The organism is Pandoraea sp. LA3 (genome assembly GCF_022696215.1).
GTDB classification, from domain to species: Bacteria; Pseudomonadota; Gammaproteobacteria; order Burkholderiales; family Burkholderiaceae; genus Pandoraea; species Pandoraea capi.
In genome coordinates, this window is sequence record NZ_PTPY01000025.1 from 115,344 (window position 1) to 173,014 (window position 57,671).

Below are 57,671 nucleotides of genomic sequence, written 5' to 3' on the forward strand. Positions count from 1 at the left end.
CGGGTCAGCCCCATTTCGTCGGCCAGTTCTTCCAGCGTTGCGGGTTCCACCCGGTTAAGACCGAACCGTCGCTCGATGACATAACGATGCTTGGTCGACAGCCGCGACAACCAGAGTCGCATGAGGTCTTCCAGTTCGCGATGCTGCACTTCCTGCTCGGGCGCTTCGCTATGATCGTCGGAAAGCAGATCGAGCAGACTGCTGCCGGGATCGATATCTAGCGGCGCATCGAGCGAAGCCACATGCTCGTTGAGCGCCAGGATATCCGTGATCTCCTCCGGCGTCTTGCCGGTGAGATCAGCGATATCCTCGATGCTCGCATCGCGCTGCTCGCCACCATCGACGTATGCCGCGCTTTTCTCGAGGTGACGCTTGGCCCGCAGCACCTGATTGAGTTCGCGGATGACGTGCACCGGCAAACGCACCGTGCGCGCCTGATTCATGATGGCGCGCTCGATACTCTGCCGAATCCACCACGTTGCGTACGTCGAGAAACGGAATCCACGGCCCGGGTCGAATTTCTCGATGGCGTGCATCAACCCGAGATTGCCTTCCTCGATCAGATCGAGCAACGGCACGCCGCGATTGAGATAGCCCTTGGCGATGCTCACGACGAGACGCAGATTGCGCTCGATCATGACCTGACGCGCCGCGAACTCGCCGGCTTGCGCACGCGTGGAGTAATCGAGCTCCTCCGCGGGCGTCAGCAGCGGTTTGACACTGATGCGATTGAGATAGTGCTGAACGGTGTCGGCCGTGAGTTCGGCCTGCAGCACGGTGCCGAAGTCGTCGGCGTCGGCGGACTTGCGCTTGCGGCCCGATCCGGAACCGGAACCTTCTTCGCCAGCCTCGCCGTCGGATGACGAGGCGTCGTCATCCTCCGCCTCGCGCTCGTCGAAAGCGTCGTCCACGTCCTCTTCCTGCCGGGATTGCCGATCGTCAACGTCCTGATCGGTCTCCGGGGCAGCGAGGTCTTCCTCTTGCGAAGTACGACGCTTTCTCTTGAGCATTCGACCCTGCCTAGTTTAGTGAGGCGGCAAATACTTCATCGGATCCACAGGCTTACCGTCCTTACGCACCTCGAAATGCAGCATGACACGATCTGCATCCGAATTGCCCATTTCGGCGATTTTCTGACCCCGCGTCACGGAGTCGCCTTCCTTGACCAACAGTTTGCTGTTGTGCGCATACGCCGTCAAGAAGGTGGCATCGTGTTTGATGATGATGAGGTTGCCATACCCGCGAAGGCCGGCCCCCGAATACACCACTTTCCCCGCACCGGCAGCGTAGATCGAATCCGAGACCCTGCCGCCAATGTTCAGGCCCTTGTTCTTCGAATCGTCGAAGCGGCCCACCACGTCGCCCTTGGCCGGCCACGACAGTTGCAAGTCACCGCTGGACACTGCCGACGGCGCCCCCGAAGCCGCCGAGCTGGTGGCCGGCGGCGTCACGACAGCCGGCGGCACGGCAGCGGCGTTATTGCCATTCGAGGCCGGCGTGCTGGCCACCGGCGGCGGCAACGGCGTACCGGTGTCGCCCGCAGGCGGCTTCACGCGCAGCACCTGACCGACTTCGATCTGGTCGGGGTTCTGGATATTGTTCCAGCGCGCGATATCGCGATAATTCTGCCCGTTCTCCAACGCGATGCGATAGAGACGGTCCCCCGGCTTGACCCGGTAAAACCCCGGCGGAACCGGCGTGTTGTCGACGATGGGCGCGGTAGCGCCCGGCACACCGCTGTCGGTCGTCGTACCGCCTACGGTACGGTCGACGACCGGTGCGCCGACTTGTCGCGATGCGCACGCTGCCAGCATGCTCAGCAACAGGACACTGGCGACGCGTTGTTGGAAACCCGCTCGCAAATTCACTCAAATCCTCCGCAGAATTGGCCCGACGGGCTCAAATGATGCCCGATTTTAAGGGGACGAATAACACCCTATCAAGCTGCGTCTCGCGCCATTGGCGCGCACCGATGCGCTCGATGAGGGTCAAAATTTGTTGCTCTCCGCCAACGGGGGCGACAAGACGCGCGCCCACCGCCAACTGATCGACCAGTGCGTCGGGAATCTCCAGGCCTGCCGCAGCGATCACGATGCCGTCGAACGGCGCCACCGCCGGCAGTCCCAGCCGCCCGTCGCCATAATGCAGACGGATATTCGGCACCCGCAATGGCCGAAGATTGGCTTTCGCACGTTCGTGCAGCGGCCGCACCCGTTCGATCGAATAAACGTCCTTCGCGACACAGGACAGCACCGCCGCCTGATAACCGCAGCCGGTACCGATCTCCAGCACCTTCTCCAGCGGACGCCCGCCGGCGAGCAGCAGTTCAATCATGCGCCCGACCACGGACGGCTTCGAAATCGTCTGCCCATGACCGATCGGAAGGGCGGCATCCTCATAAGCCTGATTGGCCAGCGCCGCGTCGACGAACCCGTGGCGCGGCACAGTCGCAAGCGCTGCCAGCACGCCCGGGTGTTTGACGCCCGAGGCCGCCACGCGTTCAGCCATGCGGGCGCGCACGCGCTCCGACGTCAGACCGATCCCGTCGGGGGAAACACCGGCCGACGACATCCCGGCCGGCACTTTCACGCCATTCGTGGGCCGCACGGCACCTTTGCCCGAATGCGCACCAGACGCCGGCTTGGACACAACGGTGGCAGTTGACGCCTTACCGCCCGGCCTTGCCGGACTTTTCACAGCATGAGGCGCGGGCTGCGCGTGTGGCGTCGCCGCCGGGCGCGCCAGCCCTTTAGGCACCACCGCGTGCGAAGCGTGTGCACCGGCGGGACGCGCCGACGCACCCGCCATCGGCGTCGAAGCCGCACGCAAACTATTGTGACTGCCTACCGCCGACGTCTTCCCCACGCCTTGATTCGCCGATGTCGCTGTGCCATTCGGCGCCTTGCGCGTCATGGCCGCAGGCGGCGCCCCGGCCGGACTCGCACGCGACGACTTGTCGAGCACCGGCGCCTTGCGCTGCCGGCGGGTCATCACTTCAGCCAGAGGGAGGGGAAAACGCTTCGGCGGTGTCGTCATCGTTGGGCCACCCCTGCGCTGGCCAGCCAATCGTGCACGACGCCAAGTCGTGCGGTATGCGTGAGATCCAGTTGCAAGGGGGTGACCGAGACGTAATCGTGCGCCACGGCGTGGAAATCGGTGCCTTCGCTGCTATCGCGCGCGTCGCCGGCTGGGCCGATCCAGTAAATCGCTTCGCCGCGCGGATTTTCCTGACGGATGACCGGCTGCGATTGGTGTCGTTTGCCGAGACGCGTCGCCAATGCACCTTTCAGGCGCTCGTACGGCAAATTGGGAATATTGACGTTCAGCAGGAACGGCGCGCCCAACGGCCGCTCCATATAGCGCTCGACCACCTCGCGCGCCACACGCGCCGCGCTATCGAGATGCCCCCAGCCTTTGTCGACCTGAGAGAACGCGAACGAAGGGATCCCGAAAAGAAACCCCTCGGTGGCGGCGGCCACGGTCCCCGAATAGAGCGTGTCTTCGCCCATGTTCTGACCGTTGTTGATACCCGAGACCACGATATCGGGACGCTGGTCGAGCAAGCCAGTCAACGCCACGTGGACGCAATCGGTCGGCGTGCCGTTGATAAAAGTGAAATCGTTGGGCGCTTTGAAGACGGAAAGCGGCCGTTGCAAGGTCAAGGAATTGGACGCACCGCTACAGTTCTGTTCGGGCGCCACCACGGTAATGTCGCCAAGCGGTGCCAGCGCTTCGTAAAGCGCGGCCAGGCCTGGCGCCTGATACCCATCGTCGTTGCTGAGCAGGATTCGCATGCGGCAATTGTAACCGAGGAAAGGTGCTCCGATATGACGCCATGGCGCCAACTTTGGCGTTCCGCCCTGCCCCATGCACCACCGAGTCGTCGCGCCTTCACGGTAGCGTCACGGCGACGAGACCGCGATGGAACGGCGTCGCCATGACGCCGGACTCCGCTACATCTTCTCCGTTTCTCCGGCTTGCGGCTGCCAGACGAGCAAACGGCGCTCGACCACGCCCACCAGCCCATCGAGCACCAGCGCAAACGCGGTGAGAATCAACACCCCGGCGATGACGGCGTTGATGTCGAACGTGCCTTCCGCCTGCAAAATGAGATAACCCACACCGCGCGCCGAGCCCAGGTACTCCCCGACCACTGCCCCGACAAACGCCAGACCGACCGAGTTGTGCAGGCTCGAGAACACCCAACTGGTTGCGCTGGGCAGATACACGCGACGCAGCAACTGGCGCTGGTTCGCCCCGAGCATGCGCGCATTGGCGAGCACCACCGGGCTGACTTCCTTCACGCCCTGATACACGTTGAAGAAGACGATGAAGAACACCAGCGTGACGCCCAGTGCGACCTTCGACCAGATGCCAAGCCCGAACCACACGCCGAAGATCGGGGCGAGGATCACGCGAGGCATCGAGTTGGCCGCCTTGATGTACGGGTCGAGCAGTGCACCGGCGCTGGGCGAGAGCGCCAGCCACAACCCCACCGCCAGACCGAGCACGGTACCGATCGCAAACGCCAGCATCGTTTCGAGCAACGTCACGCCAAGGTGCAGATAGATCTCTCCGCTAACGAACCACTGCCAGATCTGAAGCAGCACCTTTTGCGGCTCGCCGAAGAAAAAGGCGGCCTTGTCCGGGCTGTCGAAATAAAACGCGGGCAGCAGCGTGGGACTCGTGAGGACATACCAGACGAGAAAGGCCACCACCAGCAGCAGCCATTGCCACAGCCGCAGGTGCCGCATGAACGAACGATTACGCATGACGAACGAATTCCGGGAATATCAGACGAGCGACAGGCCGAGTCCTCAGACCAGCCAGTCGAACAAGCCAAAGCCGTCCGGCAAATCGAACCAGTCCATCCAGTCGAGCCAACCCGGCCAGTTGAGCCAGCTGAGCGAGACGGTAAGAAAACCTGCGATTTGCCACATGACGATTCAGACCGCCTTTAACTGTTGTGCGTAGCCCTTGAGGACTTCCTCGCGCAGCACATCCCATATCTGGGCATGCAACTCGGTGAAGCGGGGATGATTCCGGATTTCCGCTACGTCACGCGGGCGCGGCAGATCGATCCGAAACTCTCCGATCGGGTGCGTACCCGGCCCGGCCGCGAGCACCACGACGCGATCGGACAAGGCAATGGCCTCATCCAGATCGTGCGTGATGAACAACACGGCACGACGCTTGGCCGCCCACAACTCCAGCAACTCGTTCTCCATGAGCTGACGCGTCTGAATATCGAGTGCCGAAAACGGCTCGTCCATCAGGATGATGTCCGGATCCAGAATCAGCGTCTGCGCCATGGCGACACGCTTGCGCATGCCCCCGGAGAGTTGATGCGGGTACCGGTCGCCGAAACCGCCCAGCCCGACACGCTTGAGCCACTCATGCCCGCGTGCCTTCGCTTCGTCGGGTGCCACACCGCGAAACTCCAGCCCGGCAGCCACGTTGTCGATCGCGTTGCGCCAGGGCATCAGGGCTTCGGCCTGAAACATATAGCCGGCCCGGGCGTTGATCCCCTTGAGCGGCTGCCCGAACACCTTGATCGATCCGGACGACGGCGCCAGCAAACCCGCGGCCACATTGAGCAGCGTGGACTTGCCGCAGCCCGTCGGCCCGACGACGGAGACGAATTCGCCGGGCGCGATGTCGAGCGACGTATCGGCCACGGCCGTATAGCGTTTGGCGCGATCGTCGCGCGCGACGAAGGTACAGTTAATGCTTTCGAAACTCAGAGCCGGCGCAGTCATCATTTGTACTTGGCGTCGGCTTTCTTGGTGAACTCGTTCGTGAACGTCTTCGACAGATCGATCGACTTGCCCTTCACGGTCTCGTCGAACGCCTGCAACGTGCGCAGCGCAGTCGCCGGGCCGTCCGCCGGAATCAGACCATCCGGCGAGATGGCTTCCTTCACCCGGCTCCACGCGTCGAGGTAAAGCGCGCGGTCCCCCAGCAGATAGGCATCGGGGACCGTCTTGATGAGGTCGGCCTGCCCTGCCGTCTGAAGCCAGCGCAGCGCGCGGACCATCGCATTGGTCAGTGCTTGCGTGGTGTTCGGATTCTTCTGAATGAACGATTCGTTCGTGTAGAGGCAACCGGCCGGCATGTTGCCGCCGAACACGGACACCGTTTCCTTGAGCGTGCGCGTATCCGAGATCACACGAATCTCCTTGTCGCGCTCGAGCATGGTGATCACCGGGTCGAGGTTGACGATCGCGTCGATGTTGCCCGAGCGGATCGCGGCCAGCGCGCCCGACGACGCGCCGACACCGACGAAGGCCACCTCGTTGGGCTTGATGCCGCCCTTGGCCAGCACGAAGTTCGCCATGATGTTGGTCGACGAACCCGGCGCCGTCACACCGATCTTCTTGCCACGCAGATCGGCAATCGACTTGTAATTCGGCATCGTCTTGTTCGACACGCCGAAAACGATCTGCGGCGCACGCCCCTGCAGCACGAAGGCGCGGATGAACTGGTTCTTCGCCTGCAACAGAATCGTGTGTTCGTAGGCCCCCGAGACCACGTCGGCACTGCCGCCGACGAGCGCCTGCAAGGCTTTCGAACCGCCAGCAAAGTCGGAGATTTCGACGTCGAGTCCTTCGTCCTTGAAGTAATTCAGGCGCTCGGCAATCGTGAGGGGCAAGTAATAGAAGAGGTTCTTACCCCCGACCGCGATGGCGACCTTGGTCTTCTCCAGCTTGTTTTGCGCGAAGCCGGGGCGAATGCCTGCGCCAATCAGGCCGGTAGCGGCCAGTGCCGTGACGAACTGACGTCTTTGCATGGTGTTGTTGTCTCCGTGGTTGCAGCGTACTTTCTTTGTTTGTTCGACGTGCTTTACTCACGGACCGCGGCCACAACCGCGCCCCGTGGTGCTGCGCGTAGCGACGCCTCAGATAACGCCGTTCTCGCGCAATGCCTTGATTTGCCCGGCATCATAACCCAGTTGCCCAAGCACCTCGTCCGTGTGTGCGCCCAGCTCAGGGCCGAGCCACTGGGTCTCACCAGGCGTGTCGGAGAGCTTAGGCGAGATGTTGGGCAGATCGATCGGTGTGCCGTCGGGGAACGTATGACGCTGGATCATCTGACGCGCAATGAACTGCGGATCCTTGAACATATCGGCCACCGTGTAGATCCGGCTCGCCGGCACGTCGGCGCCCTGAAGCACTGCCAGTGCCTCGTCGATGGAATGCGCCTGCGTCCACCGACCGATAGCCTCGTCGATCTCCTGCGTACGAGGCACACGGCCATCGTTATGGGCCAGCCCCGGATCTTCGGCCAGATCGGTGCGTCCGATGGCGTGCATCAGACGTTTGAAAATCGGATCGCTATTGCCGCCGACGACGATCATGCCGTCCGCGCACGGATAGGTGTTCGACGGCACGATGCCCGGAAGCGACGCACCGGTACGCTCCCGCACCATGCCCGCCACGCTGTACTCCGGCACCACACTCTCCATCAGATTGAATACCGCCTCGTACAAGGCGACATCGACGACCTGCCCTCGTCCGCCATTCATGTTGCGGTGATGCAGGGCCATCATGGCGCCGATCACACCATGCAGCGCGGCAATCGAGTCGCCGATAGAGATACCGATGCGCGGCGGCGGCAGTTCCGGGTACCCCGTGATATGACGCAACCCACCCATCGATTCGGCAATCGCACCGAAACCGGGACGGTCACGGTACGGGCCCGTCTGGCCATAGCCAGAAAGCCGCACCATCACCAGCCCGGGGTTCTCGGCGCAGAGTTGCTCGTAACCCAACCCGAAACGCTCGAGCAGTCCGGGCCGGAAATTCTCGACGACGATATCGGCCTGCGCCGCGAGCTTGCGCACGATAGCCTGCCCTTCCGGCGACTTCAGATTGATCGTGACCGACTTCTTGTTGCGCGCCTGCACGGCCCACCAGAGGGAGGTCCCCCCTGCGTCGGGATGCAGCTTGCGCCACTTGCGCAGCGGATCGCCATGCTGCGGGTCTTCGATCTTGATGACCTCGGCGCCGAACTCGCCCAACATGCGAGCCGCAAACGGGCCGGCAATGAGCGTGCCGAGTTCGAGCACTTTGACGCCGGCAAGCGCACCGAAGCCCGGCACGCCAGCGGCCTGCGCGGAACGATCGGGAGCACCGGAAGACGGCGAGGAGGATGTGGCAGATGGCGAGGATGCCGAAGCAGCACCCTGCGGCGGCGTAGATTCGAACGGCGTGGACGACTTGGACAACGCTGGGACTCCTGAGCCTGGCCGACACGCATCACGGTCGGCGCTCGAGACGCTGCCGGTCGGCGGCGCCCGTGCAAATAGTTGGCAAATGAAGTTCGTATAGTAATTCGACAGCGGGGATCGGCCAACAAACTCAGGGGAAATCCGGAATCGTCCGAGCCGGTTTGTCGCAATATCCGATATCGGCTACCCCGATACCTCTATACCCGCGTGCAACGCCGCCCCGCGACACCCCGGGCACTGGCAACCCCCACCCGGCCCGCCGCCGGATTTTCGCTAACCGAACCGAGTCCGGTCGAGAACTCGTCAGGTTTCGAACAGATGGCGCGCACCGCGCTGCGCTGCAATATAAATTGCCTCACCGCGATTGCGCGCGCCGAGTCGCCGGTAGAGCGCAGACACATGGGTCTTCGCCGTGCCCTCGGAGATCACCAGTTGCTGGCAGATCGTCTTGATGGAAAGCCCGCGCGAGAGGAGCGCCAGAATTTCATATTGCCGTTGAGAGATGCCGAGCAGCGCCGATTCGGCAAGCTGCGTCGCCTTGTCGCCCCCAAGCGGAAACACCGGCAGGCGAGATAGCGGCAACGCGTCGCCCAGCGCCTCTTGCCGCCAGAGCACCAGCAGCGCCGAGAGCGCCTCTTCCGGCACGAAACGACCGCCCGAGAATGCCAGATCGAACACGGAGCGAACACGCGCGACGGAATTGGGCCACGGCAGGCAGGCGGCCACGCCAGCCTGCAACCACCGAATGATTTCATCGGGAAAACCCGCATCGCCTACGACGACGACGGGCACAGGCGGCACGCATTCGGCGGCAATTGCGCACAGCGTGTCGACCGCCGGCGTGCGCGCGACGGACTCATCGAGCACCAGCGCGCGACGCGACGGCAACTCGCGCAGCCAGACCCAGTCCTGCGTGGTCACATGCTCCACGTGCCGCAAGACCGGTGGTGTCACATTCGCATCGGTTTGCAATGCGATTTGCAGGCCGCTCAGCCAGGTGGCAGCCTCACCTACGACCAGCACACGCATGATTTCCCCTGATATCCCGGTCGGCACCCCCGCGCCGCCGCCCCATTTTTGTCATGCTCACCGCGCCTTTGGCTTCATTGATATGCCGGTGACATGCACATCGCATCTCACCCGGACAAAAACCGAAGAAACCCTCCAGTTCTCGCCATACTTTACGCATAAGGCGTCGTCTTGCTTTCAAGGCAGTTTATGCGTGAAGCCCGCACAACGGCGAGTCCGCCCGTCACGAATGCCTGCGCTTGTTGCCTGAGCGCGACAAACCGCAATCTGCGTAAATTATTTACTCAATTTTCGGAGATTCCGCTATTACTTTTTTCCCTTTCCTTTCTCGAATCGCGCAATAAAATACAAAAAGTCTGAGAGGACAGCACACGGAGGCCGGGGGGCACGCCATGTTCAAGATCACCGTCAGCACGACGCGCAGGGCGATATTTTGTGTTGCCGCTGCGTGCATCGCGAATACTGCACAAGCCGATGTCAATGGCCTTGGCAGCATTGGCGGCGCCGTTCCGGTAGCCGTCAGCGATGCACTGCTTGCCAGCACGCACGCCGCCAACCTGCAACGCAGCCTCGTCACCAGTATCGGCAATGCCGCGCCTGCGGCCCTCGCGCCGGCCCATTCAACAACGATCAGCACCGCCAACAACGTTCGCTTGTGGGACGAAGTGATCCCGCCGGCCCCGTCGCCTAAGCCGACGCAAGCGTCATTGCCGCCCTCAGCGCAGCCGCGCACCATCGTTGCCGTCTCGGCGTCACAGCCGATGCCGCAAGTGCAACAGGCGCCATCGACCATGATGGCGACGAGCTTCAAGGCGAATGCCGGCGCTGTCGTCACGCGCATGCAAGCCGGGCCCGCACGTTAACCGAATCACCACCGAGCGCAGCGACAAACGCCAACGCCCGGCAGTCCCACTGACCCTTCGGTCACATCGTTACCCATTCAGAACGCTAAAACCTGTGCGCACCGATGTCGGATGCACGCAGAACACGTGCGCGTCCGTTCCTGCTGACGGAACCGAAAGGCGCCGCCCCTACGGATGAGAGGCGAGCGCCGTTGACAGCTTTCGCTACGTTCAGAACGTGTACGGGAAGCGAACACCGATCACATAGTTCGGTGCATCCGGCGACATGCCGGCGTTGACGTACCCGTTCACGGTCCAGTGCTTGTTGATGGCGTAGTTGATGCCGAAGTTGAGCGACGCCGCGTTGGTCGTACTGCCCGCCACCGTCGTCCAGCCCGCGCCCGGCGACGCCGTCTTGGTCGCACGCGAAATCGCAGTCGAATACGAGATCGACAGTGCCGTCTTGTCGTTGAGCGCCAACGCCATCCCCGCGCCGACCTGCACGATATCGCCGAGCTTGACCTTCGCCGGGGAGGTGGTGCCTTCGATGGTCGAAATGTCGTCGAACGAGCGCGCCACGTTGTACGTGTAGGCCACGTTCGCGAACAACACGATCGGATCGTAAGTCCGCAGGAACGACAGGCCCGCCGTAATTGCCCAGATGCCGTTCCCCGTGGGCAGACGCGACGGCGTGGTCAGGTTGTTGTTGCTCGGGTCGGGCGTGCCGAGCTTGATGCCGAACGGCGACGTGCCGGTCGGTGCCGTCACGCGCAACGACGCCACGATATCGGGCCAGTTCGCATTCTCCTTGACGAGCTGGTAGTAGATCGACGCGTTCACGTCGCCGATATTCGCGGAGTTCTTGCTGATGTCGCTGATCGACGACGCCGCACCGCCTACGCCCCCGGAAATGAAGTCCGAGTTGCGATACAGGTACGGCACATCGAACGACACGCTCAACCGGTCGGTGATCCCGTAACGCGTATTGACGTCGAACGTCCACACGTTGGCCTTGGTCTGGCCGAGGTTCAACTGACCGAGGAAGATGGCATCGAGCGCGAGAAAACCGCTCAGCACCAATTGACGGCGATCGTAGTAGCTGTAGCTGATACCGGCGTCGATGGTGAGCTTGCGGTCGAACAGCGGAGCGTGCTGCGCCTGCACCACGGCTTCTTCGGCCGGCGTGCGCTGCGATTCGGTCTCGCTCTTCTGCATTTGCTGCGTCTCGCCGATCGGCGTGGCCGAGGTCGGCCCGGCAGCCCCGGCAGCGCCGCCGCCGGGTGTGCCTGCGGAGCCGGCGGCAGAGCCGTCACCCGGCGAGACTTGCGCGATCTGCGCGGTATCCCATGCGGTCAGACCGCGCCCGCGTTGCGCCATCTCGATATCCGTGAGGCGCTGCTTGAGAGAAGAAATTTCCCGCTGCTGCCGGTCAACCATGTCCATCAACATCTGGATACGGTTGTCCGGCGATGGGTTCGTATGCTCCTGAGCCTGGGCCGATAGCGTGAAAAGCAGTACCCCCAACGGAATAGCGGCAACGGGAAAAAAGCGGTGAGTGTTCATGATCCCCCCCGGGTGAAAAAGCGGACGGGCGTCCGCGCGCAATCCAACAAACACGTATTGCCAACCACGGTTGTCCTTGCTGCTCGACTGCGGGGTGATGCGTGCGAAACCCGGACCGGGCTCTGCCGACATCACCTTCTTGTACGCCGCGAGTGCTCTGCGGCGGCGCCCCACTTCTTGTTGTCATGGCGTCCTGTCGGACGTTGCGGCCGAAGCCGGACCGTTCATGCACGACAGTCCGGCGACGTCACTACGCTTGCACTTCGATCCCTGCGATCGCTGCTTTCACCGAGGCCACGGCAACGACGGTCGTGACCTCGCATGTCCTGAACGTCAATGGCGCACCGCGATCATGTTCGCCATCGCGTTCTGCACGCCGAGCTGACGCAGCCCTGCCGACGTGAGCGCGCCCGTCTGCAAGTTCAGTTGCAACGTGTTCATCACCTGTTGCGCGTTGCCTGCGACTTGCACGACCTGCATGATCTGGTTCATCGCGCCGCCCGCACCACCGGCGATGCTCTGCCCGAGATTCCCGTTCGGCGTGTTGAGCGCGAGTTGCATGCCGGCCGACGAGATCGCCACGCTGGCGCTCAGATTGCCCACCGTGGTGTTCGAGCTGCTGGAACTGCTTCCGCTCACAGGCACCAGCAGCGCGAGCGATATGCCCGGGCCGTACTGGATGATGGCTTTGTTCATGGCGTTGTTTGCGTCGCCTGCAACCTGCGTGATCTGTGCGACGCCGTTCATCAGCACGTTGGCGCCACCGGCAACCGATTGCGTCGTGGGCGCCGTCGCATTCACGACACCGGGGATGATCGCCGTCGAGCTGCCGGTCTGGACCTGGCCGTTAGTCACGCCGAGCACACCGGTCGCCATCAGGCTCGCCCCGGTCGGCATCTGCCACTGCGATTGCATGACGAGCTGAAAGCCCGTGATCATGTTCTGTTGTGCGTATTTGCCGGTCGCGTGCGAGAGGACTTCATCGCTTACAGGCGTCCAGCTCTCGGGCACCACACTCGACGCAAATGCCGGCACGGCGCTTGCGAACAGCGGGATGGCCAACATCGGGACATATCGATTCATGATGGTCTGGTCTCAAAACAGATCCGCCCGGATGATGCCGAAGTCCACCATCGGGGTCGGTGACGTCCCGGTCGCCAGCGCGCCATCGCGCAACTTGGCTGCCAGGGATTCATTGCCTTTGAGCAGCGGTGAATCCTCCAGAAACGGCTTGCCGATGACCGCCAGCACCAAGCCATTCCACTGCTTGGCAAAATCGGCCTGCTCGATGATGCGATTGCCCAGCGCCGGATCGGAGACGAACACCCGACCGTCCTTCGCCGCCTTCACGACCACGAAGTGCTGATATCCATTGACGTCGATGAGCGCAATGACCGGGATCTTCAGGTCGTACAGCGCACTGACATCGACTTTGAAACCTCGCCCCTCGAGTCCCAGCGTCTCCACGAATTTCTTCATGTCGAGCATCGAGAAGCCGTTCTTGATGACCGTGTCCGGATTGGAGAAGGCCATCATTCGCTGAATCATTTCCGTCTCGGGAATGTTGATCCCGTAGCCGTATCGCAGCAGGGTCGAGAGCGCTGCGGACCCGCAACTGAAGTCGTATTCCTGCTGGACCAGATTCACGTAGTGCATCGACTTGAACGAGCGCATCTTCTTGACCGCCGGTACACCGATCGAAGACTCCAGGTTCACCGATGCATACTGCGCGTGCCCGGCCACGCTTGCGCACGCCAGAGCGCAAACCGTAGCGATCCTTACGACGGCACGACGCGTATCGCTCATGACACACCTCATGAAAAAACCGGTCCGGGATTCCCCGGACCGGTCAGGTACATCACTTGATTGCCGAGATGGCGAGGCTGTTGGCCTGAACGTTGCCGATACCGGCTGCCACGTTCACCCCCACGTTGCCGCTGGCCCATTGCAGGGCCCCGTTGCCAAGGGAAGCATTGGCGACGAAGTCACCCGAGGCCTTCATGCCTGCGACCTGGTCGGTTTGTGCCGTCGAGTTGGCAGCACCGCCCTTGTACCAGCCATGTGCGCCTTGCGAGACAGCCGCCGACAGGTTGTTGCCCTGCACGTTGCCGACACCCGAAGCCACGTTCACGCCCACGTTGCCGGTCGCCCCTGCCAGTGCACCGTCACCCACGCTGGCGTTGACCATGAACTGCGAGATCTTGGCCGAGCCTTGCGACGACTGGTTCGAGAACACCTGGGCCGACGCATACACCGGCTGCGCGTTGAGCGAGGCGATGGCGACGTTGTTGGCCTGAGCGTTATCGGCACCTGCTGCCACGTTCACACCGACGTTGCCGTTGGCGTTAGCCAGCGCGCCGTTGCCGAGCGTTGCGCCCATCGTCTGATACGTTGCCGTATTGACGTGGAGCGTGAGCGCGCCCTTCTGCCACGTGGTGGCCTTCGTGTAGGTGTTCGAGAAGCCCCACAGTGCGCCCGCCGCGATCGACTCGCTCGAGACCGAAGCCTGACCTGCGTTGAACAGACCATGGAATGCGGCATCGAAGCTCTTCTGCGTGTTCAGGAAGCCCGCAGCGAGGAAGCCCGCAGCTTGTTGCGACTGTTGCCCGTAGGCGTAGCCACCCCATGCCGAAGCCTGACCGGCGCCAGCGTTGCCGACGATGTATCCGCCATACAGGGCGAGGCCGCCCGGCAGCGGAATGATGCCGCCACCAATGATGCCGCCGCCTGCTGCGATGTTCGAATACTGATATCCGCCGCCTGCCACGAAGCCGCCCGAGCCGGAGCTCGACTGGCCTGCGACATACCCGGCACCGGCCTGGAACGACTGGCTGGTGTTCAGGTGGCCGTTGGCCTCGGCATTCACCCACGACGTCGTGTTGTTATACGACGTGGTGGTTGCGCCGCCGATCAGATATGCACCGCCCGTGTTCGAGACCGTGGTGGTCTTCGAATTGACGCCCGTCGTCACATGCCCCGTGACATAGGAGCCGAGCAGCGGGCCCGTCAGGTTCACGTGATGCACGTCGACCTTCTGGTTGTTCTGCACGACGGCGTTGCCGGTGTTATCCACCGTGACGCAGCCGCGAATCCCGATCAGACCGAAAATACCGACCAGGTTCAGAACGTTGGTCTCGTTGCCGATGAACGAGAAGCTATATTGCTGGTGATGGGGCGACGCCATGGCGGTACCCGTTGCTACCAGCAGTGCAGCCGCTGCAATTGCTTTCGTTTTCATGACCATCTCCTTGACGAGAGAGTTACCCAGTTAAAAAGATGTGCCCGCCGGGGGACGGAGCACAAAAACATTTGCGGTTACATTGCCTATCCCAGCCGACTGGTTCACCTGCAACACTCCACTGGCTCCACGGAAGGCGTCACTGGAAATCGACGCCGTGCGGAACTGATCGTTGAGGTTGTGGTGGCCAGCCGGGCCACCCTTGGAGATCGCAGCGGATAGTGCCGTATCCGATACGCTCGCCACTCCAGACGCATCGCCAGTCACAATGACGGTCGCGTTGCGTTGAAGATTGCCGGCACCGCTCGCCTGGTTGACTTGCGTCAGCCCCGAGGTGCCTGAAAATGCGTTGCCCTGAATTGCGGCGCTCGCGGCGCCCGTCGTCGTCGTGACGAGTGCCTGTTGATTCGTGCTCGACATGCCGGTCGTCACACTGCCGCCATTGGCAATGAGCGCGCTGTTGGCCTGAGCGTTGTTCACACCGGCGGCCTGATTCACGCCCAGTGCGCCCGATACCCCCACGGCCACGCCGCTTTCGACGGTGGCGTGCGTGCCGGCGAGCTCACCGCTCACGAGCCACAGGTCTTGCGCCTGACATGTTCCGGCGACGGCAACCACTGCCGCAGCCAGCGCGATGGCGCGCATTACTTTGCGATTTGCGCTCATTTGGCGGCTCCTGCTGCACCCAGCGTCGTGAGCGGCGCCAGCGCCGAGTTGATGACCGACGGGACGAGCGTGCCGATGCTGCCGATACCGCCTCCGCCACCGGCGCCTGCGCCAAAGCCGCCGCCGACGCCGTTAGTGGTGTTCAGGCCGTTGCCGCCGCGAGCGTTACCGACCAGCACGCCCATCACCGGATTGATGCCCGACTGCACGGAACTCGTGACGAGGCCGGCATTGGCGCGGCCCGTGAGCTCACCATCCGTCACCTGACTGACGGCGCCCATTGCCGTATTGAACGGCCCCGTCGGGAAAGCCGGGACGGCGATGCCGATCGGATTCTGTTCACGGGGCAGGCCGCGGTAGGCGATCTGCGGGCCGATGTTGCGTTCGATCACCAGATCGCCCGGCGTCGCCGGTTCGGCCTTCGCCTGACCGGGGATCATGGCCGGGGTCAGCGCCACGAGCATCGTGGCGAGGACCGCAGGCGAGAGAGAGAATTGGGTCATGTCGATCACCGCGTGGTGTAGGTCACACGCGTCACCTGGACGTTGCCCACGCCGTTCGACAGTTGTTGCGGACGCGGCGTCGGGGCAATACCACCCGGCAGTTCGTCCCACAACGTCACGCCGTTGGCGAGCGCCATCCCAGGCGACTTGACCATCGCAGCGCCCTGCAAATTGCGGCCGCGCTGGCTTCCGAGTTGTTCGTCGTCGATTCGGGCTGCGGCAAGCGGCATTCCCGAAGCGCCAACGCTCTGGCTGTCGTCGTTACCGGCGACCACCGGGGTTTGTTCCGTTGCCGGTGCCGCCGCGCTGTCGCTAATCGGCGCGACCGAGGCCGTCGGCATCACGAGACCGACATCGGCGTCGGAGACCTGCGCTGCCGGCAGCGTCGGCGTCGAGAACGAGGCCGGCACCATCGATCCGGTGAGCATCGCCACTTGCATGAAGGCGGCACGCGAGACGTCCTGCGCCTGTGCCGGTGCGGCGCACAGTCCGAGCGTCACGACGATGGCTGCGCTCAGAGCGCTTGCGCCTTGTCGTACGCGGTACTGCATTTCGGTGGTGAGAATTCGCATCGCTTTGTCCTCCTTGCCCGGACCAATAAAGCGACTTCCGTGCCACCCGGCTTAAGTAATTGAAAACATTGACGGAAATTTTTTCGACCCACACGTGTGCCCGGCCGGGTCGCTGAAAACGTTTCAGCATTGATACGTAAGCCCGGTCCATCCCCGGCTGTCACGTCATCGACGCACTTCGCAAACATTCCGAACTGCGAACGATATCGGCGTCAGTAGCGACGCATGCCGCAGACGCCCTGTTTGCAAGGGTTTCGCGTGACACTTTTGCGGCGGATCGAGAGCGATCGACGAAAACGACATGGCGCCGTCACATTCGGGCGAAGAGATCGCGACGGCGCTACAGGCCCCGGATGTTTCATCTTTGATGTGCGTGCGGGACAACCCTTGCCCGTGATTTTCACGAATCGACGTCGAAGGCAGCGGGCCTTTTCGAAACACTTCCAACGAGGGAGGCCACGCATTGCGTACGACGCGACGGCGGCGTCGACCGGCAGGGAAAATGCCGGAATCGCCCGTCGTTATTGACGATGGCAGGGGTCGCGAAACGCGAGGACAGGGAGAAAATCGAAGGGAGAAATGCGCGTTGCACACACAGATGGGAAGCGCTTCGGAGACACATCAACTGCGCAATCTTCAGGACCCCAAAAAGAAACGACCGCCCTGCTCATCACAGGACGGTCGCCCTCTCTTCGCCAGAAGATATCAGGCCGGCACGCCCGATTCGTCACCGCGCAATCCGTACCGGCACATGAGGCGGTACAGCGTAATGCGCGAAATTCCCAACTCTGCGGCCACATCCGTCAACCGGTGACAGTGGCGCAGCAACGCCTGCTCGATGGCCGTTCGTTCGGCCTCCGCGCGAATTTCCTCGAGCGTGCGCACCAGTGTCGGCACCCATGGCAGGAGGTCAAGATCCTTGGCCGAGATCATGCGGCTATCGGCCATCACGATGGCGCGGCGCACACGGTTGATCAACTCGCGCACGTTACCCGGCCAGTGATATTCATACATCGCCTGAACCGCGCATTGCGTGAAGCCACGGATCTTGCGATGGTTGTCGCCTTTGAAGCGTTGCAGCACATGATGCGCAAGGATCTCGATGTCCTGGCCACGTGCGCGCAGCGGCGGTTCGTCCACCCGAAGCACGCACAGGCGGTGGAACAGATCCATGCGGAAACGTCCCTCTTTCACGGCGGTTTCGAGATCCACGTGCGTCGCAGAGATGATTCGGACATTGACCGGAATCACTTCGTGGCCGCCAAGGCGCTCGATCGCCCCCTGCTGCAGGAAACGCAGCAGACTCGCCTGACTCTCGATGGGCAGGTCGCCGATTTCATCGAGGAACAGCGTGCCGCCGTTGGCTGACTCGACGCGACCGACCTTGCGTGCGTTCGCCCCTGTAAAGGCGCCGCGCTCGTAGCCGAATAGTTCGGACTGCATCAGATGCGGCGGAATGGCGCCGCAGTTGATCGCCACGAACGGCCCCTTGGCACGCAAGGAGCGCTCATGAATCGCCACCGCACTCAGTTCCTTGCCGGTTCCTGACTCCCCTGAAATGAACACCGGGGCGTCGGTATTGGCCACTTTGCGAATGGTGCGGAAGAGCTGCTGCATCGCTTCGCACGTGCCGACCATCTCCTGATCGCCACCGACTTGCGGCGTGATGATGGGCACTTCCGATAGCGACGCCATGCCCCATGCGTGCCCGATCGAATGCGCGAGCTGATCGTTCGTACACGGGACATTGACGTAGTCGAAGCAATAGTCACGAATGAGCCGTCGGATCGACGTCGTCGTGAGTTGTTCGGGATTTGTCGCGGCAACCCAGCCAACCGTTGCCGGTTGCATGCAGGACTCGAATGCGCCCATCTCGCGGTCGCTATAACCGCTCGCCAGGTCGATGAGTGCTGCGCTGGTGACCCCCGGATTGAGAATGCGACCGACGTCGCTGGCGCTCTTGGCCGGCACAACCTGCCAGCCTTGCTCTCCCAGGAACGACAGCAATCCGTCGCTGTGCTTTCGGGAGGCGTAAATCAGGGTGCGCCCGGTATCGTTAGCCATACCTTAACTCCCTGCCTAAGCAGTGCCTGCACGCAGTTTTTTGGTCTTGGACCGGGATCTGCGCGACAGGTTATACGGCCCCACGCCGCCCGGGAGTTATGGTGTTCCCCGTGTAGTTGGGTCCCCAAGTCGGCAGGTTTAGTCTAGAAGACAGGGATATGCGCAGATATAGCGAATAACAGCTAATCCGATTGGATGAGAGTACGAGTACCTACGCGCAAAGGCGAACGACGTCACGTCCGCGTCATGCTCAGAGCGTATGCCTGTCGAGCACGGCACGGGCGATCGTGCCGGCATCGACGTACTCCAGTTCGCCCCCGACCGGCACGCCTCGCGCGAGCCGGCTCACGCGCAGACCGCGCGCCTTGAGCGTCTGTCCGATGTAGTGTGCCGTGGCTTCACCTTCGTTGGTGAAGTTCGTGGCGAGCACCACTTCCTTGACCACGCCGTCGGTAGCGCGACGGATCAATTGCTCGAAATGGATCTCGCCCGGCCCCACGCCGTCGAGCGGCGAGAGATGGCCCATGAGCACGAAGTACAACCCTTTGAAGGTCATCGTCTGCTCAAGCATGTTCTGATCGGCGGGCGTTTCCACCACGCACAGCAGGCTCGTGTCGCGCTCGGGATCGAGGCACGTCTCGCAGATTTCGACTTCGGTGAACGTGTTGCAGCGCGCGCAATGGCGAATCTGCTCGGACGCATGCATCAGCGCTTCGCCCAGCCGCACCGCGCCCTTACGGTCGCGTTGCAGCAGATGGTAAGCGATGCGTTGGGCGGACTTCGGTCCGACACCCGGCAATGCGCGCAGGGCATCGACGAGTTCCTGCAGGCTCGAGAGCTGGGGCTGAGGCATGCGTCGTCTTTCTATCGAAGCTGGCGGAAAACGCTCAGAACGGCATCTTGAAGCCCGGCGGCAGCGGCAGACCGGCGGTCAGGCCGCCCATCTTTTCCTGCGCGGTCGCTTCGGCCTTGCGCACGGCGTCGTTGAATGCCGCCGCGACGAGGTCTTCGAGCATGTCCTTGTCGTCAGCCAGCAGGCTCGGGTCGATGGTCACGCGACGCACGTCGTTCTTGCAGGTCATCACGACCTTCACGAGGCCCGCGCCCGACTGCCCTTCGACTTCGATCTGCGCGAGCTGCTCCTGCGCCTTCTTCATGTTTTCCTGCATTTGCTGGGCCTGTTTCATCAGACCTGCGATGTTTCCTTTCAGCATGTTGGCTCCTGAATAAATCGTGTGGGGTGTCGTCTGAGGTGTCGTGTAGGCTGCGGGCCGCGCAGCGTGCCGGCGTATTCGCCATACTCGCTGCACGCGCCGAACGCGCCAAACACGCGTTTGGGTGCCGGATTCGAAAACCCGGAACCTTTTACGAAAGCGAACTTGCTTATTGTACCGGTCGAATGCTTCCCGGAAGGATCTGCGCGTCGAATTCGTCGATCAATTCGCGCATGACCGGATCGTCGGCGATGGCCTGTTCGGCCGCGCGCTGGCGCGCCGCCGCCGCTTCTGCGGCGAGCGAAGCGGCCGTCGTACCGACCTGCCCCAGTTCGACGTGCAGTTGCACGTCGCCGCCGAAATGCTCGACGAGTGCCTGACGCAATTTGTCGGCGGTGGCGGCGTCGGCCAGTTGGCGAAGCGGCACGCGCAAATGCAAGGCGCGTCCCGCCACTTCCGTCAACTCGCTCTGAAACGCCAGTTGCTGCGCCAGACCGCGCGCCGGCAGCGCTTCCGCCAGGGCCGGCCATTCGCCGGTGAATACCGGCGGCACGCCGTCGACTTCACGATAAACGCAAGCGCGCGGCGGCTGGACAGGCGCGGCAGCGGGAGCCGCCGCAGTACTGGCAGGCTCAGGTTCGGGGTCAGCGCCGGCAGGCGCTTCGTCCGATGCGCGGGGTGCGCTGGCGCGATTGGCGCCGGCAGCAATCCCGGCGCGACCGGCCGTCCCCTTGCGCCCGGCATTGAGCGCGGCGAGCGCGGCTCGGGCGGGCGACATCGGGGCACCGTCGGCCGGGGCGCCCGGCGCGCTGCTGCGGGCTGCCGGTGCGCGACGCGCTTCTGGTTGCGCCGCAGGGGCAGATGCGGGTGACGACGGCGCAGAGGCACGTGGCACCGGCTCCGCCATCGGCGCACGCGCCGGGCCGCTCGCGGCGACTGCACGCGCAGATTGCGCAGCTTGCGGCGTGGGCGGCTCGGCGAGCGTGCCACCGGCGAGCAGCGGCGTGAATGCCGCCATGCGCAGCAGCGCCATCGAGAAACCGGTGTATTCGTCGGGCGCGAGACCAAGCTCGCCGCGCGCTCGCGTGGCGATCTGGTAATAGAGCTGAACCGCCTCCGGCGACAGCGCTTCGGCCAGTCGTCGCACGTCGGCGGCTTCGGGCCAGTCATCGGACACGGCTTGCGGCGCGTATTGCGCCAGCGCGATCTTGTGCAGCAAGCTGCCCAGATCCTGCAAACCTGCGGCAAACGAGAAGCTGCGCTCTGCCATTTCGTCGGCAATCGCGAGCAAATCGGTGCGCGACTCGTCCTTCAACGCGTCGAGCAAGCGCACCAGCACGCTCTGGTCGATGGCACCGAGCATGCCGCGCACGGCCGTCTCAGTGAGCGGGCCGGCCGCATAGGCGATGGCCTGATCGGTGAGCGACAGCGCATCACGCATACTGCCGCCCGCCGCCTTGGCGAGCAGACGCAGCGCTTGCGGCTCGTTCTCGATCCCTTCTTCGCCGAGAATATTCGTGAGGTGCGACACGATGTGCCCAGCCGGCATCTGCTTCAGATTGAATTGCAGGCAGCGCGAGAGCACGGTGACCGGAATCTTTTGCGGATCGGTCGTCGCGAGAATGAATTTGACGTGCGCGGGCGGCTCTTCGAGGGTTTTGAGCATCGCATTGAACGCGTGCCCCGTGAGCATGTGCACTTCGTCGATCATGTAGACCTTGAAGCGCGCATCCGCCGGCGCGTAGACCGCCTTTTCGAGCAACGACGTCATTTCGTCGACGCCACGGTTCGACGCGGCATCCATTTCGACGTAGTCGACAAAGCGCCCCTCGTCGATGGCCTTACAGGCCTTGCAAACGCCGCACGGCTCGGCCGTGATCCCCGTCTCGCAATTGAGCGCCTTGGCCAGAATGCGCGAAAGCGTGGTCTTGCCGACGCCGCGCGTACCGGTGAACAGATAGGCGTGATGCAGGCGCTGTTGCTCGAGCGCGTGCGTCAACGCACGCACGACATGCTCCTGGCCCACCAGGGTCGAGAAGCCTTTGGGGCGCCATTTGCGCGCGAGTACTTGATAGGTCATGCCAAATTGTAACAGTTCGGCGTTGGGCTTCCGCACCGATGTCAACGCCCGATCGAACGTCGAACGGCGTCGCTTTTCATGCCGGAATCGGCACGCTATCAGTGCAATAGAAAAAAATGTTGGGCGATTCTACCAAGCCCGTCCGCCCCACGCGAGGCGCGGAGCCACGTAATCGCTTTCCTCACGAAAACGAAGGCGCAAACGACGGTGAACGCGTCGCCGCCCATCGACAATAGGGACGATTCGTGCAGGCTTCAAGCGGTGGAGATATTTGCGCAGAACGCGCGAGAACATCGGCAAAACAAGGAATTAGGTGACGAGCCTGACCCTCGGCACTGGTAGAAAACGGCTGTGGCTGCTTCGTTCCCGACCTGACCAGATTGGCCGCGCCACCATGCGAGGAGGCCCGTCAGGAAAAGATTCTACCAGAGTCGACGCGTCAACAGAAGCCCAAAGCGCGAGATTATGGGACGCGATACGCCGCCGGGCACCTCTCGGCCTGTGTCGGCAGCGCGCGCAAGCCTTGGAAATTTCCGCTAAGATGATCGCAAACTGCATTGGCGGGCCCTATTGAAGCCGCGATTGCAGCCTCCATATGGAGAATGCACGCCCGGGAAATGCTGGGTGACATCTCCAGCGTCGGTGAAAGCGAACGGCGCTTATCGCCACTTTCATCGGACGTTTCCGAATAGTTATACGAGGCAACAATACTCATGAGCGAAATCAAGTACATCTCCGACGCCAGCTTCGACGCGGACGTTCTGAAATCCGACAAGCCGGTGCTGCTCGACTTCTGGGCGGAATGGTGCGGCCCCTGCAAGATGATCGCCCCGATCCTCGACGAAGTGTCGAAGGAATACGGCGACAAGGTGCAGATCGCCAAGATCAACGTGGACGAAAACCAGGGCGTGCCGGCCAAGTTCGGCATTCGCGGCATCCCGACCCTGATTCTGTTCAAGAACGGCGCTGTCGCCGCACAGAAGGTCGGCGCCCTGTCGAAGTCGCAACTGACCTCGTTCCTCGACGGCAATCTGTAATCGATCGTCGACGGTAAGTGCCGGGGCCTTTGTCGCCACAGTGCGACACCCCGGCGCCGGGCAAACGGCGCAGTGCTTGCGCATGACGCTGCTTGCTATATAATCCGCCCAAAAGCACCCCAAAGTTCTTCGAGCGTTCGCTCACTTTTCCCTGATCCTTCACTTGTCGTCCAGTGGACGGCACCTCCGTATGCATTTATCCGAACTAAAGTCCCAGCACGTCTCCGAGCTGCTAGAAATGGCGAACGGTCTCGAAATCGAGAACGCCAACCGCCTACGCAAGCAGGAGCTGATGTTCGCCATTCTGAAGAAGCGCGCAAAGTCCGGCGAAACCATCTTTGGCGACGGTACGCTCGAAGTGCTGCCGGACGGCTTCGGTTTCCTGCGCTCGCCTGAAACGTCGTATCTGGCCAGCACGGACGATATCTACATCAGCCCGTCGCAGATCCGTCGCTTCAACCTGCATACCGGCGATACGATCGAAGGGGAAGTGCGTACGCCGAAGGACGGCGAGCGTTATTTCGCGCTGGTGAAGGTCGACAAAGTCAACGGCCACCCGCCCGAGGCCTCGAAACATAAGATCATGTTCGAGAACCTCACGCCGCTGCACCCGAACAAGCCGCTGCTGCTCGAGCGCGACATTCGCGGTGAAGAGAACGTGACGGGCCGCATCATCGACATGATCGCCCCGATCGGCAAGGGCCAGCGCGGCCTGCTGGTCGCCTCGCCGAAGTCCGGCAAGACCGTGATGCTGCAACACATCGCACACGCCATCACGGCCAACCATCCGGAAGCCAAGCTTTTCGTGCTGCTCATCGACGAGCGCCCGGAAGAAGTGACCGAAATGCAGCGCTCGGTGCGCGGCGAAGTGATCGCGTCGACGTTCGACGAACCGGCCACGCGTCACGTCCAGGTCGCAGAAATGGTCATCGAGAAGGCCAAGCGCCTGATCGAAATGAAAGAAGACGTGGTGATTCTGCTCGACTCGATCACGCGTCTGGCCCGCGCCTACAACACCGTGATCCCGGCATCGGGCAAGGTGCTGACCGGCGGTGTGGATGCCAACGCCCTGCAACGTCCGAAACGCTTCTTCGGTGCTGCACGTAACGTCGAAGAAGGCGGCTCGCTCACGATCATCGCCACGGCACTGATCGAAACCGGCAGCCGCATGGACGACGTGATCTACGAAGAATTCAAGGGCACCGGCAACATGGAAGTGCACCTCGAGCGTCGTCTGGCGGAAAAGCGCGTCTATCCGTCGATCAACCTGAACAAGTCGGGCACGCGTCGTGAAGAGCTGCTCATCAAGCCGGAAATCCTCCAGAAGATCTGGGTGCTGCGCAAGCTCATCTACGATATGGACGAGGCCGAAGCCATGGAATTCCTGCTTGGCAAGATCAAGCAGACGAAGAACAACGCCGAGTTCTTCGACTTGATGCGCCGCGGCGGCTGATCTCGACAGCCTCGCCCCGCGTCACGAGAAAAAGCCGCGACACCCTGTCGCGGCTTTTTCATTGCGCGTCGTCAGACGTGCCCCTCCCCCTGTTCGTCATCATCCCGCCAGTTAGCATCTTGGATCGCACCGCGACGATGCTGGCTGTCACGATGCCTGTTATATGATGGGACGATACTGCGCGCGAGCCGCCGGTACGCCTTCCCCCCAAGCTGTTCCCGAAGGAGAAATTGCAATGTCCGAGAAAGACGAATTGATGGCGGAAGCGTTCGCCCACCTGGAAGCCGGCGATCCCGAAACGGCCCTGGAAATCGGCAAACGGCTTGAGTCGCTGCAGTACTCGGGCGCCTATGAGGTGCAAGCCATGGCCTACGCCGACATGGACGACACGGCGCAGGCCGTCGCCGTGCTCGAAGCCGGTGTGGCGCATGCCCCGCGCGTCTGGCTGCTCTGGCAATTGCTCGGCAACTACCGCTCCGATCTCGGACGCTTCGACGCCGCCATCGAAGCCTACGAGGCCGCCGGCAATTGCGCGCCGGACGAAGACCTCGTGATCGTCGACTTCAACCACGCCAACGCCCTCGCCCGTCAAGGCGATCTCGCGCTCGCCCAGGCCCGCCTCGACCGTACGCTCGAAAGCCCGCACCTCGCACAAGCCGGACGCGCCTTCATCGAGAATGCCATCGCGCTACGCATGCACCTGTTCGTCGCTCAGGGGGAGCCGAAGGCCGCCATCGCCACGTACGAGGCCCTGGCCAAGCAGGAACACGACGAGGAAGGCAGCAACGTATCGATGGCGGATGTGCTCGCCGAACTCTCCCTGGCCTACAAGCAATCGGGCGACAACGCCAAGGCTTTGGCAATCGCCCTCAACGCCGTACAGTCGTACAAGTGGAGCGACGCCGCCCTGTGGGCGCTGCGCGCCGCGCGCGACGAGCAATCGGAAACCGCCCGCGCCATGCATCTGATCGTGGAAGGCCAATGGTACGAGCCGCTGGAAGATGAAGATCCGGATGGCCCCGCACCGGAGTTCGTGACCACGTACGACGTCGTGGCCGAAGATGAAGCCGAAGCCCTGCGACTGATTGCCGAATGCGAGCCGCCGCAGGTACGCGAATCGCTTCGCATCGCCGAGACGCACCTGATCGATAACGAAGACGCGTCGGCCACGGCGTACAAAGGCGTCTACGCTACCGGCGATTACCACATGTATCAGCAGGGCGAGGAAGACGAGTCGCTGGACGACTGAGCGCGCCGCCCCCGCCAGGCTTCAGGTCGCTCACGCGGCTTGCCTGTGACTACCAGCGCCGAAGTTAACGCCAAAGCGCCAAAGGGCGCCGGATCCAATCCGGCGCCCTTTGCGCTTGGTGCGGGCAATACTGCCATCGCGGGCATGACCCGCGATGTCCTGTGGGCTTATTTGTAGCCAGCGCGGTCGAGAATGCGCTGCGCTTCCGGCAGATTTTTGGCGACGGTACCGATGGAGACGTCCTCTGCCTTGAATTCGCCGAGCGAAGCCAGCGCCGGGTTATCGACCTTGGTCGTCGTCACGGCCGGCCATTCGTTGTTGCCGTTGGCGAAGTACTGTTGCGCTTCGTCACTTGCCAGGTACTCCAGGAATTTCACGGCATTGGCGTGGTTCGGCGCGTGTTTGGCGATACCGGCGCCCGCAACGTTCACGTGCGTGCCCTTGCCCGCCTGATCGGGCCAAATGAAGCCGACTTTCGACATCAGCGCCTTGTCTTCCGGCTTGTCCGAACGCGCCATGCGCACGTAATAGTACGAGTTCGCCAGCGCCACGCCGCACTCGCCCGTCGCCACGGCCTTGATCTGGTCGGTATCGCCACCGCGCGGCGCACGCGCGAAGTTCGTCACCATGCCCTCGGCCCATTTCTGCGTCGCCTGGGCACCATCACGTGCAATGAGCGCCCCGACCAGCGACAACATGTACGGATGCGACCCCGAGCGCGTACAGACCTGCCCCTTGTGCGACGGATCGGCGAGTGAGGCGTACGTCTGCACGGTCTTCGGGTCGACCTTGTCCTTGTTGTAGACGATCACGCGAGCGCGCGTCGAGAAGCCATACCAATCTGTGCCCGCCTTCGTGTTTGCGGCGTGCAGCTTGGCCGGAATACGCGCATCGAGCGTAGCTGACTTCGTCGGTTGGAATAGCCCCGCTTCATCGCCCTTGGCCAGACGTGCCGCATCGACCATCAGGATGACGTCGGCCGGGCTCTTCGCCCCTTCGCTCTTCAGACGCTCCAGCAATGCAGCGTCATCGGCTTCGATGCGGTTGATCTTGATACCCGTCTGCTTGGTGAAGGTGCCGTAAAGCTGCTCGTCGGTCTGATAGTGACGCGCCGAGTACAGATTCAGCACACCGTTGTCCGCCTGCGCGGCAAATGCCGCCGCGATTGTCGTGCCGAGCGCCGTCAGTCGCGCCAGCTTGCCGATCGTCTTCGCCTTCATTAGCCATTCCCCTTGCCGTTGTGGTTTCACAGAGAGGAACAGGATAATGAAAAATTTCAATCAACACAAACGATTCCCATTCTCATTGATTCAGATATTCATTATCGAGAACAGGGAGTGGCGCGGGGAGATGGAGGAGACGACCGACTGCGCCCCAACGGTGGGATGCCTCGGACAGGCGCCGGGCAGCGGATTGGCAGGTCACACAAGCAGACTTCGCACATTGCGTGCGTTGCGGCAGGTGAGACGCTCCGCCTCCGGAAAGGTTCCGTGTCAGGTCGCCACACACTGATGACACCCTCGAAAAGTGAACTGATTTGTGCCTTCGCCGCTCCAATCGCCGTAAAATTGCGCGTCGACGCTCGCCGGCCTCCCCATTCCAACGATCTATGGTGCCGCGAGCGTTTGTCCTGCCCTGCCGGAGTTTTCCCTTGTTGTCGTTGAATCGAATCCTGCGTCGCGCTGTCGCCCTGACGGCCGCCGATGCCCCCATTGTGTCCGCCACCTCCTCGTCCGCTGCCTCGACGCGCGGCAGCGCGACACGCAGACTCACCTCGTCGCGCACGGCGTTTGCCGCGCTTGGCATGGCCGCCGTGCTCGCAGGTTGTGCGAGCGCCCCGCTGACGAGTCAGCCCGCCACGTCGACCACGGCGCAGCCACCCGTCGCACAAACGCCCGTCACGCCGGCGACACCCCTTACGCCGCTTACGCCCCTTGTGCCGCCCAAGGTCGTCCGTCCGCTGAAGATCGGTCTCGCCCTCGGTGGCGGCGCCGCGCGCGGCTTCGCCCATGTGGGCGTGATCAAGGCGCTGGAAGCCCGTGGCATCCACGCGAATATCGTCGTCGGCACGAGTGCAGGCAGCGTCGTCGGCGCGATGTATGCGTCCGGCCTGAACGGCTTCCAGCTCAATCGCCTGGCGTCGACGATGGACGAAGCGTCGATCAGCGACTGGACGATGCCGTTCCGCTCGCGCGGCATGTTGCGCGGCGAAGCGCTTCAGTCGTACGTCAACAAGATCCTCAAGGACCGCACGATCGAGCAGATGCCACGCCAGTTGGGCATCGTCGCCACGGATCTGCAAAGCGGCGCCCCGATCCTGTTCCGTCGCGGCAATACCGGACAGGCCGTGCGTGCATCGAGCAGCGTGCCGGGCGTGTTCGAGCCGGTCCACATCGGCAATCGCGATTATGTCGACGGCGGGCTCGTCGCCCCTGTGCCAGCGGAATATGCCCGTCAGATGGGCGCGGACTTCGTGATTGCGGTCGACATCTCCGCCAACCCGACCGCGCAGGCGACACAAGGCCAGTTCGACATCCTCATGCAGACGTTCACGATCATGGGGCAATCGATCAAGCAATACGAGTTGGAGAAAAACGCCGATGTCGTCGTTCGTCCGTCGCTCGCCAAGATGGGCGCCTCAGACTTCCAGGGACGTAACCGTGCGATTCTGGCCGGCGAGGAAGCCGTCGCCAAGATGTGGCCGGAGATTCAGCGCAAACTCGCGGAGGCGCAGTCGGAAGCTACGCGCGGCATGCCACAGGCAGCGCGCTGAGCCGCTTGAGCCACAAACCCGGGCCGGGGCGCGACGATGCCTAATGTATTGCCACCGGCCTCGTAGGGACGCTCGCCGGGCCCGTGGGCCAATGTCGCTCATCGAGCGCCCCCATGCCCGCACAGCGATCCCGTCGCACAAACAAAATGCCGCCCGGTGGGCGGCATTTTCATTGGCACAGAAGCTCGCAACCTTCGCGAGCTTCGGCAGCTTACATCGGGTGATCGTTCTTGAAGAGCTGTTCGACGCGCGTGAGTTCTGCGCTGGCCTTGAGCGTCTCGACACGGCGAGCGCCGTTGTAACGCGCCGACCAGTACGATTCGCGCAGGTCTTCCACGCGGATCTTGCCGCCCGTGGCCGGGGCATGCACGAACTTGTCGCCGCCAATATAGATACCGACGTGCGAGAAGCTGCGGCGCATGGTGTTGAAGAACACCAGATCGCCCGGCTTCAGATCGGTCTTGGCGATGCGCTCACCCACCTGGCTCATTTCTTCCGAGCGGCGCGGGAGCATGAAGTTGAGTGTGTCCTGGAACACATAGCGCACGAAGCCGCTGCAATCCAGACCGCTGTCCGGCGTATTGCCACCGTACTTGTAGCGAACGCCAATGTAGTTCAGCGCGCCAAGTACGACGTCCGACGCCTTGTCGGTCACGTTCGAGAGCAGCTTCTGTGCACGTTGCACACGCGACTCTTCGACGACCGGCTGGGCATCGGCGCTCACCGCGGCGATGCCAGCGGCGCTTTGGGTATTCTGGGAAGCGTTGCTCGCCTGGATGGCCGCAGCGGCAGCGCGTGCGGCGGCCGTCGGGCCGTTGTTGTAGTCGTCAGCCTTCGCCGTCAACGAAGCGGTGACGAGGCCAGCGGCAGTGAACGCGAGAAGGAGAGTCTTGCGGGTGCGCTTAGGTTTCGTCTGCATTGGTCGCCGGGTTGGTTGAGTCGGATGGCCGATGAGTAGCTCGTCAGGGTGCAACAGGATGCTGCCGTGTTGAATCCTTCGAGTCACGCCCGGCAGACCCACCGCCGAACTTGTTTCTGAACTGACTTCGGAACTGTTCCGTTATCTGATCGGTTAACTCGTTGAATAATCAACTTAATTGGTACGCGATAGTAATGTGAACGTCACATGATGTCAAAAGGTAATAGAAAAAAACAATCAGTGCAATCGGAAAATTTTCATTAACAATCAAGCCTTTGCGATTTAGGCGACGTTCCGCGACGTTATGTGACGTTTCACCCCCATGTCACAAACCTACAGCATGGCTGCGGCCACCAGCTCGCGGGTGTAATCGTTTTGCGGATCAAAAAATACTGATTCCGTATCGCCCTGCTCCACCAGATGGCCGTCCTTGAACACCAGCACCCTGTGCGCCATGGCCCGCATGACCGCCAGATCGTGGCTGATGAAGAGGTAACTCAGGTTGTACTTGATCTGCAATTGCGCGAGCAGATGGAGTACCTGCTGCTGGATCGAGACGTCAAGCGCACTGGTCGGCTCGTCGAGCACGAGGATCTGCGGATCGACGATCAGCGCGCGGGCAATCGCAATCCGTTGCCGTTGGCCGCCGGAGAATTCATGCGGATATCGGGACATGGCGCGCGCGTCGATCCCGACCTCGCGCAGCACTTCGGCCACGCGTGCGCGACGGTCGTCCTCGCTCATCTGCGGACGATGCAGCGCCAGCCCCTCGCCCACGATTTCCTCGATGGTCATGCGAGGGGATAGCGAGCCGAACGGATCCTGAAACACGATCTGCATACGCGAGCGCAGGGTGCGCTGTGCCGCACCGCGATACGACGTGAGCGGCTCGCCCTGAAACTCAATCTGACCAGCGCTGGCGCGTTGAAGGCCGAGCATCGCCATGGCGAGCGTCGTCTTGCCGGAACCCGATTCGCCCACTACCCCAAGCGTCTCGCCCTGACGCAGCGACAAATCGACCGGATGCACCGCGCGAAAGCGCCCGCGCTGGAACCAGCCGCGAACGCCGGGCTGCGCGGTCGCATAGTCCACCGTCACGCCACGCCCTTCGAGCAACACGGGCGCGATGGGCAGCACCGGATGAATCTCGCGCTGCGGGCGGCTGTCGATCAGCTTTCGTGTGTACGGATGCTGCGGATTCGTGAACAGCGCCTCGGTCTCGGCGCACTCCACGAGCACGCCCTTTTCCATCACCGCCACCCGTTGCGCAAACCGTCGCACGAGATTCAGATCGTGGGTGATGAGCAGTACCGCCATGCCGCGCTTTTCGGCGGCGTCGCGCTGCAATTCGAGGAGCAGTTCGATAATCTGCGCGCGAATGGTCACGTCGAGCGCGGTCGTGGGCTCATCCGCGAGCAGCAACTTGGGACGGCAGGCCAGCGCCATGGCGATCATGGCGCGCTGACGCTGACCGCCCGACAGTTCGTGCGGGAAGTGCGAGACACGGCGCTCAGGCTCGGGAATGCCAGTGCGACGCAGCAATTCGATGGCACGTGCCTTGGCGTCCTTCTTCGACAGCCCCTCGTGCAACTCCAGCGCCTCGGCGATCTGCTCGCCGATCGGATACAGCGGATTGAGCGCTGTCATCGGCTCCTGGAAGATCATCGCGATATCGTTACCGCGCAGCCCGCGCATCTCGCGCTCGCTGGCCGATGCCAGATCCTTGCCGTCGAGCAGAATACGCCCCTGAATCTCAGCGTCCTGCAACAGGCGCAGAATCGCGAGCGCCGTCACACTCTTGCCCGAGCCCGACTCACCGACCAGTGCGACCCGCTCGCCACGCTCGATGGCGAGGCTCACGTTCTTCACGGCTTCGGTGTCGCCGAAGCGCACCGAAAGATTCTCGATACTGAGCAAAGGAGAAGCCGGTGCGTTCACATCGCCCCCCCGGCCGCAGCCTGTTTGTCCGCGACACGCGTGTCGAGCGCATTACGCAAGGCGTCTCCCATGAACGTCAGCAACAACAGCGTGAGCACGAGCACGACGAAGGTCGCGAGCGAGATCCACCACGCGTCGAGATTCGCCTTGCCCTGATTGAGAAGCTCGCCGAGGCTCGGCGTCGGCGGCGGCACACCGAGCCCGAGGAAGTCGAGACTCGTGAGCGCCAGAATCGCCCCGCTCATGCGAAACGGCAGGAACGTGATGACCGGCGTCATGCTGTTGGGCAAGACATGCCGACGAATGATCTGCCAGTTCGACAGCCCCATCGCCCGCGCCGCGCGCACGTAATCCAGTTGCCGGTTGCGCAGAAACTCGGCACGCACATAGTCGGACAAGCCGATCCAGCCGAATAACGACAGCAGCACGAAGAGCAGCCACAGATGCGGCTCGAAGATCGACGCGAAGATGATCAGCAGATACAGCTCCGGCAACGATCCCCAGATTTCGATGAGGCGTTGCAACGTCAGGTCGATCCGTCCGCCGTAGAAGCCCTGCACCGCCCCGGCGAGCACACCGAGCAAGGTGCCGGAGACCGTGAGCGCCAGCGCAAAGATGACCGATAGCCGAAAGCCGTAGAGCAATCGCGCGAAGACATCGCGGCCGCGATCGTCCGTCCCGAGCCAGTTCTCCGACGACGGCGGCGCCGGATTCGGCACCTTCGCGAAGTAGTTGATGGTGGCGTAGCTGTAACGCACCGGCGGATAGATCGCGAAATTGTCGCCCGAGCGGATACGGTCTTCGATGAACGGGTCGAGGTAATCCGTGGGTGTCGGGAAGTCGCCGCCGAAGGTCGATTCCGGGTAGGTCTTCACGAGCGGGAAATACCACTGACCCTCGTAGCGCACGACCCACGGCTTGTCGTTGGCGATGACCTCGGCAAAGAGGCTGACGCCGAACAGCACCACGAACGCGATCAGGCTCCAGTAGCCCAGCCGATGACTGCGAAAGCGCCGCCAGACGCGCCAGCGCGGCGAGCGCGCCGGCGATGCGAAATAAGACGACGGTGAGGACGGGCGTGGCGATGGCGTGGCGGATCGGGTCACGTCAGTGCTCCACTCGATCGAATTGAATACGCGGGTCGACCAGCACGTAGCAGAGGTCGGAGATGAGTTTGGTCACGAGGCCGATGAGCGTGAACAGATACAGCGAGCCAAGCACGACCGGATAATCGCGGCGCTGTACCGATTCGTACGACAACCGCCCCAGACCGTCGAGCGAGAACAGCGTCTCGATCAGCAGACTGCCCGCGAAGAACGCACCGATAAAAGCGGCGGGAAAACCGGTAATGAGCGGGATCAGCGCATTGCGAAAGACATGCTTGAACAGCACCTTACGCTCAGACAGCCCCTTCGCGCGCGCCGTCAGCACGTACTGTCGGCGAATCTCGTCGAGAAACGCGTTCTTCGTCAGCATGGTGATGACGGCAAAACTGCCGACCACCGACGCCGTCACCGGCAACGTGATGTGCCACAGATAGTCGGTAATTTTGGCCGGCCACGACAGATCGCTCCAGTTATCCGACACGAGCTCGCGCAGCGGGAACAACTGCCAGAACGTGCCGCCGCCGAACAGCACCAGCAGCAACACGCCGAGCACGAACCCCGGAATGGCATATCCCACGAGCACGACCAGACTCGTGAGCGTGTCGAAACGCGAGCCGTTGCGCACCGCCTTGGCGATCCCCAGCGGCACCGATATCAGGTAGGTGAGGAAGAACGTCCATAGCCCCAGCGAGATCGACACCGGCAACTTCGAGACGATCAGCGACCAGACACTCTGGTGATGGAAATAGCTCTGCCCGAGATCGAAGCGTGCGAAGCGTTTGAGCATCAGCCAGTAGCGCTCCATCGGGGTCTTGTCGAAGCCGTAGAGCGCCTTGATCTGGGCGAGTTGTTGCGCGTCGATGCCGCGACGTCCGCGATAGTCGCTGCCGCCCCCGCCGCCGCTGGCCTCACCGCCGCCACCGCGCCCCTTGAGTTCGAGCATCACCTGCTCGACCGGCCCGCCGGGCACGAACTGGATGACCGCAAAGGTCAGCGTGATCACGCCGAGCAGCGTCGGGATCATGATCAGCAATCGTTTGAGAATGTAGGCCCACATGATTAACGATCGACTCCAGTCGGGGCTGCCACAGGCGACGGCGCATTGCCCGTGCGGTCCGAGCGTGAATCCCACCACATCGAGACCAGCCAGCCTTCTGCGGTGAAGTACAGCGGCAACTTTTCGGGGTAACGCAAATTCTGTTTATACGCCATGCGATGCGTCGACGAGAACCAGTGCGGCACGATGTAATAGCCGTGCATCAGCACCCGATCCAGCGCGCGGGCCGCGGCCACCAGATCCTCATAGGTATGGGCACGCACCAGGTTACCGAGCAGCGAGTCAACGGCCGGGTCCTTCAGACCGATCACGTTGTCCGAGCCTTCAACGCCGGCCGACTGGCTACCGAAACGGTCGAGCAGTTCGGTGCCGGGAATCTGCGAATCGGGATAGCGCAGCGAAATCATGTCGAAGTCGAACGTCTCGATACGCTTCTGATACAGCGCGAAATCGCTCGTACGGAAATTCAGCGTGATGCCGAGCTTCGCCAGATTTCGTGCGTACGCGGACGCCACCGGCCCCATCGACCCGCCGTCATCCAGAAACTCGAAGACGAACGGTTCGCCCTTCGCGTTACGCAATGCCCCATCGCGATAAGTCCAGCCCGCCTGCTCCAGCAGTTCACGCGCTTCGCGCAGGTTGTCGCGCAGGCTGGCGGGCGGTGTCGTCGTCGGCTGCACTACCATCGGGCCGAACACCGCCGGATCCAGCTTCTTTCGCAACGGCTCCAGCAGCTTGAGCTCCGCGTCGCTGGGCATGCCGCGCGCGGCCAGATCGCTGTTGGTGAAGTAACTGTAGATACGCTGGTACTGGTTGTAGAACAGTTGGCGATTGAGCCACTGATAATCGAGCGCGAGATCCAGTGCTTTGCGCACGCGAACGTCGCGGAACAGATCGCGGCGCGTATTCAGGATGAAGCCCTGCATGCCTGCCGCGTTGTGATGCGCAAATTCGCGCTTGATCAGTTCGCCGTCCTTGAATCGCTTACCGACGTAGCTGCGCACCCAACTGCGCGCGCGGTATTCGGTGATGGCATCGAACTCGCCAGCCTTGAAGCCTTCCAGGCGCACGATGTCGTCGGAGTACAGCTTGTAGACGATGCGCTCGAAGTTGTACGTGCCGCGTCGCACCGGCAGGTCGTTGCCCCAGTACTTCGGGTCACGCTGGAAAGTGATGCGACGCCCGCCGTCGTAGGACTCGATCCGATAGGGGCCGCTCGCCACGGGCGGCTCGAATGTCAGCGCATCGAACGCCTTGCGCTTGCCGTCTGCCCCCACGGCCCACTTGGGCGAGAACACAGGCACCGACGACACGAGTAGCGGCAGATCGGGGCTCACCCGCCGGAAATCGAAGCGCACGCGTGACTTGTCGATCACCGTAACGCTCTTCACGTCAGCCAGCATCACCTTGAAGCCGGGTGCCGACTGCGGGCTCATGAGCGTGTCGAACGAATATTTGACGTCTTGCGCCGTGACCGGATCGCCGTTGTTGAAGCGTGCCGCGGGGTTGATGTGGAACGTGACCGAGGCCCCGTCGGGCGCGACGGCGATGTCGTCCGCCAGCAAGCCGTAGACAGTGGCCGGTTCATCGGCACTGCCGATGCCGAGCGTCTCGAACATCAGCCCCGATACCCCCGGCGCCGAGGTGCCCCGCAAGGTGAACGGATTGAATTTGTCGAAGCTGGTGCGACGGTCGGGGTTCGCGAGCGTCAACGTGCCGCCGCGAGGCGCATCGGGATTGACGTAGTCGAAGTGCGTGAACCCCTGGGGATATTTCGGCTCGCCGTACTGGGCGATGGCGTACTTGGCGTGCGCCGCCGGCGCCGGGAGCATGCCGGCCGCCAGCAGCGTGGCGACGGGCGCCATGCTCGCGAGCGTCAGCACTCGGGAAATGCGACGAAAGCCGAAGCGAACCGCGCGAACGGAGGAGACGGCGAGATCGGCGCGCGGTGCCGGGATGGCCGATGACGCCAGCGAGGTCACAAAGGTGCGAATAGTGCCTCTGGCCGTGTGTGGATGCCGTGATGTGCGCGCGTTCATGCGTCTCCTGTATTGGTCGGCGAGCGCCAGCCTGCTCGGGGTCCGGACGCATCCAGCCCCACCCCTTCGATCCGGACGAAACATCTCGTAACCCATCGCTCACGCACATTTCCCGCATGAGACTTGGCGGCGCGGCCGGACCGCGCGACAATTGTACCCAAAAGCCCGGCGTTCACCGCACTGAAAGACACATCCCCGCCGGCCCGGTTCCCCCATCCCGCCCTGGAGGCCGACGTTGAGTGCTACACGATCGCCCGCGCAGAACCCTAACCGTACCCTGCCCCGCTGGCTCGCCAGATTTTTCTTTCGGTGTGTGGAAGCGGCGCAACGCAGCATCGCGCGCCACTCACTGGTCGGAGACAAGCCCATCTTCGATAACGCCCAGTTCCCCTGGGTCGAAGCCATCGAGGCACAGGCGCCAGCCATCGCGAAAGAACTCGAAGCGGTGCTGGCAACCCCGGGACGCCTGCCGGCATTCCACGAGATCTCGCCCGACGTCGCGACCATCACGCAGGACCACCAGTGGCAGACGTTCGTCTTCCTCGGCTATGGCATGCGTGCACAGCGCAATCTCGCGCGCTGCCCGGCCACGGCCAAAGCACTCGACGACATCCCCGGTCTGCGCACGGCGTTTTTCTCCATCCTCTCTCCGGGTAAGAAGATTCCACTGCATCGCGGCCCGTATAACGGGGTATTACGCCTGCATCTTGCGTTGAAGGTGCCGCGCGAGCGCGAAAAATGCTGGATCGAGGTCGATGGTCAGCGTTATGTCTGGCAAGCCAATCGCGTGGTGATCTTCGACGACGCTTACGAACATCAGGTGCACAACGATACGGACGAGACGCGCGTGGTGCTGTTCGTCGACTTCGAGCGCCCGTGCAAAGCGCCCGTCACGTGGCTCAACAAGCTGCTGCTGGCGTTTGCGCCGCTCACGCCGGAATTGCAGCAAGCCAAAGCCAATCACGAAAAATGGGAACGCGATTACTACGCGAGCCCCGAACCGTCGGCACCGGCGGCAGCATCAACGACATCGGCAGCACCGGCCGCACCCGGCGCATCGCATCCTGGCACCGCAGCGAGCTCACCTGTCGCGCAAGCGGAAACGGTCGGCGACGAGCGCGCCCACGGCTGATCCGTAGCGCATAAAAAAACGCCAGCGAATCGTGTTCGCTGGCGTTTTTCATTTCACCGCCTTCCCTTGCCGATGTTGCAGGCAAGATCGACCGGCCTGCGTTCGACGTGCGTTCGACTTATGCGCGTCGAACGGTTTGCGATAGCGCATCCTGTGCGGGCGGCGGCACGAAGTTCGCCGCGAGTACGGCGACAAGCGCTGCGGCCAGCATCGCGCCGATACCGAGCGCCGCGTCGCCGAAATGCAGATAGGCGAACTTCATTGCTTCGATCACGGCGACAGCGACCACGATGGTGATCATGCTCAGCATGCCCGCCACCGTCGCCCGGTTGGGACTGTCGACGGCAAAGAGCGACTGGCGATACACCACACCGTAGCTCATGCCCATGCCGAACGCGTGCAGCGTCGTGCCGATGAGCAGCGCCGGGTAGCCGGGGGCAAGAATCGCCGTACCGACGAGCGACACAGCTGCACCGACCAGCATGGCGGCAACGCCCGTCGCCAGCAACCGGCCATTCGACCAGCGTCCGACCTGACGCGCGAGCAGCACGTTGCCGAGAATCAGCGCCGCGAAAACCGGCACCTGCAACATGGCGTACTGCATCTGCGACAGCCCGGCGCGCTCGATCAGGAACACCGGCCCGAGCGCAATCCACGTGAGCAGCGGCGTGACGGCCAGGCCCGTAAGCACGGCACCGCGCCAGAAGCGACCACTGGAGAGCGGGAGCTTGTAGCCCTGCCACAACTGGCTGGCATTTAACGCATTGCGGTCGTGCCGTGAGAGTTCCGGCATCGTTCGGTAGAGCCCGACAAATGAGAACACGGCGACGAGAGCGATAAGCCAGAAGATGCTGCGCCACGGCCAGAACGACACCACAGCGGCCCCCGCGAGCGGCCCGAACAGCGGCGAGAGCAGCGAGACGTTCGCCATAAGCGCCATGACGCGCACGGCCGTCTTCTCCTCGAAGGCCTCATGCACCGTCGGATAGCCGACCGTCAGCACAAAACAGCAGCCCATCCCTTGCAGGAAGCGCAGGAGGATGAACTGCGGCATCGACTGCACATAGTGCACGGCCAGACAGGCGACGATGAACATCGCGAGGCCTGAGAGCAGCACACGACGGCGACCGAAGCGATCGGCGAGCGGGCCGAGCAGCCATTGCAGACTCGCGTTGCCGAGCATCGCGGCGGTCAGTGCCAGCGTCGTCGCTTCGGCGCTCGCGCCAAACTCGCGCGTCACCAGCGGCATGCCGGGCATGATCATGTCGTTCGAGATATAGACCGCGAACTCGAAGAGCACCAGCGAAAAGGGAAACCAGAATCTGGAAACAGACGTTACTGAGTGAGACACCTCGTAAAGGCTCCTTTGTATCACCGGCGCTCGTGACGCCGGCACACATGAATTTGAAACGTCGAAAAGACAACACCCCCGGTGCCTGCGAGGCACCGGGGGTGTCTGTTGCTTCGACCGTGCCGCTAAGTGTGTGACTTGCGGCGTTCGATGCTTCAGACGTCCAACAGATCGACCTCGAAGACCAGGGTGGCGTTCGGCGGAATCACGCCGCCTGCACCGCGTGCACCGTAGCCCAGTTCGGCCGGAATAATGAGCTTGCGCTTGCCGCCGACCTTCATGCCCTGAACGCCTTCGTCCCAGCCACGAATGACCATGCCGCCGCCGAGAACGAAGTCGAACGGCTGATTACGATCCTTGCTGGAATCGAATTTCTTGCCGTCGGTGAGCCAGCCCGTGTAGTGAACGGAGACGCTCTTGCCTGCGACAGCTTCTGCGCCATCGCCCACTTGCAGGTCTTCGTATTGCAGGCCGGAATCGGTAGTGATAGTCGACATGATTGTCCTCGCTCGAAATTCGACGGAAAGATGACGGGGGTGCTACTTTACCTTATTCACGCACGGCTGCGTACCTAAGCCGCACAAGAACAGTGGGGATAGCCGAAAAAGAAAAAGCCCCGCGAGTCCTCGAACTCACGGGGCTTTGTCACCGCTTTTGGCGGAGACGGAGGGATTCGAACCCTCGATCCAGGTTTTGGCCCAGATGCTCCCTTAGCAGGGGAGTGCCTTCGACCTCTCGGCCACGTCTCCCAAACTTGCGTTGCACCAGGGAGGTGATGCAACGAAGCCGTGATACTACCTACTGTTCTCGATGCCGTCAAACATTATCCGCATCGAAATCCAACTTTTTTTGCGTGCGTGTCATGCGCTCGACACGTTCCGAGGAAATTTCCCGCATCTACGCGCGAATTTTCCGCGACGCGCCGCATGCATCCCACTCGCATGCGGCGCGTTTTCCCGCAAATTTCTACTGCCAGTTCAACAACTTCCGAACCGCTTCGACGGCTTACGCCTGATCGAGTTCGAAAGCCTTGTGCAATGCGCGCACGGCGAGTTCCATGTACTTCTCGTCGATCAGCACCGAGATCTTGATTTCCGACGTCGAGATCAACTGGATGTTGATGCCCTCTTCCGACAGCGTGCGAAACGCCTTGCTGGCGATACCCACGTGCGAGCGCATGCCCACGCCGACGATCGACACCTTCGAGACCTTCGGATCGCCCAGCACTTCAGCAGCACCGATATGGCCCTGCACATCGTTTTGCAGCAGCGTCATCGCGCGCTGATAGTCGCCGCGCGGCACGGTGAACGTGAAGTCGGTCTTCCCATCGACGCTCAGGTTCTGGATGATCATGTCGACATCGATATTCGCGTCGGCGATCGGGCCGAGGATCTGGTAGGCGATGCCCGGACGATCCGGCACGCCGCGCACGGTGATCTTGGCCTCGTCGCGCTGGAATGCGATACCCGAGATGATGGCCTTTTCCATTTGTTCGTCTTCCTCAAAAGTAATCAGCGTGCCCGAGCGCGCTTCTTCGTCGAGCGCGATCATCGGGTCGGTCAGGCTCGACAGCACGCGAGTCTTGACCTGGTACTTGCCGGCGAATTCCACCGAACGGATTTGCAGCACCTTCGAGCCGAGGCTGGCCATTTCCAGCATCTCTTCGAAGGTGACCTTATCGAGACGACGTGCTTCGTCGACCACACGCGGGTCCGTCGTGTACACGCCATCGACGTCGGTGTAGATCAGGCATTCGTCGGCCTTGAGTGCCGCGGCAACGGCCACTGCCGACGTATCCGAGCCACCGCGACCGAGCGTGGTCACGTTGCCGTTCGGGTCGATGCCCTGGAAGCCGGTGATCACCACCACGCGACCGGCGTCGAGATCGGCCATCACGCGCTTGTCGTCGATTTCCGAAATGCGAGCCTTGGTGAAAGCGCTGTCGGTCTTGATCGGTACTTGCCAGCCGGCGTAGCTCACGGCATCGACGCCGGCCTCTTTGAGGGCCATTGCCAGCAGGCCGACGCTCACTTGCTCGCCCGTGGCGGCAATCGCGTCGAGTTCGCGCGGATCCGGATTGGCCGAAATTTCCTTGGCCAGCCCCAGCAGACGATTGGTTTCGCCGGACATTGCCGACGGCACCACCACCATCTTGTGACCGGCCTTATGCCATTTGGCCACGCGCTTGGCGACATTCTTGATGCGCTCCACCGAGCCCATCGACGTGCCGCCGTATTTGTGTACGATCAGAGCCATAACATTGCTAACACATTGATTTAAAACCGTTTATGAATCCTGCGCGGATACCTTCGGAAGGGTATCGGAGACGTTTCGATTCGCGGAACTTTTGATTATCGCACGAATGTATCGCGACGGCTTCGGTTTGACGCACAACGCGCTGTTCCGCCCCGCCCTGACCGTGAGTTGCAGCAGATTATGCCGTCAGCGACGGATTCGCTTCGCGACCATGCCGCATGGAATATGCGGACATATCCGATTCAGCAGGAAGTAAAGGGAGGGGCGAGGACGTGTGAGGGACGTTCCGGACGTCTATCGGAGGGATTCGGGCGTTTGACGGAGGCATCGGGGATGTGACGGAGAGACGTGGGCGTTTGAGGGTGGCTCCGGACGTCTGTCGGAGGGATTCGGGCGTTTGATGGGCGGGGATTGGGGGGACTCAGACATAGCGACTTTAAGTTGGAGCCTAGTCGAGTGCCTCCAATCCCCGCTGCCCGGAAGGTTGCCAAGGATGGGGAGGTTCGAAGCACAGAGGTTAGAGGCGCAGAAACACAGAAGCAAAGAGCGAGAGCGCACGACAGAAGAGAAAAAATCGCGCGACGCAAGCGCATCACGCAAAAGCGCCATCAAGCCTCATCACGCCAGGTCAAGTGCCATCGCGCGCCGCCCTGCGTGCGTTGGATGCCGCCGTCCACGCCGAGGCGGGGAACAAAAACAATCTCCGTTCCTTGCCAGACGATTGGCACATTGCGCAGCCAGGCGGCCACGCCCCGACTCTGATACCAGTGCTTCAGCGACCGCGAGTGTCCGTCGGCGCGTTCGCGCCATCGCTCGCCGCCTGCCCGGGCCTTCGCGACCAGCGGCGCGGCTCGCAACACGCGCTCGTCAACGCTGCCGTCGGAGGATGCCTCATCTTCAACCGGCGTGAAGACGATGGTCCCTTTCCATTGCGGCAAGGCCCATTCGCGCTCGCCTGACCAGCGCAGCACCGCCTCGTCGACGACATCATCCGGGTCGGCGACGTCGTACACCGCCGTCCATTGCAGTTCATCGCGATAAAGGCGCAAGACGGCCGTACCGTGCGGCAACGCCACCGACGCCTCCGGTTGCGCATCACGAATCTGCCGCACCCATTCGTCGAGCCGCGCTTCCGGTGGGGTCGACAATCCGCGACGCACCACCCAGTAGCGCAACAGATTCGCGAGACGCGCCGCATCCAGCGCTTGCAGACGACTGCGTTGCAGGCACTCGGCGGCGTCCGCACGGACCACTCGCGCTGCGTCGAAGTCGAGTTGCGCGAGTTGATCGAGCAGCGTTTGCGCTTGCGCAGCGTGCCGCGCAAATCGCGCCAGCGTCTCGCGGTACGCCGGGACGTGTGCCGCAATCGCAGGCATCACGTCGTGACGCAGTGCATTTCGCAGGTAATGCCGATCGCCGTTGGACGGATCTTCGACCCACGTGAGCGAACGCGCCTGCGCATACGCACGCATCGTCTCCCGCGAAACATCCAGCAACGGCCGCAGCAATCGCCCCCCTCCAGCCTGCCCGCCAGCACCCGGCATCTCCCCCTCGACTGCCATCGCCGCCACGCCTGGCAGCCCGGCACCGCGCAGCATCTGCAACAGCACCGTCTCGGCCTGATCGTTCGCGTGGTGCGCGCTGAGTAACCAGTCGACGTCGTGCGTCCGGCAGCTCGACGCCAACGCTGCGTAGCGCGCCGCACGCGCTGCGCCCTCGATCCCTTGCCGGGCATCGCTCGGCACGTTCACCCGAATCGCATCGAAGGCAAATCCGCGCAAACGCGCCTCACGCTCGCACACGACAAGCCAGTCGTCGGCATGTGGGGAGAGTCCGTGATGGATGTGAATGGCGAGGGGTTGCGCGACGGCATGGCCGGCTTCGCGGCGCTTGTGCACCCAATACGCGAGTGCGTCGAGCAGCACCATGGAGTCGAGCCCGCCGCTCAGCGCAAGGGCGAGACGCGGCTCGGAAGATGACGGAGAAGCATGCTGCGAAACGAAGTTCGCAGGGACATGTTCGGGAGCATGCGCGACGACGTGCGCCGTCAGCGCCACACGCAAAGCGACGTCCACATGTGCAACTGCCGCGTCGCATCGGGCAGATGCGAACGCGGCAGAAGAAGCATTGAGATGCGGCATCGGATTCGGCGTCATCGTCACGACGGACGACAACGCATTGGCAGACGCCTTACTTCGCGCCGGCTTCCTTGAACTTGCCATAGCTCATCAGACGCTCGAAGCGACGCTCCAGTAGTTCCTTATGGCTGATGCCCTGGAACTGACGCAGCGAGTCGGCCAGCGCACGCTTGAGCATGCCGGCCATGCCCAGCGGGTCACGCTGTGCACCGCCCAACGGCTCGTTGACGATCTTGTCGATCAGGCCCAATGCCTTCAGACGGTGCGCCGTGAGACCCAGCGCTTCGGCCGCTTCAGGCGCCTTGGCAGCGCTCTTCCACAGAATCGACGCGCAACCTTCCGGCGAGATCACCGAATACGTCGAGAACTGCAACATCATGACCGTATCGGCAACCGCCACGGCCAGCGCGCCGCCCGAACCACCCTCACCGATGATCGTGGTGATGATCGGCGTCTTGAGTTCAGCCATCACATAAAGGTTGTGACCGATCGCTTCCGACTGACCGCGCTCTTCGGCATCGATGCCCGGATAGGCACCCGGCGTGTCGACGAACGTGAAGATCGGCAGACCGAACTTCTCGGCCATCTTCATCAGACGCATCGCCTTGCGATAGCCCTCGGGGCGCGGCATACCGAAGTTACGCATCGCGCGCTCCTTCGTATCGCGGCCCTTCTGGTGACCGATGACCATACAGGCCTGACCGTTGAAACGGGCCATGCCACCCACGATAGCGTGATCGTCCGAGAAAGCGCGATCGCCATGCAGTTCGTGGAAGTCGGTGAAGATGTCGCGCACATAGTCGAGCGTGTAAGGACGCTGCGGGTGACGCGAGATTTGCGAAACCTGCCACGGCGACAGGTTTGTGTAGATGTCTTTGGTGAGCTGCTGGCTCTTCTTGGAGAGGCGCTCGATCTCTTCGGAAATGTCGACGGCGGAATCGTCCTGCACGAAGCGCAACTCTTCAATCTTCGCTTCGAGTTCGGCGATCGGCTGTTCAAAATCCAAAAAGGTGTTCTTCATCAGGTTTCCCCGGAAATGCGGCAGCGTATTGTACCGCCGGTAACGTCTACCCGATCGAGATAGGCAACTTTCATCGCCTCTCGGCTCGCAATAGCCGTCGAAAATGACTGGACGAGACGGGATGGACGCGGATTATACGGCCTCGGGTCTAAAGAAACCGTAAAACGATCAAAAAGCGCCCGATCACCGACCGGCAGTCGGTCAATACTCGACCGGCACCGGTTCGAGGCTTCGCCACATGTACCACGTGGCAACGGAGCGCCAGGGCTCCCAGTTGGCGGCAACTTCCCGCGCTTCGCTGCGCGTGACGGGCTCTCCGCTGAAGTAATTGACGCTGATCGCGTTGATCAGGCCGACGTCGTCGAGCGGCAGGACATCGGGGCGCAGCAGGTTGAACATGAGGAACATCTCGGCCGTCCAGCGGCCGATGCCCCGAATGCCGGTCAGCTCGGCGATGACGGCCTCGTCGTCCATGCTCGCCCACGCATCGACGTGCAAGGCGCCCGACTTGAAATGCGTCGCCAGATCGAGAATGTATTCGGCTTTGCGACGCGACAATCCGCAGCCGGCCAGCGCATCGTGTCCGACCTTGATGAACTGAGAAGGAGAAAGCTTCGGGCAAATCGCCACCACGCGATCCCACACGGCCTGCGCCGCCTTCACGGAGATCTGCTGACCGACGATGGAGCGCGCCAGCGTAACGAACGGCTCGCCGCGTCCCGTCAGATGCGCGGGACCGAACTGGGGGATCAGCTTCTTGAGAATGCGGTCACGCTTCATGAGGTCGGCGCATGCCTGATCCCAGAAGTCGGGACGCGATGCCCCCGGCGCCACCGGCAACGGCACGACACCCGTGACTGCCTGCTCGACGACATCTTTCTCAATACGCTCGATCTCGGGCGTGACGATACGCGTCTCGCCGTCACGCTTGGCAATGACACGACGCGTGCTCGCCGCCGAGGAGGCATCCGCCTTGGCAGATGTGCCGGAAGACGTCTTGCGCGGCGCTTTCGCCCCCGTCTTCGATGCCGCGGGCTTGACGGCCTTCGGCAGCGGCCTGGCAGCCTTTTCCATCTTTTCTGTCTTGTCCGCGACCTTCCGGCTCGCGGCCTTGCGGGCCGTGCCGGTGCCGGACGTCTTCACGGGCGCCCTGCCCGCCGACGTCTTGCCAGCAGGTTTGGCCGACGCCGCACCGGCCGCCGTGACAGCCTTACGCGGCGCGCGACGCACGCTGCCGCCAGCCGTCGCTGCGGATCGGGCTGGCTTCGCCACGCCCGCCGCTCCTGCCGCACGCTTGGCCGTCGTGGTCTTGGTCGCAACCTTTGCGGCTGCGGATTTACGAGTCACCATGAGTTTTTTGCCTCGATGCGTCGCGCTCAGGCACGACGCCATTCGGTGGCGCCTCCGGGACGGTCTTCGAGCACGATGCCCTCGGCCAGCAATTCTGCACGGATGCGGTCAGCTTCGGCGAAATTACGATCGCGCTTGGCCTGCGCACGCGCTTCGATACGCGCTTCGACCGACACACGCAGCGCATCGGCATCTCCGGCACCTTCGTCGCCCGTCGCTCCCTGGAGGAACGATTGCGGATCGCGCCCGAGCAAGCCGAGCGTGCCGGCCAGCCCTTGCAACTGACGCACCAGCACGGGATCACGCTGCTTGTTGATTTCACCGGCCAGTTCGAACAGCACGGAGATGGCGACCGGCGTATTGAAATCGTCGTTCATGGCAGCAGCGAAACGCTGCGCGAACGGCTCGTTCCAGTCGAGCGGCGCGCCATCGCCCACGGCGTCCTTCAACGCGGTGTACAGACGCGTCAGACCGCCTCGTGCGTCGTCCAGATGGGCATCGCTGTAGTTGAGCGGACTGCGATACTGGGCGCGCAGAATGAAAAAGCGCACGACTTCCGCATCGAACTTCGCCAACACTTCGCGGATGGTGAAGAAGTTGCCGAGCGACTTGGACATCTTCTCGTTGTCCACGCGCACGAAGCCGTTGTGCATCCAGTAATTGACGAACGTCTCGCCCGTGGCGCCTTCGCTCTGCGCGATTTCGTTCTCATGGTGCGGGAATTGCAGATCCGCACCACCGCCGTGAATGTCGAAATGGTTGCCGAGCAACTGGCAGCTCATGGCCGAGCACTCGATGTGCCAGCCAGGACGACCTGCCCCCCACGGCGACGCCCACTTCGACTCGTCCGGCTCGGTCTCCTTCGCGCGCTTCCACAGCACGAAGTCGAGCGGATCCTGCTTCGCCGCATTGGCCGCCACACGCTCACCCGCGCGCAGGTCTTCGATCGACTTGCCCGAGAGCTGGCCGTAGCTGGCAAATTTGCGCACGGCGTAGTTCACATCGCCATCGTCGGCCTGATAGGCATAGCCGTTACGTTGCAACGTGCCGATCATGCCGACCATCTGCGGAATGAAGTCGGTCGCACGCGGCTCGTGATCGGGACGCTGAACGCCGAGTGCGTCGGCATCTTCGTGCATGGCGGCAATGAAACGCGTCGTCAGCTCGCGCATCGTCTCGCCGTTCTCGACCGCGCGCTTGATGATCTTGTCGTCGATATCCGTAATGTTCCGCACATACGTCACACGATAGCCGAGCGTGCGCAACCAGCGCTGCACCATGTCGAACACCACCATCACGCGCGCATGACCGATGTGACAGTAGTCGTACACCGTCATCCCGCAGACATACATGCGGACTTCGCCAGCGACGAGGGGAACGAACGACTGCTTATCTCGCGCGAGCGAGTTGTAGACACGGAGTGAATCCATAGATATGCGCTTGACCGGGCGGCAACAGCGCCGGACGCTGCGACGATATCCTCACGTAAAACCGGAGCAATATCGCGAGGCGGGCTGCGCGCCGTGCGGTAGAAAAAACGAACCTGCGAACCGCCTCCGCCGCCACATCGAGAAATGGCGCGGGCCGGGCGCAGGTGTTTTGTTAGAATGCGGCCGAGTATAGCATCTCTTGCGCACCTCTCAGGTATCCCAAGCACCCACTATGACGCAACGAAGCCGGTCACTTTTGCACTCGTCCACGCGCATTCCTTCGCGCCTTGCCATCGGCATCCGCCCGGTCGCTGCTGCCGCTCGCAGCGCCCGCGCCCTGATGCTCGCAGGCGCCACCCTCGGCCTCGCCGGCGCGCTGTTCGCGCTGCCTGCCGGGGCACAGGCCATCACCGATCCGCCCCCGCCCGCCCCGCTGCAAACGCCGCAACAAGCCAGCGAATCGGCCATCAACAAGCTGGTCGACGCGGACAATTTCAATGCAGCCCTGACCAAGATCGACGAGCACCTGAAGCAATACCCGCGCGACGCGCAGGTACGCTTCACGCGCGGTCGCGTGCTGATGGAAATGGGACGAAATGCGGAAGCCATCGACGCCTTCACGGCGCTCACGCAAGACTTCCCCGAACTGCCCGAGCCGTTCAACAATCTTGCCGCGCTCTATGCCCAGGCGGGCGAGTACGACAAGGCCCGCGCCGCACTCGAGAACGCGATTCGCAACAACCCGAACTTTGCGGTGGCCTATGCGAACCTCGGCGACGTCTACGCCAAGCTCGCGCAACAGGCTTATCAGAAATCCCTGAAGCTCGCGCCGACGGCCCGTGTGTCGAATCGCGAAAAGCTGCTCTCGAACATGCTGACGCCGCAACGCGCCGCGCCTGTGAGCCAAACCCCTGCCCCCGCGAAAGCGAGCGACGATGCCGCGTTGAAAAACGTCGGCAAGTCGGGCAACTAAGCGCAGCGCTTTGACTCGAAGCGATTCCCCTCACGTCATGGAGACACGCATGTCCTTTCCGAATCGTCTGCGTCGCGCCGTGCTCGGCGGTGTCGGCAGCGTTATCGCCGCAGCCGCGCTGAGCGGCGCGAGCCTGCCCGCCTTCGCCCAGAACGCGCAACCGCAAGTGCAGTTCAAGACGTCGCTCGGCAACTTCGTGGTCGAAGTCAACCCGAAGGCGGCGCCCAAGACGGTCGAGAACTTCCTGCAATACGTTGGCGACGGCTTCTACAACGGCACGATCTTCCATCGCGTCATCAACGGCTTCATGATTCAGGGCGGCGGCTTTACCGCAAACATGGATCAGAAGCCCACGCGCGCCGCGATTCCGAGCGAATCGAAGAATGGTCTGAAAAATACGATCGGCACCATTGCGATGGCCCGCACGTCGGACCCGAACTCGGCGACCGCGCAATTCTTCATCAATGTGAAGGATAATGCGTCACTGGATTACCCCAACCCGGACGGCTTCGGCTATACGGTATTCGGCAAGGTGGTGTCCGGCATGGACACCGTCGAGAAGATCAAGGGTGTGGCCACGACCCGCAAGGGCATGTACTCCGATGTGCCCGCCACCACGGTCGTGATCGAATCGGCCAGCGTCGTCAAGCGCTGATAATCCTCCGGCCCATCAGGACCATTTCATCAGAAGGAAAGCATCATGGTTGAACTGCACACCAATCACGGCGTCATTCGTATCGAACTCGACGAAGCCAAGGCCCCCAAGACGGTCGCGAACTTCCTGAACTACGTCAAGAACGGTTTCTATGACGGCACGGTGTTCCACCGCGTCATCAACGGCTTCATGGTTCAGGGCGGCGGTTTCGAAGCCGGCATGAAGCAGAAGTCGACCGAAACGCCGATCGAGAACGAAGCCAACAACGGCCTGAAGAACGACAAGTACACGCTGGCCATGGCGCGCACGAACGATCCGCACTCGGCCACGGCCCAGTTCTTCATCAACGTGAACGACAACGACTTCCTGAACCACAGCGCACCGACGCCGCAAGGCTGGGGCTACGCCGTGTTCGGCAAGGTCGTCGAAGGCCAGGAAGTGGTCGACGCGATCAAGGGTGTGAAGACCGGCTCGAAGGGCTTCCATCAGGACGTGCCGGTCGACGACGTCGTCATCGAAAAGGCCGTGATCGTCGCGTAAGCGCACGCTCTGCGAACTGCGACACTCGATGCCAGTATCGACTGCGCGGTGCCCGCAATGCCCCGTGACACCACGGGGCGACGGGCCCGCGCTTTTCATTTCCGATCTTCACCTCTCGCCGGCCCTGCCGCGTACGGTGCAAGTCTTCGAAGACTTCCTGCGCGGCCCCGCGCGTGAAGCGTCCATCCTTTTCATCCTCGGCGATCTGTTCGAATACTGGATCGGCGACGACATGCTCGATGCCGACCGGGCTCACGACGCCCGCGCCGAGGGCGCCGCAGAACCGCTCGGCGTCTTCGCACGTCGCATGACAGCGGCCATGGCGGCACTGTCGGCCAGCGGCGTGCCGATTGCGGTCATGCGCGGCAATCGCGACTTCCTGCTCGGCCGTCGCTTTGCGCAGGCCGCCGGTGCGGTCATGCTCGACGATCCGTGCGTCTTCTCGTTTCTCGGTCAGGCGCTCGTGCTCAGCCACGGCGACCAGTTGTGCACGGACGACGTGGGCTATCAGCGCTTTCGCCGGATCGCGCATTCGCCGCTGGGCAAAGCCTTTTTCCTGACGCTGCCGCTACGCTTGCGCATGGGCATCGCGGATCGTATCCGGCGGCGCAGCGCCGCCAAGGGTGCGCATCGCATGGCGTATGCCGATGCCAACGCGAACGCCATCGCCGCCCTGCTCGACGCCGCAGGAGAGCGCACACTCGTGCACGGGCACACGCATCGCCCTGCACGGCATGCGCATGGCCGTCGCGTGCGCTGGGTACTGCCCGACTGGGAGTTCGACATCGATCCGCCGCGCGGCGGTTACCTGCAATGGGACGCCCACGGGTTGCGCGCTATCGATCTCTCACCGTCGACCGTCGCCCCCGGCTGATTCACGCCCGAGGCAATCGGCGTCATGCGCCGCCGCCAACGAAACGGCCCGCTCGAAAGCGGGCCGTCTTCACATTCGTGCGCGGGATAATACCCATCACGCCCATCGTCACGCGTCACATGTCCTGAATTTCCTTACCGAGCTTGCGCAGCTCCGCAGTATCGATCTTGCTCGCGCCGAGCGCTTCGAGATGTGCGCCAAGCTGGTTCAGCGCCGCCACCATCACGTCGATCTTGTGCGACTGATCGGTCGCATTCTCGATGAGGCCATGGATGGCGAGCGAGACCGGATCGTCCGCGTTCGGCGTGATGCCATAGGCGGAGAATTCCGTCTTGCGTGCATGGCTGCCCGTGCCACTCGATCCGCCCGCCGGCGCATCGCCGCCCTGGCGCGGCGTGTCCGACCGCGTCTCTGCACGCACGATGCGCGCCGGATTGCCGACGGCGGTGCCTCCCGCCGGCACGGGCTTCACGACGACCGCGTTCGACCCGATCTTCGCCCCCTCGCCGACCGTGAAGCCGCCGAGCACCTTCGCGCCCGCACCGACGATCACCCCCGGCTCCAGCGTCGGATGCCGCTTGGCGCCGCGCGCGAGCGATGTACCGCCGAGCGTCACACCCTGATAGATCGTGCAGTCGTCGCCGATCACCGCCGTCTCGCCGATCACGACCCCCATGCCGTGATCGATGAAGACGCGGCGTCCGAGCGTCGCACCCGGGTGGATTTCGATGCCAGTCAGGAAGCGCGCGTACTGCGAGACGTAGCGCCCGAGCCATTTGAAGCCGGACGTCCAGCACTGATGGGCGACGCGATGCAACATCACGGCATGCAGCCCGGGATAGCAGGTGAAGACCTCCCAGTTGCTACGGGCGGCGGGATCCTTCTGACGGATGGCGGCGATATCTTCGCGAAGACGAGTGAACATAAGCCTGATGACGGTCCTGTCGTGCGACGTCCGGCCGTCTTGGGGCGGATCGACGCGAGTTTGCAGTGGCACGAAAGCGCAACGCGGGCCGGTCGTGACCGGCGGCGAACGGCGCAGAATGTGCAGCGAGGTGCAGGGGGATGGCGCGCGCAGAAAGGCGACGCGTCACATCAGTTGGCGCAGGGCCAACAACAGTGAACGTGATAAGGCAGGGAGGCCGCGCAACGCTGGCGCAAACGGGTCATATCCGCGAGAGGCTCATAAGCTTGTGACTGAAGATTGTATGGGATTTTTCCTCAGCCCGCTTTCTCCTCGCTTTTTCGCCATCAACGGCGAACCTTGCGCTCCAGAATGTGCTTCGCGATGCCCCGCAGAATATTGACCTCCTCGCGCTCCAGATGACTCTTGGCGAAGAGACGGCGCAGGCGCGTCATGAGCTTCTTGGGATTGTCCGGATCGAGGAAATCGAGATCGACCAGCGCGCGCTCCAGATGCGTGAGCATGCCTTCGACGTCGTCACGCGTGGCGAGCGCTTCGGCGGTCGCGGCCGAAGGCGATGGTGTCACTGCCACGGCGACGCTCACGACGTCGCCGCGCTCATGGGCCAGGCAACCCATGCGCATCTCCCACGCGATGAGTTGCACCGCTTGCGAGAGATTAAGCGAGCTGTAGACGGGATTCGCCGGAATATGCACGAGTGCATTGCAGCGCTCCACATCGGCGTTAGACAGACCGGTGCGCTCGCTGCCAAAGACGAACGCGACGGCGTCGCCCTGCCCGGCGTGTTGCACGGCGATGGCCGCACTCTCACGCGGCTCGGCATTGGGCGGACCGTACTCGCGCGAGCGCGCGGAAAGCGCCACCGCCCAGCTCACGCCCCGCAATGCGGCAGCGAGATCCGGCACGACGAGTGCGTTCGCGAGCACGTCGTCTGCCCCGCTCGCCAGCGCCACCGCTTCAGGGTCACGCAGGACTTCGGCGCCGGCACGCGGCGCGGCGAGCACCAGTCGTCCGAAGCCCATCGTCTTGATCGCCCGCGCCGCCGAGCCGACGTTACCGGGATGGCTCGTCTCGTTGAGCACGAAACGCACTTGATCGAACACGGACGACGGGGAAGCAGCAGCAGACTGGGACATGAGACGACGGATGGTGAAAAGCCTAGCGTGGAAAGCGAGATGATAACGCGGCTCATCGAAACGTATCGAAACTGCCTTGATACTGCCTTAAGCAACATAAAAGGGGTCAGAACGTACAGTTTCCAGAGCGCGCCGCCTGTGTTTTTGCTAAAATATACGTTTTCGCCCTGCAATCGAGCCGCCACCCTCCGTGCGCGGCGCTTGCCGGGCATCGCTCTTGCTCAATTCGTTCGCTTTGTCTGCCTTGCTCGACGACCGACCCAATGGGGGCCGTACGTATCGTCGGCGATGGCCTTAACAGGAATCTGTCATGCAGCATCCCATGCTCAATATCGCGGTGAAGGCCGCGCGCCGCGCCGGCAGCATCATCAGCCGGGCCTCCCTCGATATCGATACCGTCAAGGTCAGCAAGAAGCAGCACAACGACTTCGTGACGGAAGTGGACAAAGCGGCTGAGCAAGCGATCATCGAAGTCCTCTTGTTGGCCTATCCCGACCACGCCATCCTCGCCGAAGAATCGGGCGAAGAGCATGGCAATTCCGGCTCGGAATACCAGTGGATCATCGATCCGCTGGACGGCACCACCAACTTCATTCACGGCCTGCCCTACTACTGCACGTCGATCGCCCTCGCGCACAAGGGCATCGTCTCGCAAGCCGTGGTCTACGACCCGACCCGCAACGAACTCTTCACCGCCTCGCGTGGCCGTGGTGCGTTCCTCGACGGCAAGCGTATCCGTGTCTCGCGTCGCGATCGTCTGGCAGACGGCCTGATTGGCACGGGCTTCCCGTTCCGCGATCTGCAAGGCGTGGACAACTATCTGAAGATGTTCGGCACGATGACGGAACACTGCGCCGGCATTCGTCGCCCGGGCGCCGCAGCACTGGATCTGGCGAACGTGGCCGCCGGCCGCATGGACGGCTTCTTCGAGCAAGGCCTGAATCCGTGGGACATGGCCGCAGGCAGCCTGCTGATCACCGAAGCCGGCGGTCTGGTCGGTAACTACACGGGCGAATCGAACTTCCTGTTCGAAGGCGAAATCCTCGCGGGCAACCCGAAGATCTACGCGTCTATGGTCAAACTGCTCGACGCCTATTCGCTCACCAAGCGTCCGACGCCGTCGGCCAAATCCGGCAAGACCCTCTCGCTGAACGCCGAAGCCGATCCGCAAGCGTAAGCGAACACACGGGGGGCCGCGCCTGCTGCGCCCCATGCGAAAAAACCCCGGCGATGCGCAAGCATCCCGGGGTTTTTCGTTCCCGGCGCCACCGTTGGCAGCGCCGGAAATTCCAGCGGTTCCGGCGGACGCGATCAGGCGCCCAGACGTGCCAGCACCGTATCGCGGCCCAGCAGTTCGAGCACGGCGTCGATCGCCGGGGTGTGGGTCGTGCCGACCACGAGCAGGCGCACCGGCATCGCGAGTTGCGGCATCTTCATGCCGTGCTGCGCGAGCGTGGCCTTGAACGCGGGCGAGATGGCTTCCTTCTTCCACTCGGGCAGCGCCGCAAGGGCGGCGGCCAGATCCTTCACCGCCGCACGGGCCGCATCGGTCAGATGTTGTGCCACATCTTCGGCCGACGGCGTCGGCTGACGATAGAACATCTCGGCGCTCGCGGCGATGTCCTTGATCGTGTTCGCACGATCCTTGAACAGACCGACGACACCCGCGAGCGACGGGCCGCCATCGATCGAGACGCCAGCCTTTTGCAGGAACGGCTCGGTCAGCCCGGCCAGACGATCATTGTCGGCCTGCTTCAGATACTGGTTGTTCAACCACAGCAGTTTTTCCGGATTGTGCTGTGCCGGCGACTTGCCCAGATGCTCCAGATCGAACCACGTCACGAACTGCTCGCGCGAGAACACTTCCGCGTCGCCGTGGGCCCAGCCCAGACGCGCCAGATAGTTCACCACGGCTTCCGGCAGATACCCTTCTTCGCGATACTGCACCACGCTCATCGCGCCGTTACGCTTGGACATCTTCTCGCCCTGGTCATTGAGCACCGTGGGCAAGTGCGCGTACACCGGCGGCTGCTTGCCGAGCGCTTCGAAGATGTTGATCTGACGCGGCGTGTTGTTCACGTGATCGTCGCCGCGAATCACATGCGTGATGTCCATGTCGATGTCGTCGACGACCACGCAGAAGTTATACGTCGGCGTGCCATCCGGGCGTGCGATCACGAGATCGTCGAGCTCTTCGTTCGAAATCTCGATACGGCCCTTCACCGCGTCTTCCCACACCACACTGCCCGTGAGCGGGTTCTTGAAGCGCAGTACCGGTTGCACACCGGCCGGCGGCTCGGGCAGCACCTTGCCCGGCTCCGGACGCCAGCGGCCATCGTAGCGCGGCTTCTCGCCACGCTCGCGCTGCTGCTCGCGCAGGGCATCGAGTTCTTCCACGCTCACGTAGCACGGATAGACGTGACCGCCTGCCTTCAGTTGCTCGAGCACCTCGCGATAGCGATCCATGCGCTGCATCTGATAGAACGGGCCTTCGTCGTAGTCGAGACCGAGCCATTCCATGCCTTCCAGAATGACATCCACGGCTTCCTGCGACGAACGTTCGAGATCGGTGTCCTCGATGCGCAGAACGAACGCGCCGTGGTTGTGACGCGCGAAGGCCCACGGATAGAGAGCGGAACGGATGTTGCCCAGATGGATGAAACCGGTCGGGCTAGGCGCAAAGCGGGTGCGGACAGTGGTCATGGTTTGGCTTCGGTGCATCGCGTCGGCGACAAACAAAAACGCCCGCAGCAGAGGGTCTCGCGCAGGCGGGTCGCCAACATTCGGAAGCCGTCATTATATCAGCCGAGTGCGTGCATTCGCGGCACAGTCCTAGCCGGGACTCGGAATTTCCTGCTACCTGCATCGGACGGTCGCCCCCGCGCGCGTCCGATGCAGGCGTCCAGCTCAGGAAAATGGGGCGCTGACACAGGGCCAGCGACGTGACAGACGGCGGGCTTAGAGCTTGGCAAGCGAGACTTCGGTGGCCTTGACCAGGGCCACGACTTCGGAGCCGACATCGAGACGCAGCTCGTCGATCGAGCGCGTGGTGATGACCGACGTCACGATGCCGCTCGGCGTCTCGACATCGACTTCGGAGAGCACGGGACCGCGCAGGATTTCGCGAATACGGCCCTTGAACTGGTTGCGGACGTTGATAGCAGTGATACCCATGGTGAACTCCTGTGTTCGTAAGATCGGTTCGAAAATGCGCAATGGCGCTGAATAGCAATGGAAAACGTTTGGAAAAGCCGGTGACGCGCCCCCTCGGGCCAGATGAGGATCAGATGGCCCAGCGTACGGTCGCCGCCGGCCACAACGGCTCGGCAGGAGTCGTATGCGAGGACGGCGCCACCTCGGTTTGCAGCACACGAGCGAGCACCTGCGCTTCGAGGCCGGCGAATTCGACACTGCCGCGTGCACGCGGACGCGACAGCGACACCGCCTGATCCAACCCCAGTTGCCCCTGCTCGATGAGCACCACGCGATCGGCCAGCGCGACAGCCTCCTGCACATCGTGCGTGACGAGCAACGCCGTGAACCCATGCGCGCGCCAAAGGCGTTCGATCAGCGCGTGCATTTCGATGCGCGTGAGCGCATCGAGCGCGCCGAGCGGTTCGTCGAGCAGCAACAGATCCGGCTGGTGCACCAGCGCACGTGCCAATGCCACCCGTTGACGCTGGCCGCCCGACAGACGGCTCGGCCAATCGTTGGCGCGCTCGGCGAGGCCCACTTCGCGCAGCACTTCCAGCGCTTTGGCGTGCGACGACTTCGGCAAGCCGATGGCCACGTTTTCGATGACCGTGCGCCACGGCAGCAGACGTGCGTCCTGGAACATGATGCGCGTCGTGATGGGCGCCACGGCCTTGCCCGATGCGCCGGCGAGCGCATGGCCGTCGAGCGCGATGCGTCCCGCATCCGGCGACTCCAGGCCGGCGATCAGGCGAAGCAGCGTCGACTTGCCGCAACCGCTGCGTCCCACGATGGCGGCAAAGCCACCGCGTGGAATCGCCAGCGAAAAGTCCGACAGCACCGAACGCTCGCCATAACGCTTGCCGACCGACTCGATACGCAGGCCGTCCGACGCCGTTGCGGAACTTGCAGCACCTGCACCACTCGCGTCACTCGCCGGGCGCACCACTTTAAGATTCGTCCCCGCTGCCGTACGCGGCGCGCCGGCAGGGATCCCCACAGGCAGTTGCGTGCCGAACGGATCGGCCTGCGGATCGAGCGCCAGCTTGCCGGGGCTTGCCGTGGCGCGCTGCTCGGCGGTCCATTCGGCTTCGATGTCGGCGCCCGCGACCGGGGCCAGTTGTTGTGCGCTCATGCGGCGGCTCCTCGTTGAAAGGCCGGATGCCAGCGCAACCAGCGAAATTCCAGTTCCTTGGCCAGCACGTCGGCCAGCTTGCCCAGCAGCGCGTAGAGCAAGATCCCCACGAGCACGATGTCGGTTTGCAGGAACTCGCGTGCGTTCATCGTCAGATAGCCGATGCCCGATTGCGCCGAAATGGTTTCCGCGACGATCAGCGTCACCCACATCAGCCCCAGCGAGAAGCGCACGCCGACGAGAATCGACGGCAACGCGCCGGGCAGAATCACATCGCGGTACAGTGACCAGCCGCGCAAGCCGTAGCTGCGCGCCATTTCGACCAGCGCCGGATCGACGGCGCGAATGCCGGCATACGTATTGAGATACATCGGGAAGAACACCCCGATGGAGACGAGGAACAGCTTGGCTTTCTCGTCGATGCCGAACCACAGGATCACGAGCGGGATCAGCGCCAGATGCGGAATGTTGCGCAGCATCTGAAACGACGAATCGAGCGCAGTTTCGGCCACACGCGACAGGCCGGTGAGCATGCCGAGCAGCAATCCGAGCCCGCCACCGATGATGAAGCCGATCACGGCGCGTCCGGTCGACACCCCGATGTCGCGCCAGATCTGACCGGTGACGGCGAGTTGCCAGGCCGCTTCGACGACCGCGGACGGCGCGGGCAGCACACGCGTGGACAGCCAGCCTTGTTCGGCGGCCAGTTGCCAGAGCGCGACGAGCACGATGGGCACGGCCCACGGCGCGAGACGGCGGGCCAGCGTGCGCCAGTAACGCGGCAACGCGCCGGGCGGGCGAGTGGCAACCGAAGCCACATCGGTCAGGGTCGTTGTCGTAGGTTGGGTCATGCGAATTTCCCCCGGGGCGCTACGGCCCCGTTTGCGTTCCATTCAAAGTGAAGTCAATGCGTTGCGATGCCGGGGCATCCGAGGCGGTCATCGACATCGGACATAAGATCGAACATGAGATCGGCGCGGAACCGGCTTGAGGCTGAGCACGAGCATTCAGATCCCTCAGCTCTGCGATGCCTGCGGCACGATGTTGTTGGCCATGACTTCGCCGATGGGGCCTGACAGCGCCACATTGCCGAGCTTCGCGCGCACCCGGTCAGGCAGATGCGGGAACACCAGTTCGGCGAAGCGATAGGCCTCTTCGAGATGCGGATAACCCGACAGAATGAAGGTATCGATGCCCAGATCGGCATACTCGCGCAGCCGCTCGGCCACGGTCGGGCCATCGCCCACGAGCGCCGTGCCCGCACCGCCGCGCACCAGCCCCACGCCGGCCCACAGGTTCGGTGCGATCACGAGCTTGTCGCGACGTCCGCCATGCAGCGCCGCCATGCGCCGCTGCCCTTCCGAATCCATCTTCGCGAACTGCGTCTGCACACGGGCGATGGTCTCGTCGTCGAGCTTGCTGATGAGCGAATCGGCGGCTCGCCATGCTTCGTCCTCGGTCTCGCGAACGATCACATGCAAACGCAAACCGAAGCGCAACGTCCGGCCGAGCTTCGCGGCACGTGCGCGTACGTCGGCGATCTTTTCTGCCACATCGGCCAGCGGTTCGCCCCACGTCAGATAGACGTCGAGCTGCTCGGCGGCAATCTGGCGCGCCGCTTCCGACGAGCCGCCGAAATACAGCGGCGGATGCGGCGCCTGCACCGGCGGGAAGAACAGTTTGGCGCCCTTCGCCTTGAGATGTTCGCCTTCGAAATCGACACTTTCCCCGGTGTGCGACTTCTCGAAGATGCCGCGCCAGATGCGCAGGAACTCGTCGGTCACCGCGTAGCGTTCGGCATGATCGGCAAAGAAGCCGTCACCTTCGAGTTCGCCCGCGTCGCCCCCTGTCACGACGTTTATCAACAGCCTGCCCCCCGACAGACGATCGAACGTCGACGCCATGCGCGCCGTCAGTGCAGGCGAAGCAATCCCGGGGCGAATCGCGACGAGAAACTTCAGGTTGCGCGTCGCGCCGATCAGGCTCGACGC

General features: G+C 62.9%; 52 protein-coding genes, 1 tRNA gene and 1 other RNA gene (2 of these 54 cut by a window edge). 11 read left to right on the forward strand and 43 right to left on the reverse strand.

Annotation, left to right across the window (positions count from 1 at the left end; all coding sequences use genetic code 11):
* The 10 genes from rpoS to C5N93_RS06800 form a co-directional block, all read right to left on the reverse strand.
* Positions 1-1,010, reverse strand: the 5' portion of a protein-coding gene (gene rpoS / locus C5N93_RS06760) for an RNA polymerase sigma factor RpoS (RefSeq protein WP_069345139.1). The gene continues 91 nt to the left of window position 1, outside the view; only the first 1,010 of its 1,101 coding nucleotides appear in the window; the start codon lies at positions 1,008-1,010; its stop codon lies off the left edge, out of view.
* A gap of 15 nt (positions 1,011-1,025) precedes the next feature.
* Positions 1,026-1,814 carry a peptidoglycan DD-metalloendopeptidase family protein gene (locus C5N93_RS06765; RefSeq protein WP_242558791.1) on the reverse strand — a complete coding sequence of 263 codons (789 nt, stop codon included), beginning with the start codon at positions 1,812-1,814 and terminating at the stop codon, positions 1,026-1,028.
* A gap of 85 nt (positions 1,815-1,899) precedes the next feature.
* Positions 1,900-2,589, reverse strand: a complete 690-nt coding sequence (locus C5N93_RS28435; RefSeq protein WP_347403293.1) for a protein-L-isoaspartate(D-aspartate) O-methyltransferase — start codon at positions 2,587-2,589, stop codon at positions 1,900-1,902.
* Between the two features lie 443 nt (positions 2,590-3,032).
* Positions 3,033-3,794: a 5'/3'-nucleotidase SurE gene (gene surE / locus C5N93_RS06775; protein ID WP_069345136.1), complete on the reverse strand. Its 762-nt coding sequence runs from the start codon at positions 3,792-3,794 to the stop codon at positions 3,033-3,035.
* Between the two features lie 159 nt (positions 3,795-3,953).
* Positions 3,954-4,772 carry an ABC transporter permease gene (locus C5N93_RS06780; protein ID WP_069345135.1) on the reverse strand — a complete coding sequence of 273 codons (819 nt, stop codon included), beginning with the start codon at positions 4,770-4,772 and terminating at the stop codon, positions 3,954-3,956.
* Positions 4,773-4,817: 45 nt separating this feature from the next.
* Positions 4,818-4,940 (reverse strand): hypothetical protein, encoded by a 123-nt coding sequence (locus C5N93_RS28295; RefSeq protein WP_256388795.1) that lies wholly within the window; start codon positions 4,938-4,940, stop codon positions 4,818-4,820.
* A 6-nt stretch (positions 4,941-4,946) separates the two neighbouring features.
* Complete coding sequence (locus C5N93_RS06785; RefSeq protein WP_242558716.1) at positions 4,947-5,759, reverse strand: ABC transporter ATP-binding protein; 813 nt, start codon at positions 5,757-5,759, stop codon at positions 4,947-4,949.
* A complete protein-coding gene (locus C5N93_RS06790; protein ID WP_242558717.1) occupies positions 5,759-6,790 on the reverse strand; it encodes an ABC transporter substrate-binding protein in 1,032 nt (343 codons plus the stop codon). Before C5N93_RS06790 ends, C5N93_RS06785 begins: the two co-directional genes overlap by 1 nt.
* 108 nt (positions 6,791-6,898) lie before the next feature.
* A complete protein-coding gene (locus tag C5N93_RS06795; RefSeq protein ID WP_242558792.1) occupies positions 6,899-8,101 on the reverse strand; it encodes a CaiB/BaiF CoA-transferase family protein in 1,203 nt (400 codons plus the stop codon).
* A gap of 432 nt (positions 8,102-8,533) precedes the next feature.
* The gene (locus C5N93_RS06800; RefSeq protein ID WP_242558718.1) at positions 8,534-9,259 is read right to left on the reverse strand and encodes a LuxR C-terminal-related transcriptional regulator; all 726 of its coding nucleotides are present in this window, start codon (positions 9,257-9,259) and stop codon (positions 8,534-8,536) included.
* 392 nt (positions 9,260-9,651) lie between these two features.
* Here C5N93_RS06800 and C5N93_RS06805 point away from each other — a divergent pair, with 392 nt between their 5' ends.
* Positions 9,652-10,122, forward strand: a complete 471-nt coding sequence (locus C5N93_RS06805; RefSeq protein WP_242558719.1) for a hypothetical protein — start codon at positions 9,652-9,654, stop codon at positions 10,120-10,122.
* A gap of 210 nt (positions 10,123-10,332) precedes the next feature.
* Here the strand turns inward: C5N93_RS06805 and C5N93_RS06810 are convergent, their stop codons facing one another.
* From C5N93_RS06810 to ffs, 12 genes are all read right to left on the reverse strand, one after another.
* Positions 10,333-11,664, reverse strand: a complete 1,332-nt coding sequence (locus C5N93_RS06810; protein WP_069345179.1) for a hypothetical protein — start codon at positions 11,662-11,664, stop codon at positions 10,333-10,335.
* 333 nt (positions 11,665-11,997) lie between these two features.
* Positions 11,998-12,747, reverse strand: a complete 750-nt coding sequence (locus C5N93_RS06815; RefSeq protein ID WP_242558720.1) for a peptidase C39 — start codon at positions 12,745-12,747, stop codon at positions 11,998-12,000.
* Positions 12,748-12,759: 12 nt separating this feature from the next.
* On the reverse strand, positions 12,760-13,470 hold the full coding sequence (locus tag C5N93_RS06820) for a C39 family peptidase (RefSeq protein ID WP_240493735.1): 711 nt from the start codon (positions 13,468-13,470) through the stop codon (positions 12,760-12,762).
* Positions 13,471-13,522: 52 nt separating this feature from the next.
* Positions 13,523-14,902, reverse strand: coding sequence for a hypothetical protein (locus C5N93_RS06825; protein WP_242558721.1), 1,380 nt, complete (start codon positions 14,900-14,902; stop codon positions 13,523-13,525).
* Between the two features lie 30 nt (positions 14,903-14,932).
* Positions 14,933-15,547, reverse strand: a complete 615-nt coding sequence (locus C5N93_RS06830; protein ID WP_242558722.1) for a hypothetical protein — start codon at positions 15,545-15,547, stop codon at positions 14,933-14,935.
* Between the two features lie 17 nt (positions 15,548-15,564).
* A complete protein-coding gene (locus C5N93_RS06835) occupies positions 15,565-16,071 on the reverse strand; it encodes a hypothetical protein (RefSeq protein ID WP_150721567.1) in 507 nt (168 codons plus the stop codon).
* Positions 16,072-16,076: 5 nt separating this feature from the next.
* Complete coding sequence (locus C5N93_RS06840; protein ID WP_242558723.1) at positions 16,077-16,643, reverse strand: hypothetical protein; 567 nt, start codon at positions 16,641-16,643, stop codon at positions 16,077-16,079.
* A gap of 705 nt (positions 16,644-17,348) precedes the next feature.
* Positions 17,349-18,707, reverse strand: a complete 1,359-nt coding sequence (locus tag C5N93_RS06845) for a sigma-54 dependent transcriptional regulator (RefSeq protein WP_150721565.1) — start codon at positions 18,705-18,707, stop codon at positions 17,349-17,351.
* Between the two features lie 250 nt (positions 18,708-18,957).
* Entirely contained in the window at positions 18,958-19,560 is a 603-nt protein-coding gene (gene recR, locus C5N93_RS06850) for a recombination mediator RecR (protein WP_069345124.1), read from the reverse strand.
* A 34-nt stretch (positions 19,561-19,594) separates the two neighbouring features.
* On the reverse strand, positions 19,595-19,921 hold the full coding sequence (locus C5N93_RS06855; protein WP_010807314.1) for a YbaB/EbfC family nucleoid-associated protein: 327 nt from the start codon (positions 19,919-19,921) through the stop codon (positions 19,595-19,597).
* A 169-nt stretch (positions 19,922-20,090) separates the two neighbouring features.
* Positions 20,091-22,001: a DNA polymerase III subunit gamma/tau gene (gene dnaX, locus C5N93_RS06860; RefSeq protein WP_242558724.1), complete on the reverse strand. Its 1,911-nt coding sequence runs from the start codon at positions 21,999-22,001 to the stop codon at positions 20,091-20,093.
* Between the two features lie 312 nt (positions 22,002-22,313).
* Positions 22,314-22,412, reverse strand: an RNA gene (ffs, locus tag C5N93_RS06865) — signal recognition particle sRNA small type.
* A 302-nt stretch (positions 22,413-22,714) separates the two neighbouring features.
* On the opposite strand from ffs, the gene trxA reads away from it, so the two are divergent.
* From trxA to C5N93_RS06880, 3 genes are all read left to right on the forward strand, one after another.
* Positions 22,715-23,038: a thioredoxin TrxA gene (gene trxA, locus C5N93_RS06870; RefSeq protein WP_150721562.1), complete on the forward strand. Its 324-nt coding sequence runs from the start codon at positions 22,715-22,717 to the stop codon at positions 23,036-23,038.
* 190 nt (positions 23,039-23,228) lie between these two features.
* Positions 23,229-24,491 carry a transcription termination factor Rho gene (gene rho, locus C5N93_RS06875; RefSeq protein WP_039399112.1) on the forward strand — a complete coding sequence of 421 codons (1,263 nt, stop codon included), beginning with the start codon at positions 23,229-23,231 and terminating at the stop codon, positions 24,489-24,491.
* Positions 24,492-24,726: 235 nt separating this feature from the next.
* Positions 24,727-25,740: a hypothetical protein gene (locus C5N93_RS06880; RefSeq protein WP_242558725.1), complete on the forward strand. Its 1,014-nt coding sequence runs from the start codon at positions 24,727-24,729 to the stop codon at positions 25,738-25,740.
* A gap of 167 nt (positions 25,741-25,907) precedes the next feature.
* Here the strand turns inward: C5N93_RS06880 and C5N93_RS06885 are convergent, their stop codons facing one another.
* Entirely contained in the window at positions 25,908-26,960 is a 1,053-nt protein-coding gene (locus C5N93_RS06885) for an extracellular solute-binding protein (protein ID WP_242558726.1), read from the reverse strand.
* A gap of 584 nt (positions 26,961-27,544) precedes the next feature.
* On the opposite strand from C5N93_RS06885, the gene C5N93_RS06890 reads away from it, so the two are divergent.
* Entirely contained in the window at positions 27,545-28,513 is a 969-nt protein-coding gene (locus C5N93_RS06890; RefSeq protein WP_242558793.1) for a patatin-like phospholipase family protein, read from the forward strand.
* A 211-nt stretch (positions 28,514-28,724) separates the two neighbouring features.
* Here the strand turns inward: C5N93_RS06890 and C5N93_RS06895 are convergent, their stop codons facing one another.
* From C5N93_RS06895 to C5N93_RS06915, 5 genes are all read right to left on the reverse strand, one after another.
* Positions 28,725-29,432 (reverse strand): C40 family peptidase, encoded by a 708-nt coding sequence (locus C5N93_RS06895; RefSeq protein ID WP_242558727.1) that lies wholly within the window; start codon positions 29,430-29,432, stop codon positions 28,725-28,727.
* A gap of 333 nt (positions 29,433-29,765) precedes the next feature.
* Positions 29,766-31,370, reverse strand: a complete 1,605-nt coding sequence (locus tag C5N93_RS06900; protein WP_242558728.1) for an ABC transporter ATP-binding protein — start codon at positions 31,368-31,370, stop codon at positions 29,766-29,768.
* The gene (locus C5N93_RS06905) at positions 31,367-32,476 is read right to left on the reverse strand and encodes an ABC transporter permease (protein ID WP_150721557.1); all 1,110 of its coding nucleotides are present in this window, start codon (positions 32,474-32,476) and stop codon (positions 31,367-31,369) included. The genes C5N93_RS06900 and C5N93_RS06905 overlap by 4 nt, the downstream gene beginning before the upstream one ends.
* Before the next feature lies 1 nt (position 32,477).
* Positions 32,478-33,533, reverse strand: coding sequence for a microcin C ABC transporter permease YejB (gene yejB / locus C5N93_RS06910; protein WP_150721556.1), 1,056 nt, complete (start codon positions 33,531-33,533; stop codon positions 32,478-32,480).
* 2 nt (positions 33,534-33,535) lie between these two features.
* A complete protein-coding gene (locus C5N93_RS06915) occupies positions 33,536-35,398 on the reverse strand; it encodes an extracellular solute-binding protein (protein WP_242558794.1) in 1,863 nt (620 codons plus the stop codon).
* Positions 35,399-35,807: 409 nt separating this feature from the next.
* On the opposite strand from C5N93_RS06915, the gene C5N93_RS06920 reads away from it, so the two are divergent.
* Positions 35,808-36,704, forward strand: a complete 897-nt coding sequence (locus C5N93_RS06920) for an aspartyl/asparaginyl beta-hydroxylase domain-containing protein (RefSeq protein WP_242558729.1) — start codon at positions 35,808-35,810, stop codon at positions 36,702-36,704.
* A gap of 118 nt (positions 36,705-36,822) precedes the next feature.
* Here the strand turns inward: C5N93_RS06920 and C5N93_RS06925 are convergent, their stop codons facing one another.
* The 8 genes from C5N93_RS06925 to cysS all read right to left on the reverse strand — a co-directional run bounded on the left by C5N93_RS06925 (position 36,823) and on the right by cysS (position 46,250).
* Positions 36,823-38,055: an MFS transporter gene (locus tag C5N93_RS06925; RefSeq protein WP_242558730.1), complete on the reverse strand. Its 1,233-nt coding sequence runs from the start codon at positions 38,053-38,055 to the stop codon at positions 36,823-36,825.
* A 155-nt stretch (positions 38,056-38,210) separates the two neighbouring features.
* Positions 38,211-38,552, reverse strand: a complete 342-nt coding sequence (locus tag C5N93_RS06930) for an FKBP-type peptidyl-prolyl cis-trans isomerase (protein WP_069345115.1) — start codon at positions 38,550-38,552, stop codon at positions 38,211-38,213.
* A gap of 158 nt (positions 38,553-38,710) precedes the next feature.
* Positions 38,711-38,804, reverse strand: a tRNA-Ser gene (locus C5N93_RS06935).
* Between the two features lie 256 nt (positions 38,805-39,060).
* Positions 39,061-40,311, reverse strand: coding sequence for an aspartate kinase (locus C5N93_RS06940; protein WP_069345114.1), 1,251 nt, complete (start codon positions 40,309-40,311; stop codon positions 39,061-39,063).
* Between the two features lie 608 nt (positions 40,312-40,919).
* Positions 40,920-42,386 carry a tRNA lysidine(34) synthetase TilS gene (tilS, locus tag C5N93_RS06945; RefSeq protein ID WP_242558731.1) on the reverse strand — a complete coding sequence of 489 codons (1,467 nt, stop codon included), beginning with the start codon at positions 42,384-42,386 and terminating at the stop codon, positions 40,920-40,922.
* Positions 42,387-42,501: 115 nt separating this feature from the next.
* Positions 42,502-43,470 carry an acetyl-CoA carboxylase carboxyltransferase subunit alpha gene (locus C5N93_RS06950; protein ID WP_069345112.1) on the reverse strand — a complete coding sequence of 323 codons (969 nt, stop codon included), beginning with the start codon at positions 43,468-43,470 and terminating at the stop codon, positions 42,502-42,504.
* Positions 43,471-43,671: 201 nt separating this feature from the next.
* Complete coding sequence (locus C5N93_RS06955) at positions 43,672-44,820, reverse strand: endonuclease III domain-containing protein (RefSeq protein WP_242558732.1); 1,149 nt, start codon at positions 44,818-44,820, stop codon at positions 43,672-43,674.
* 26 nt (positions 44,821-44,846) lie between these two features.
* A complete protein-coding gene (gene cysS, locus C5N93_RS06960; RefSeq protein ID WP_242558733.1) occupies positions 44,847-46,250 on the reverse strand; it encodes a cysteine--tRNA ligase in 1,404 nt (467 codons plus the stop codon).
* Positions 46,251-46,482: 232 nt separating this feature from the next.
* Here cysS and C5N93_RS06965 point away from each other — a divergent pair, with 232 nt between their 5' ends.
* From C5N93_RS06965 to C5N93_RS06980, 4 genes are all read left to right on the forward strand, one after another.
* On the forward strand, positions 46,483-47,223 hold the full coding sequence (locus C5N93_RS06965; protein WP_242558734.1) for a tetratricopeptide repeat protein: 741 nt from the start codon (positions 46,483-46,485) through the stop codon (positions 47,221-47,223).
* 49 nt (positions 47,224-47,272) lie between these two features.
* The gene (locus C5N93_RS06970) at positions 47,273-47,878 is read left to right on the forward strand and encodes a peptidylprolyl isomerase (protein ID WP_242558735.1); all 606 of its coding nucleotides are present in this window, start codon (positions 47,273-47,275) and stop codon (positions 47,876-47,878) included.
* 45 nt (positions 47,879-47,923) lie between these two features.
* Entirely contained in the window at positions 47,924-48,418 is a 495-nt protein-coding gene (locus C5N93_RS06975) for a peptidylprolyl isomerase (RefSeq protein ID WP_069345109.1), read from the forward strand.
* Between the two features lie 64 nt (positions 48,419-48,482).
* Positions 48,483-49,292 (forward strand): UDP-2,3-diacylglucosamine diphosphatase, encoded by an 810-nt coding sequence (locus tag C5N93_RS06980; RefSeq protein ID WP_150721717.1) that lies wholly within the window; start codon positions 48,483-48,485, stop codon positions 49,290-49,292.
* 115 nt (positions 49,293-49,407) lie between these two features.
* Here the strand turns inward: C5N93_RS06980 and cysE are convergent, their stop codons facing one another.
* Complete coding sequence (gene cysE / locus C5N93_RS06985; protein WP_347403294.1) at positions 49,408-50,217, reverse strand: serine O-acetyltransferase; 810 nt, start codon at positions 50,215-50,217, stop codon at positions 49,408-49,410.
* A gap of 326 nt (positions 50,218-50,543) precedes the next feature.
* The gene (locus tag C5N93_RS06990) at positions 50,544-51,353 is read right to left on the reverse strand and encodes an RNA methyltransferase (protein ID WP_242558736.1); all 810 of its coding nucleotides are present in this window, start codon (positions 51,351-51,353) and stop codon (positions 50,544-50,546) included.
* 310 nt (positions 51,354-51,663) lie between these two features.
* Between C5N93_RS06990 and C5N93_RS06995 the strand changes: the two genes are divergently transcribed.
* A complete protein-coding gene (locus tag C5N93_RS06995) occupies positions 51,664-52,530 on the forward strand; it encodes an inositol monophosphatase family protein (RefSeq protein WP_242558737.1) in 867 nt (288 codons plus the stop codon).
* Between the two features lie 134 nt (positions 52,531-52,664).
* On the opposite strand, the gene gltX is transcribed toward C5N93_RS06995, so the two are convergent.
* The 5 genes from gltX to ssuD form a co-directional block, all read right to left on the reverse strand.
* Complete coding sequence (gene gltX, locus C5N93_RS07000) at positions 52,665-54,056, reverse strand: glutamate--tRNA ligase (RefSeq protein ID WP_242558738.1); 1,392 nt, start codon at positions 54,054-54,056, stop codon at positions 52,665-52,667.
* Positions 54,057-54,311: 255 nt separating this feature from the next.
* The gene (locus C5N93_RS07005; RefSeq protein WP_010807342.1) at positions 54,312-54,527 is read right to left on the reverse strand and encodes a molybdopterin-binding protein; all 216 of its coding nucleotides are present in this window, start codon (positions 54,525-54,527) and stop codon (positions 54,312-54,314) included.
* A gap of 109 nt (positions 54,528-54,636) precedes the next feature.
* Positions 54,637-55,680 carry an ATP-binding cassette domain-containing protein gene (locus C5N93_RS07010; RefSeq protein WP_242558739.1) on the reverse strand — a complete coding sequence of 348 codons (1,044 nt, stop codon included), beginning with the start codon at positions 55,678-55,680 and terminating at the stop codon, positions 54,637-54,639.
* Positions 55,677-56,531, reverse strand: a complete 855-nt coding sequence (ssuC, locus tag C5N93_RS07015; RefSeq protein WP_242558740.1) for an aliphatic sulfonate ABC transporter permease SsuC — start codon at positions 56,529-56,531, stop codon at positions 55,677-55,679. Before ssuC ends, C5N93_RS07010 begins: the two co-directional genes overlap by 4 nt.
* A 165-nt stretch (positions 56,532-56,696) precedes the next feature.
* A protein-coding gene (ssuD, locus tag C5N93_RS07020; protein WP_242558741.1) for an FMNH2-dependent alkanesulfonate monooxygenase crosses the window boundary here: on the reverse strand, positions 56,697-57,671 show its 3' portion. It continues 177 nt past the right edge of the window; only the last 975 of its 1,152 coding nucleotides appear in the window; its start codon lies off the right edge, out of view — the gene reads right to left on this strand; it ends in the stop codon at positions 56,697-56,699.

Bases quoted from the DNA above. Each gene is read 5' to 3' on its own strand.
- cysS (WP_242558733.1), bottom strand. From the start codon at position 46,250: ATGGATTCACTCCGTGTCTACAACTCGCTCGCGCGAGATAAGCAGTCG.
- C5N93_RS06990 (WP_242558736.1), bottom strand. From the start codon at position 51,353: ATGTCCCAGTCTGCTGCTGCTTCCCCGTCGTCCGTGTTCGATCAAGTG.
- C5N93_RS06765 (WP_242558791.1), bottom strand. From the start codon at position 1,814: ATGCTGGCAGCGTGCGCATCGCGACAAGTCGGCGCACCGGTCGTCGAC.
- C5N93_RS06825 (WP_242558721.1), bottom strand. From the start codon at position 14,902: ATGAAAACGAAAGCAATTGCAGCGGCTGCACTGCTGGTAGCAACGGGT.
- C5N93_RS06805 (WP_242558719.1), top strand. From the start codon at position 9,652: ATGTTCAAGATCACCGTCAGCACGACGCGCAGGGCGATATTTTGTGTT.
- C5N93_RS06965 (WP_242558734.1), top strand. From the start codon at position 46,483: ATGACGCAACGAAGCCGGTCACTTTTGCACTCGTCCACGCGCATTCCT.
- ssuC (WP_242558740.1), bottom strand. From the start codon at position 56,531: ATGACCCAACCTACGACAACGACCCTGACCGATGTGGCTTCGGTTGCC.
- C5N93_RS06970 (WP_242558735.1), top strand. From the start codon at position 47,273: ATGTCCTTTCCGAATCGTCTGCGTCGCGCCGTGCTCGGCGGTGTCGGC.
- C5N93_RS28295 (WP_256388795.1), bottom strand. From the start codon at position 4,940: ATGTGGCAAATCGCAGGTTTTCTTACCGTCTCGCTCAGCTGGCTCAAC.
- rho (WP_039399112.1), top strand. From the start codon at position 23,229: ATGCATTTATCCGAACTAAAGTCCCAGCACGTCTCCGAGCTGCTAGAA.
- C5N93_RS06780 (WP_069345135.1), bottom strand. From the start codon at position 4,772: ATGCGTAATCGTTCGTTCATGCGGCACCTGCGGCTGTGGCAATGGCTG.
- C5N93_RS06955 (WP_242558732.1), bottom strand. From the start codon at position 44,820: ATGGTGACTCGTAAATCCGCAGCCGCAAAGGTTGCGACCAAGACCACG.
- C5N93_RS06820 (WP_240493735.1), bottom strand. From the start codon at position 13,470: ATGAGCGATACGCGTCGTGCCGTCGTAAGGATCGCTACGGTTTGCGCT.
- C5N93_RS06975 (WP_069345109.1), top strand. From the start codon at position 47,924: ATGGTTGAACTGCACACCAATCACGGCGTCATTCGTATCGAACTCGAC.
- C5N93_RS06885 (WP_242558726.1), bottom strand. From the start codon at position 26,960: ATGAAGGCGAAGACGATCGGCAAGCTGGCGCGACTGACGGCGCTCGGC.
- C5N93_RS06790 (WP_242558717.1), bottom strand. From the start codon at position 6,790: ATGCAAAGACGTCAGTTCGTCACGGCACTGGCCGCTACCGGCCTGATT.
- C5N93_RS06815 (WP_242558720.1), bottom strand. From the start codon at position 12,747: ATGAATCGATATGTCCCGATGTTGGCCATCCCGCTGTTCGCAAGCGCC.
- C5N93_RS06930 (WP_069345115.1), bottom strand. From the start codon at position 38,552: ATGTCGACTATCACTACCGATTCCGGCCTGCAATACGAAGACCTGCAA.
- C5N93_RS06895 (WP_242558727.1), bottom strand. From the start codon at position 29,432: ATGCAGACGAAACCTAAGCGCACCCGCAAGACTCTCCTTCTCGCGTTC.
- yejB (WP_150721556.1), bottom strand. From the start codon at position 33,533: ATGTGGGCCTACATTCTCAAACGATTGCTGATCATGATCCCGACGCTG.
- C5N93_RS06915 (WP_242558794.1), bottom strand. From the start codon at position 35,398: ATGGCGCCCGTCGCCACGCTGCTGGCGGCCGGCATGCTCCCGGCGCCG.
- recR (WP_069345124.1), bottom strand. From the start codon at position 19,560: ATGCCTCAGCCCCAGCTCTCGAGCCTGCAGGAACTCGTCGATGCCCTG.
- C5N93_RS06840 (WP_242558723.1), bottom strand. From the start codon at position 16,643: ATGCGAATTCTCACCACCGAAATGCAGTACCGCGTACGACAAGGCGCA.
- C5N93_RS07005 (WP_010807342.1), bottom strand. From the start codon at position 54,527: ATGGGTATCACTGCTATCAACGTCCGCAACCAGTTCAAGGGCCGTATT.
- cysE (WP_347403294.1), bottom strand. From the start codon at position 50,217: ATGTTCACTCGTCTTCGCGAAGATATCGCCGCCATCCGTCAGAAGGAT.
- dnaX (WP_242558724.1), bottom strand. From the start codon at position 22,001: ATGACCTATCAAGTACTCGCGCGCAAATGGCGCCCCAAAGGCTTCTCG.
- C5N93_RS06785 (WP_242558716.1), bottom strand. From the start codon at position 5,759: ATGACTGCGCCGGCTCTGAGTTTCGAAAGCATTAACTGTACCTTCGTC.
- C5N93_RS06940 (WP_069345114.1), bottom strand. From the start codon at position 40,311: ATGGCTCTGATCGTACACAAATACGGCGGCACGTCGATGGGCTCGGTG.
- C5N93_RS06855 (WP_010807314.1), bottom strand. From the start codon at position 19,921: ATGCTGAAAGGAAACATCGCAGGTCTGATGAAACAGGCCCAGCAAATG.
- C5N93_RS06880 (WP_242558725.1), top strand. From the start codon at position 24,727: ATGTCCGAGAAAGACGAATTGATGGCGGAAGCGTTCGCCCACCTGGAA.
- C5N93_RS07010 (WP_242558739.1), bottom strand. From the start codon at position 55,680: ATGAGCGCACAACAACTGGCCCCGGTCGCGGGCGCCGACATCGAAGCC.
- C5N93_RS06845 (WP_150721565.1), bottom strand. From the start codon at position 18,707: ATGGCTAACGATACCGGGCGCACCCTGATTTACGCCTCCCGAAAGCAC.
- C5N93_RS06830 (WP_242558722.1), bottom strand. From the start codon at position 15,547: ATGCGCGCCATCGCGCTGGCTGCGGCAGTGGTTGCCGTCGCCGGAACA.
- C5N93_RS06890 (WP_242558793.1), top strand. From the start codon at position 27,545: ATGGCCGCCGTGCTCGCAGGTTGTGCGAGCGCCCCGCTGACGAGTCAG.
- C5N93_RS06950 (WP_069345112.1), bottom strand. From the start codon at position 43,470: ATGAAGAACACCTTTTTGGATTTTGAACAGCCGATCGCCGAACTCGAA.
- C5N93_RS06810 (WP_069345179.1), bottom strand. From the start codon at position 11,664: ATGAACACTCACCGCTTTTTTCCCGTTGCCGCTATTCCGTTGGGGGTA.
- gltX (WP_242558738.1), bottom strand. From the start codon at position 54,056: ATGACCACTGTCCGCACCCGCTTTGCGCCTAGCCCGACCGGTTTCATC.
- surE (WP_069345136.1), bottom strand. From the start codon at position 3,794: ATGCGAATCCTGCTCAGCAACGACGATGGGTATCAGGCGCCAGGCCTG.
- trxA (WP_150721562.1), top strand. From the start codon at position 22,715: ATGAGCGAAATCAAGTACATCTCCGACGCCAGCTTCGACGCGGACGTT.
- C5N93_RS06995 (WP_242558737.1), top strand. From the start codon at position 51,664: ATGCAGCATCCCATGCTCAATATCGCGGTGAAGGCCGCGCGCCGCGCC.
- C5N93_RS06800 (WP_242558718.1), bottom strand. From the start codon at position 9,259: ATGCGTGTGCTGGTCGTAGGTGAGGCTGCCACCTGGCTGAGCGGCCTG.
- C5N93_RS06835 (WP_150721567.1), bottom strand. From the start codon at position 16,071: ATGACCCAATTCTCTCTCTCGCCTGCGGTCCTCGCCACGATGCTCGTG.